Annotated in this window: 56 protein-coding genes and 1 tRNA gene; 34 read left to right on the forward strand and 23 right to left on the reverse strand. The window is 65.7% G+C overall.

The features are described from left to right. Positions 1–28: 28 nt before the first annotated feature. The 3 genes from QX048_RS05735 to hemB form a co-directional block, all read right to left on the reverse strand. Positions 29–805: an arginyltransferase gene (locus QX048_RS05735; protein WP_315827209.1), complete on the reverse strand. Its 777-nt coding sequence runs from the start codon at positions 803–805 to the stop codon at positions 29–31. Between the two features lie 91 nt (positions 806–896). Then, on the reverse strand, positions 897–1,430 hold the full coding sequence (locus QX048_RS05740) for an RDD family protein (RefSeq protein ID WP_315827208.1): 534 nt from the start codon (positions 1,428–1,430) through the stop codon (positions 897–899). 194 nt (positions 1,431–1,624) lie between these two features. Continuing rightward, positions 1,625–2,686 (reverse strand): porphobilinogen synthase, encoded by a 1,062-nt coding sequence (hemB, locus tag QX048_RS05745; protein WP_315752921.1) that lies wholly within the window; start codon positions 2,684–2,686, stop codon positions 1,625–1,627. A 218-nt stretch (positions 2,687–2,904) separates the two neighbouring features. Here hemB and QX048_RS05750 point away from each other — a divergent pair, with 218 nt between their 5' ends. From QX048_RS05750 to QX048_RS05810, 13 genes are all read left to right on the forward strand, one after another. Beyond that, a complete protein-coding gene (locus tag QX048_RS05750; RefSeq protein ID WP_315711435.1) occupies positions 2,905–3,372 on the forward strand; it encodes a DUF6163 family protein in 468 nt (155 codons plus the stop codon). A gap of 360 nt (positions 3,373–3,732) precedes the next feature. Next, a complete protein-coding gene (gene ldtR, locus QX048_RS05755; protein WP_008962376.1) occupies positions 3,733–4,245 on the forward strand; it encodes a transcriptional regulator LdtR in 513 nt (170 codons plus the stop codon). A 194-nt stretch (positions 4,246–4,439) separates the two neighbouring features. Further along, on the forward strand, positions 4,440–4,655 hold the full coding sequence (locus QX048_RS05760; protein WP_315711436.1) for a hypothetical protein: 216 nt from the start codon (positions 4,440–4,442) through the stop codon (positions 4,653–4,655). A 26-nt stretch (positions 4,656–4,681) separates the two neighbouring features. Next, positions 4,682–4,903: a hypothetical protein gene (locus QX048_RS05765; RefSeq protein WP_315711437.1), complete on the forward strand. Its 222-nt coding sequence runs from the start codon at positions 4,682–4,684 to the stop codon at positions 4,901–4,903. Between the two features lie 183 nt (positions 4,904–5,086). Continuing rightward, positions 5,087–5,491 (forward strand): hypothetical protein, encoded by a 405-nt coding sequence (locus QX048_RS05770; RefSeq protein ID WP_315827207.1) that lies wholly within the window; start codon positions 5,087–5,089, stop codon positions 5,489–5,491. Positions 5,492–5,677: 186 nt separating this feature from the next. After that, entirely contained in the window at positions 5,678–6,982 is a 1,305-nt protein-coding gene (gene glyA, locus QX048_RS05775; RefSeq protein ID WP_315827206.1) for a serine hydroxymethyltransferase, read from the forward strand. A gap of 14 nt (positions 6,983–6,996) precedes the next feature. Then, positions 6,997–7,482 carry a transcriptional regulator NrdR gene (gene nrdR, locus QX048_RS05780; RefSeq protein WP_006612773.1) on the forward strand — a complete coding sequence of 162 codons (486 nt, stop codon included), beginning with the start codon at positions 6,997–6,999 and terminating at the stop codon, positions 7,480–7,482. Beyond that, on the forward strand, positions 7,479–8,630 hold the full coding sequence (gene ribD / locus QX048_RS05785; protein ID WP_315827205.1) for a bifunctional diaminohydroxyphosphoribosylaminopyrimidine deaminase/5-amino-6-(5-phosphoribosylamino)uracil reductase RibD: 1,152 nt from the start codon (positions 7,479–7,481) through the stop codon (positions 8,628–8,630). Before nrdR ends, ribD begins: the two co-directional genes overlap by 4 nt. Continuing rightward, complete coding sequence (locus QX048_RS05790) at positions 8,630–9,238, forward strand: riboflavin synthase (protein ID WP_315752918.1); 609 nt, start codon at positions 8,630–8,632, stop codon at positions 9,236–9,238. The genes ribD and QX048_RS05790 overlap by 1 nt, the downstream gene beginning before the upstream one ends. Positions 9,239–9,420: 182 nt before the next feature. Next, positions 9,421–9,912, forward strand: a complete 492-nt coding sequence (gene ribH / locus QX048_RS05795) for a 6,7-dimethyl-8-ribityllumazine synthase (RefSeq protein ID WP_315752917.1) — start codon at positions 9,421–9,423, stop codon at positions 9,910–9,912. A 1-nt stretch (position 9,913) separates the two neighbouring features. Next, complete coding sequence (nusB, locus tag QX048_RS05800) at positions 9,914–10,423, forward strand: transcription antitermination factor NusB (RefSeq protein WP_315752916.1); 510 nt, start codon at positions 9,914–9,916, stop codon at positions 10,421–10,423. A gap of 187 nt (positions 10,424–10,610) precedes the next feature. Next, the gene (gene thiL / locus QX048_RS05805) at positions 10,611–11,603 is read left to right on the forward strand and encodes a thiamine-phosphate kinase (protein WP_315827204.1); all 993 of its coding nucleotides are present in this window, start codon (positions 10,611–10,613) and stop codon (positions 11,601–11,603) included. A 202-nt stretch (positions 11,604–11,805) separates the two neighbouring features. Beyond that, a complete protein-coding gene (locus QX048_RS05810; protein WP_315827203.1) occupies positions 11,806–13,926 on the forward strand; it encodes a sodium-translocating pyrophosphatase in 2,121 nt (706 codons plus the stop codon). An 85-nt stretch (positions 13,927–14,011) separates the two neighbouring features. On the opposite strand, the gene QX048_RS05815 is transcribed toward QX048_RS05810, so the two are convergent. From QX048_RS05815 to QX048_RS05825, 3 genes are all read right to left on the reverse strand, one after another. Beyond that, complete coding sequence (locus QX048_RS05815) at positions 14,012–15,094, reverse strand: DUF2336 domain-containing protein (protein WP_315827202.1); 1,083 nt, start codon at positions 15,092–15,094, stop codon at positions 14,012–14,014. 219 nt (positions 15,095–15,313) lie between these two features. Continuing rightward, positions 15,314–16,321 (reverse strand): tripartite tricarboxylate transporter substrate binding protein, encoded by a 1,008-nt coding sequence (locus tag QX048_RS05820; RefSeq protein ID WP_315752914.1) that lies wholly within the window; start codon positions 16,319–16,321, stop codon positions 15,314–15,316. A gap of 156 nt (positions 16,322–16,477) precedes the next feature. After that, a complete protein-coding gene (locus tag QX048_RS05825; RefSeq protein ID WP_315711452.1) occupies positions 16,478–16,939 on the reverse strand; it encodes an outer membrane protein assembly factor BamE in 462 nt (153 codons plus the stop codon). Between the two features lie 129 nt (positions 16,940–17,068). On the opposite strand from QX048_RS05825, the gene QX048_RS05830 reads away from it, so the two are divergent. The 9 genes from QX048_RS05830 to QX048_RS05870 all read left to right on the forward strand — a co-directional run bounded on the left by QX048_RS05830 (position 17,069) and on the right by QX048_RS05870 (position 24,102). Next, complete coding sequence (locus tag QX048_RS05830; RefSeq protein WP_315711454.1) at positions 17,069–17,605, forward strand: ubiquinol-cytochrome C chaperone family protein; 537 nt, start codon at positions 17,069–17,071, stop codon at positions 17,603–17,605. 4 nt (positions 17,606–17,609) lie between these two features. Beyond that, entirely contained in the window at positions 17,610–18,236 is a 627-nt protein-coding gene (locus QX048_RS05835) for a DUF177 domain-containing protein (RefSeq protein WP_315827201.1), read from the forward strand. Between the two features lie 319 nt (positions 18,237–18,555). Then, positions 18,556–19,617 carry a phosphate acyltransferase PlsX gene (gene plsX, locus QX048_RS05840; RefSeq protein WP_315752912.1) on the forward strand — a complete coding sequence of 354 codons (1,062 nt, stop codon included), beginning with the start codon at positions 18,556–18,558 and terminating at the stop codon, positions 19,615–19,617. After that, the gene (locus QX048_RS05845) at positions 19,614–20,588 is read left to right on the forward strand and encodes a beta-ketoacyl-ACP synthase III (RefSeq protein WP_315711459.1); all 975 of its coding nucleotides are present in this window, start codon (positions 19,614–19,616) and stop codon (positions 20,586–20,588) included. The genes plsX and QX048_RS05845 overlap by 4 nt, the downstream gene beginning before the upstream one ends. Before the next feature lie 132 nt (positions 20,589–20,720). Further along, a complete protein-coding gene (locus tag QX048_RS05850; RefSeq protein ID WP_315711462.1) occupies positions 20,721–21,077 on the forward strand; it encodes an integration host factor subunit alpha in 357 nt (118 codons plus the stop codon). Between the two features lie 135 nt (positions 21,078–21,212). Further along, entirely contained in the window at positions 21,213–21,776 is a 564-nt protein-coding gene (locus QX048_RS05855) for a MerR family transcriptional regulator (RefSeq protein WP_315711463.1), read from the forward strand. Between the two features lie 203 nt (positions 21,777–21,979). Continuing rightward, positions 21,980–22,057: transfer RNA gene (locus QX048_RS05860), tRNA-Pro, on the forward strand. 186 nt (positions 22,058–22,243) lie between these two features. Then, positions 22,244–23,119, forward strand: a complete 876-nt coding sequence (locus QX048_RS05865) for a class I SAM-dependent methyltransferase (protein ID WP_315827200.1) — start codon at positions 22,244–22,246, stop codon at positions 23,117–23,119. 101 nt (positions 23,120–23,220) lie between these two features. Then, a complete protein-coding gene (locus tag QX048_RS05870) occupies positions 23,221–24,102 on the forward strand; it encodes an AraC family transcriptional regulator (RefSeq protein WP_315752910.1) in 882 nt (293 codons plus the stop codon). Between the two features lie 528 nt (positions 24,103–24,630). On the opposite strand, the gene QX048_RS05875 is transcribed toward QX048_RS05870, so the two are convergent. The 8 genes from QX048_RS05875 to QX048_RS05910 form a co-directional block, all read right to left on the reverse strand. Further along, entirely contained in the window at positions 24,631–26,190 is a 1,560-nt protein-coding gene (locus tag QX048_RS05875) for an oleate hydratase (protein WP_315827199.1), read from the reverse strand. 115 nt (positions 26,191–26,305) lie between these two features. Then, positions 26,306–27,865, reverse strand: a complete 1,560-nt coding sequence (locus QX048_RS05880) for an oleate hydratase (protein WP_315827198.1) — start codon at positions 27,863–27,865, stop codon at positions 26,306–26,308. 153 nt (positions 27,866–28,018) lie between these two features. Then, complete coding sequence (locus tag QX048_RS05885; RefSeq protein WP_315827297.1) at positions 28,019–29,494, reverse strand: ABC transporter ATP-binding protein; 1,476 nt, start codon at positions 29,492–29,494, stop codon at positions 28,019–28,021. Positions 29,495–29,544: 50 nt separating this feature from the next. Next, complete coding sequence (locus tag QX048_RS05890; RefSeq protein WP_315827197.1) at positions 29,545–30,228, reverse strand: isochorismatase family cysteine hydrolase; 684 nt, start codon at positions 30,226–30,228, stop codon at positions 29,545–29,547. Between the two features lie 15 nt (positions 30,229–30,243). Then, on the reverse strand, positions 30,244–31,170 hold the full coding sequence (locus QX048_RS05895) for an ABC transporter permease (protein ID WP_315827196.1): 927 nt from the start codon (positions 31,168–31,170) through the stop codon (positions 30,244–30,246). A 3-nt stretch (positions 31,171–31,173) separates the two neighbouring features. Beyond that, a complete protein-coding gene (locus tag QX048_RS05900; protein WP_315827195.1) occupies positions 31,174–32,283 on the reverse strand; it encodes an ABC transporter permease in 1,110 nt (369 codons plus the stop codon). Continuing rightward, positions 32,280–33,389 (reverse strand): BMP family ABC transporter substrate-binding protein, encoded by a 1,110-nt coding sequence (locus tag QX048_RS05905; protein ID WP_315827194.1) that lies wholly within the window; start codon positions 33,387–33,389, stop codon positions 32,280–32,282. The genes QX048_RS05900 and QX048_RS05905 overlap by 4 nt, the downstream gene beginning before the upstream one ends. 399 nt (positions 33,390–33,788) lie before the next feature. Beyond that, a complete protein-coding gene (locus QX048_RS05910) occupies positions 33,789–33,944 on the reverse strand; it encodes a hypothetical protein (protein ID WP_315711478.1) in 156 nt (51 codons plus the stop codon). A gap of 224 nt (positions 33,945–34,168) precedes the next feature. Here QX048_RS05910 and QX048_RS05915 point away from each other — a divergent pair, with 224 nt between their 5' ends. Next, complete coding sequence (locus tag QX048_RS05915; RefSeq protein WP_315711480.1) at positions 34,169–35,137, forward strand: SDR family NAD(P)-dependent oxidoreductase; 969 nt, start codon at positions 34,169–34,171, stop codon at positions 35,135–35,137. A 170-nt stretch (positions 35,138–35,307) separates the two neighbouring features. Here QX048_RS05915 and QX048_RS05920 read toward each other — a convergent pair whose 3' ends face one another. From QX048_RS05920 to QX048_RS05930, 3 genes are all read right to left on the reverse strand, one after another. Then, positions 35,308–35,784, reverse strand: a complete 477-nt coding sequence (locus tag QX048_RS05920; RefSeq protein WP_315827193.1) for a GcrA family cell cycle regulator — start codon at positions 35,782–35,784, stop codon at positions 35,308–35,310. An 86-nt stretch (positions 35,785–35,870) separates the two neighbouring features. Then, the gene (locus QX048_RS05925; protein ID WP_006614936.1) at positions 35,871–36,068 is read right to left on the reverse strand and encodes a hypothetical protein; all 198 of its coding nucleotides are present in this window, start codon (positions 36,066–36,068) and stop codon (positions 35,871–35,873) included. A gap of 1,021 nt (positions 36,069–37,089) precedes the next feature. Next, a complete protein-coding gene (locus QX048_RS05930) occupies positions 37,090–38,031 on the reverse strand; it encodes an acetamidase/formamidase family protein (RefSeq protein ID WP_315711483.1) in 942 nt (313 codons plus the stop codon). Positions 38,032–38,161: 130 nt separating this feature from the next. On the opposite strand from QX048_RS05930, the gene QX048_RS05935 reads away from it, so the two are divergent. Continuing rightward, positions 38,162–38,950, forward strand: coding sequence for a YdcF family protein (locus tag QX048_RS05935; RefSeq protein WP_315711485.1), 789 nt, complete (start codon positions 38,162–38,164; stop codon positions 38,948–38,950). Here QX048_RS05935 and QX048_RS05940 read toward each other — a convergent pair. Next, positions 38,947–40,794, reverse strand: coding sequence for a tetratricopeptide repeat protein (locus tag QX048_RS05940; RefSeq protein ID WP_315827192.1), 1,848 nt, complete (start codon positions 40,792–40,794; stop codon positions 38,947–38,949). The two genes, QX048_RS05935 and QX048_RS05940, sit on opposite strands and share 4 nt — an antisense overlap. 184 nt (positions 40,795–40,978) lie before the next feature. Between QX048_RS05940 and QX048_RS05945 the strand changes: the two genes are divergently transcribed. From QX048_RS05945 to QX048_RS05955, 3 genes are all read left to right on the forward strand, one after another. Next, positions 40,979–41,764: a DUF169 domain-containing protein gene (locus tag QX048_RS05945; protein ID WP_315711487.1), complete on the forward strand. Its 786-nt coding sequence runs from the start codon at positions 40,979–40,981 to the stop codon at positions 41,762–41,764. A 131-nt stretch (positions 41,765–41,895) separates the two neighbouring features. Continuing rightward, positions 41,896–43,074, forward strand: a complete 1,179-nt coding sequence (locus QX048_RS05950; protein WP_315711488.1) for a saccharopine dehydrogenase family protein — start codon at positions 41,896–41,898, stop codon at positions 43,072–43,074. A 39-nt stretch (positions 43,075–43,113) separates the two neighbouring features. Next, positions 43,114–44,292, forward strand: coding sequence for a saccharopine dehydrogenase family protein (locus QX048_RS05955; protein WP_315827191.1), 1,179 nt, complete (start codon positions 43,114–43,116; stop codon positions 44,290–44,292). Here the strand turns inward: QX048_RS05955 and QX048_RS05960 are convergent. The 3 genes from QX048_RS05960 to QX048_RS05970 all read right to left on the reverse strand — a co-directional run bounded on the left by QX048_RS05960 (position 44,289) and on the right by QX048_RS05970 (position 48,404). After that, positions 44,289–45,563, reverse strand: a complete 1,275-nt coding sequence (locus QX048_RS05960) for an O-antigen ligase family protein (protein ID WP_315827190.1) — start codon at positions 45,561–45,563, stop codon at positions 44,289–44,291. The genes QX048_RS05955 and QX048_RS05960 overlap by 4 nt on opposite strands. Before the next feature lie 87 nt (positions 45,564–45,650). Next, positions 45,651–47,180, reverse strand: coding sequence for an undecaprenyl-phosphate glucose phosphotransferase (locus QX048_RS05965; protein WP_315755021.1), 1,530 nt, complete (start codon positions 47,178–47,180; stop codon positions 45,651–45,653). 153 nt (positions 47,181–47,333) lie between these two features. Next, positions 47,334–48,404 carry a glycosyltransferase family 4 protein gene (locus QX048_RS05970; protein WP_315712597.1) on the reverse strand — a complete coding sequence of 357 codons (1,071 nt, stop codon included), beginning with the start codon at positions 48,402–48,404 and terminating at the stop codon, positions 47,334–47,336. Between QX048_RS05970 and QX048_RS05975 the strand changes: the two genes are divergently transcribed. Then, complete coding sequence (locus tag QX048_RS05975; RefSeq protein WP_315827303.1) at positions 48,354–48,506, forward strand: hypothetical protein; 153 nt, start codon at positions 48,354–48,356, stop codon at positions 48,504–48,506. The two genes, QX048_RS05970 and QX048_RS05975, sit on opposite strands and share 51 nt — an antisense overlap. A gap of 325 nt (positions 48,507–48,831) precedes the next feature. Next, positions 48,832–51,135 carry a lipopolysaccharide biosynthesis protein gene (locus QX048_RS05980; RefSeq protein ID WP_315827189.1) on the forward strand — a complete coding sequence of 768 codons (2,304 nt, stop codon included), beginning with the start codon at positions 48,832–48,834 and terminating at the stop codon, positions 51,133–51,135. Here the strand turns inward: QX048_RS05980 and QX048_RS05985 are convergent. Further along, complete coding sequence (locus QX048_RS05985) at positions 51,132–52,364, reverse strand: GNAT family N-acetyltransferase (RefSeq protein WP_315755017.1); 1,233 nt, start codon at positions 52,362–52,364, stop codon at positions 51,132–51,134. The genes QX048_RS05980 and QX048_RS05985 overlap by 4 nt on opposite strands. Positions 52,365–52,639: 275 nt before the next feature. Here QX048_RS05985 and QX048_RS05990 point away from each other — a divergent pair, with 275 nt between their 5' ends. After that, positions 52,640–53,701, forward strand: coding sequence for a polysaccharide deacetylase family protein (locus tag QX048_RS05990; protein WP_315827188.1), 1,062 nt, complete (start codon positions 52,640–52,642; stop codon positions 53,699–53,701). Here QX048_RS05990 and QX048_RS05995 read toward each other — a convergent pair whose 3' ends face one another. Then, a complete protein-coding gene (locus QX048_RS05995; RefSeq protein WP_315711497.1) occupies positions 53,702–53,923 on the reverse strand; it encodes a DUF2842 domain-containing protein in 222 nt (73 codons plus the stop codon). A 102-nt stretch (positions 53,924–54,025) separates the two neighbouring features. Between QX048_RS05995 and QX048_RS06000 the strand changes: the two genes are divergently transcribed. The 4 genes from QX048_RS06000 (at position 54,026) to QX048_RS06015 (ending at position 56,670) form a co-directional block, all read left to right on the forward strand. Beyond that, a complete protein-coding gene (locus tag QX048_RS06000) occupies positions 54,026–55,114 on the forward strand; it encodes a COX15/CtaA family protein (RefSeq protein WP_315827187.1) in 1,089 nt (362 codons plus the stop codon). A gap of 703 nt (positions 55,115–55,817) precedes the next feature. Then, complete coding sequence (locus QX048_RS06005) at positions 55,818–56,111, forward strand: BrnT family toxin (RefSeq protein WP_315827186.1); 294 nt, start codon at positions 55,818–55,820, stop codon at positions 56,109–56,111. A gap of 4 nt (positions 56,112–56,115) precedes the next feature. After that, positions 56,116–56,316, forward strand: a complete 201-nt coding sequence (locus QX048_RS06010; RefSeq protein ID WP_315827185.1) for a hypothetical protein — start codon at positions 56,116–56,118, stop codon at positions 56,314–56,316. Between the two features lie 30 nt (positions 56,317–56,346). Then, positions 56,347–56,670, forward strand: coding sequence for a transcriptional regulator (locus tag QX048_RS06015; RefSeq protein ID WP_315827296.1), 324 nt, complete (start codon positions 56,347–56,349; stop codon positions 56,668–56,670). The last annotated feature ends 14 nt before the right edge of the window (positions 56,671–56,684 follow it).

A 56,684-nucleotide genomic window follows, 5' to 3' on the forward strand; every position in this document is an offset into this window, starting at 1 on the left:
CTACTCCCCATTCGCTATTCGCCTCCTCCTAGTCCTGCGGCTCTGGCGCGGTGTCGCCTTCGGCATCCACGCGCAGCCAGCCGGCAGCCGCGAGCCGTTGTTGCGGCAGATAGCGGCTCTTGTAGTCCATCTTCTTCGAACCCTCGATCCAATAGCCGAGATAGACGTAGGGCAGGCCCTGGCGCCGCGCCCGGGCGATGTGGTCGAGGATCATGAAGGTGCCGAGCGAGCGCGTGGTCTCCGACGGGTCGAAGAACGAGTACACCATCGACAGGCCATCGCTGAGCACGTCGGTCAGGGCGACCGCGACCAACTCGCCGCCCCTGGCGTTCGGCCCGTTGCTCAGATTGCGGCGGCGGTACTCGATGATTCTCGTCTCGACATGGCTGTCCTCGACCATCATGGCGTAGTCGAGCACCGTCATGTCGGCCATGCCGCCATGGCGATGGCGCTGATCGAGATAGCCGCGGAAGATCGAATATTGCTCGGAGGTCGGCACGGCGCTGCGCTGCTCGCCGACCAGATCGGAGTTGCGCGCGAGCACCTTCCGGAAGTTGCGCGAGGGGCGGAATTCGTTGGCGATCACGCGGACGGACACGCAAGCGCGGCACTGGTCGCAGGCCGGCCGGTAGGCGATCGACTGGCTGCGACGGAAGCCGCCATGGGTGAGAAGGTCGTTGAGATCGGTCGCCTTGTCGCCGACCAGATGCGTGAACACCTTGCGTTCCTGCCGGCCCGGCAGATACGGGCAGGGCGAGGGCGCGGTCAGGTAGAATTGCGGGGTGTCACGCGAATGCTGGGTCAAGGAACGTCGTGAGCCTCCGAGGCGATCATCAACAGAATTGCGCTCCGGAGGCGGCCGGTCAATCGCTTTTGCTGTGCCACCGGACGTCTCATCAGGTACGAGCCGGTTCAGTCAGTTGCGAGCGCACAGACGTGTTGATCACGACGGTGCCGAGCACGAAATCGTGCAGCAGCCGGCGGCGGCTGTTGAACAGTCCGACCAGCAGCACGAGCGGCGACAACACCGAGACCGAGATCCAGAAGCAGACGGCATGCACGGCACCGAGCACAAAGTAGCCCGGCGCGCCGTACCAGGTCCGCACCTCCAGATCCATCACCCGCATGCCGATCGTCGCCGAGTTCGGCCCGCCGATCGTTGCGCCGTAGTAGACGATGGCCCAGATCACTGAAGCCGGCGACACCAGCCAGAACAACGCCCAGCCGAGACCCAGCGTGACCACGCCGAACACGGCAATGAAGATCACCGCCAAGATCACCGGGACCGAGAGCACCAGGAGATCGATCAGGAATGCGATCATCCGCCGCGTCAGCACGCCGCGAAACAATTCCGGCTGCTGATAGGGATCGTAGGCGTGCGGCCGAGCACCGGGACCGTCATTGCTATCGCCTGAACCCATATACGCCATGAATAAGCCCTCCGGATTGGCACCCAGCACATGGGAACCCGACTTGCGCTTGCAAGGGCCGTTCTTGCAGGAGGCGCGGCAAATTTCCGGCCATTTCGCGACTTCTGAGCCCTCTCCGCGACCCGGCGGTTCGCGCACGCGAAAGGATCGGCGTGCTCAAAGACCGGCGGGTCCCGAAAGATCCCAGCGCCTCCTCAACGCTGCTGCCGCAGCCGTTCGGCGGCTTGCGGGGCGAAATAGGTGAGCACACCGTCGGCGCCGGCGCGCTTGAAGGCCAGCAGGCTCTCCATCATCGCCCGATCGCCGTCGATCCAGCCATTGTTGGCGGCCGCCGCGATCATCGCGTATTCGCCCGACACCTGATAGGCGAAGGTCGGCATGCTGAACGTGTCCTTCACGCGCCTGACGACGTCGAGATAGGGCATGCCCGGCTTGACCATCACCATGTCGGCGCCCTCGGCGATGTCGAGCTCGACCTCGCGCAGGGCCTCGTCGCTATTGGCGCTGTCCATCTGGTAGGTGCGCTTGTCGCCGGTGAGCGTCTTGGCCGAGCCGATCGCGTCGCGGAACGGGCCGTAGAAGGCGGATGCATATTTGGCTGCATAGGCCATGATCTGCACGTCGAGGAAACCGGCTTGATCCAAAGCCTGGCGGATCGCGCCGACCCGGCCGTCCATCATGTCCGACGGCGCAATGATGTCGCAGCCGGCCTCGGCCTGGACCAGGGCCTGGCGCACCAGCACGGCGACGGTCTCGTCGTTGAGGATGCGGCCGTCCCGGATCAGGCCGTCATGACCGTGACTGGTGAAAGGGTCCAGCGCGACGTCGCAGAGCACGCCGATCTCAGGGAACTCCTTCTTGATCGCGCGCACCGCCTGGCAGACCAGGTTGTCCGGGTTGCAGGCCTCGGAGCCGTGCTCGTCGCGCAGCGACGGCTCGGTATAGGGGAACAGTGCGATGCAGGGGATGTCGAGCCTAACCGCGCGTTCGGCATCGCGGACGATCTCGTCGACGCTCAGCCGCTCCACGCCCGGCATCGAGGCGACGGTGCTGCGGGTCCGGTCGCCCTGCACCACGAACAGGGGCCAGATCAGATCGTCGGTGGTGAGCACGTTCTCGCGCACCAGCCGGCGCGCCCATTCGGCCTTGCGGTTGCGGCGGGGGCGGATGGTCAGCTCGAGCGCCGGTGTCGGTGCAGTGGCCGGGTTGCGCGCGGTGTCGCGCAGGTCGATCGGGCGGCCGAATTTGATCGCCATGGGGTGCTGGCTCCTTGAGCTGGCCGGCGAGCCGGATTTGATTTGTTGTAATTCCAACAATCTGTAGCACTTCGGCCGTCGCCCGTCACTTGACCTGACGCAAGCGGCCCGGTTGATTTCCTACCCGGTTGCTTTCACGGTGCCGGCCGGCCAAGAATCGCCATGCTCCTGGTCTTGAGAGGCCCCAATGACGACCATCCTGTTCTGCTCGAGCTGCCATGGCTGAGATTCCCTCGGCGCGAGATCTGGCACGTGACAACGCCGCCATGTCGATTGCCGCCATGTCCTCGGATCGGCGCGAGAGCGACGACAATGTCTGGACGCGGCGGCTCGTGCTGTTTTTGCGGGTCATGGCCATGCTCTCGATCGCCAAGGGCCTGTACCACTGGGCCCAGGTGACCGGCTTCATCGGCGGCGAGGACGACGCGTTCGAAAACCAGGCGATGGCCTGGCAGGCTGCGACGGTCTATTTCGCGGTCATCGAGCTCGTCGCCGCCGTGGGCCTGTGGCTGGCCACGCCGTGGGGCGCCGTGGTGTGGCTCACCACGGTGGTGTCGATGGCGGTGATCGAGCTGATGTTTCCGGGCATCTACGGCGGCAATCTGCTGGTGGTCGCGGGCGAGGCAATCATGCTCGCCGCCTACCTCGTGCTGGCCTGGATGGCGGCCCGGGAGCGGCCACCATAGGTCGTGCGGAAAATTCGTTGCACGCTGTAAATCTTTTCAGCGCCATGCAAGTAATGTTTCGAACACCTTAAGAGCGCCTGCCACAGCTGTTACAGAGACCTTAGCGGCGCTACCCAAGCGTGTTTTGGAATGCGACAGGTGGGTGAAACAGAGCGCGAACATCGCGCCTCGACCGTCAACGGACTATTGCAAAAGCCTCTGTAATTACTGAATTAAAAGAGGATTCACTCTCCGCGATTCATTCTCTCTTTATGCTCTTATTTAAGGCGATCTTCAAAGCACGCCCCTTAAGTTCGTTCTATCAGACGGGACAAAAGTTTCGTCGAATAAGTCGACAAAAACGACGACAGGGGAAGTGTCATGATGAAAGCCGTTGCGACGGCCGTGGAGACTGCTGCGCCGGGCCAGGGCGGCACCGTCCAGTCGCTCTATCTGGAAGCTCTGACGCTGGTGGAGCGGCTGCATCGCCGCCTGCTCGACGTCATCAAGGACGAGTTCGACCGCCGTGGTCGTTCCGACATCAATTCGGTCCAGGCGCTGCTGCTCTATAACATCGGCGACAAGGAGCTGACCGCGGGCGAGCTGCGCACGCGCGGCTACTATCTCGGCTCCAACGTCTCCTACAACCTGAAGAAGCTGGTCGAGCTCGGCTTCCTCGATCACCAGCGCTCGCGCGTCGATCGCCGCTCGGTCCGCATCCGCCTGACCCCGCAGGGCCAGGAGATCCGCCGCATCGTCGACTCGCTGTATCAGAAGCACGTCAAGACCGTGGAGCAGGTCGGCGGCATTTCCAGCGAGGAGTTCTCGACGCTGAACAAGTCGCTGCATCGTCTCGAGCGGTTCTGGACCGATCAGATCCTCTATCGCCTCTGAGCAGGCCTCATCGTCTCGGTTGAGCCGGCTCCGACCTCGAGAGCCAAGACCGGACAGTCGTTGATCGTCTGGAAGTCGTTCTTGCGCCGGCCCCTTCGGCCGGCGCTTTTTCGTGTTCGTTTGGCAAAATCCCCGGTCCGAATTGGAACCAATCAAGGCTCCTGGGCTTATGTCCTTGGACCGGAGGTCGGACCATGCTGCACGATGCCGGAATGCAAGTCATGAACGTGGCGATGGTCGGCGATGCTTATGCCATCGCCTCCAACTATCTGCGTCTCTCTGGCGAGATGCCGGAGGAGTTCACGCCGAACGAAAGACTTGTCGACATCATCGTTCAACTGATTCACCGCGGAGAATTCAACAAGCTCAAGCTCGCCAACAAGGCGATTTCGATGTTCAAGTCTGCCTGACGGCCTGACGTTCAAGAGGGGATGATATGGAAGCCGCCATCGATCGCATCATGCACACCTACGACCTGCTGGCGAACCGCACCGCTGCGGCGAGCGACGAGGCGCGCCGCAAGGTGAGCGCCTACATCCAGACGCTGTTCGAAGCCGGCGAGCGCGACCCGCATCGTCTCACCGTGTGCGGCCTGACCTATCTTCGCCAGCTCGACGGTCGCGTCGATCCGGTGAAGGCGGGCTACACCGGCCTCTGATGTCTTCGGCGCGAGATTGCTCGCGCGACGCTTGCCTCATGATACCGACAACCTGTATGAGACCATCCGGTTTCATGCAGGTTGTTTATTTTTGGGGGATCGATGCGTTTGGTGTCCCGAGTTATTGCCACGGCGGGAATCTTGGCCTTCGCGTGCGGAGAGCTGAGTCTGCCTACGAGGAGCATGGCTGAGACGGTCTGGCCCCAGAAGGGACCGAACAGTCGAGAAGCGCTGGCAAGAATAGGCGCCTGCGTAGAGACGACGATTACGAAAATTGCTGGTCGGTTCGATGAGCCGCTGTCGCCGACCCCGTTCAAACTCGGCGAGAAGCTCGAGGAGCATGGTGAGCCCATGATGGATCAGGGCGTCCACTTGCTGTACCAGAACGGCGCCGAGCAGATCGACGCGGAGTGGAATGCCGCCGTCGCCCATTCCAAGTTGGGCGATGCCGTGCGGCTCTGCACCGTCTGGAAGCCGAAGAAATGCCCGCCCGGCGATGATCGGGGGCGAATCTACAAGGCCACAAATCTCCGGACCAAGGGAACGTGGCAGATGTCGGAAAGCTGGCACTCCTGCGGCGGGGCCTGAGCAGGGGGCTTGCTCCAGCGGCCGTCCACCATATCTGGCGCAAATATCCGGTTTGACCCGCAACCGCTTGGTCTGTCCCTTGGCCTGCCGCCGCCCGTATGGTAAGGGCAGGGGTCTTTTCCGACCGCCTTCACTGAACCGACCGCCGGCCGCCTAAGGCCTTGCGGACGTGGAGATATTCCGCCGATGACCGCTTCCAGCGCCAAGCCCGCCTCGTCAGTCGATTCCTTCTTTTCCGCCACCCTGGCCGAGGCCGATCCCGAGATCGCCGCCGCCATCAAGGGTGAGCTCGGTCGGCAACGGCACGAAATCGAGCTGATCGCCTCGGAGAACATTGTCAGCCGCGCGGTCCTGGAGGCCCAGGGCTCGGTGATGACCAACAAGTACGCGGAAGGGTATCCGGGAGCGCGCTATTACGGCGGCTGCGAATGGGTCGACGTCGCCGAGAACCTCGCGATCGACCGCGCCAAGAAGCTGTTCGGCGCCAATTTCGCCAACGTCCAGCCGAACTCGGGCAGCCAGATGAACCAGGCCGTGTTCCTGGCGCTGCTGCAGCCCGGCGACACCTTCATGGGCCTCGACCTCGCCGCCGGCGGCCATCTGACCCACGGCTCGCCGGTCAACATGTCCGGCAAGTGGTTCAAGGCCGCGCATTACACCGTTCGCCGCGACGACCAGCTGATCGACATGGATGCGGTGGCGAAGCAGGCTGAGGAAGTGAAGCCGAAGCTGATCATCGCCGGTGGCAGCGCCTATTCGCGCCCGTGGGACTTCAAGCGCTTCCGCGAGATCGCCGATAGCGTCGGTGCGTACCTGCTGGTCGACATGGCTCACTTCGCCGGCCTCGTCGCCGGCGGCGTCCATGCCTCGCCGGTGCCGTATGCCCACGTCACGACGACGACGACCCACAAGTCGCTGCGCGGCCCGCGCGGCGGCCTGATCCTGTGGAACGACGAGCAGTTCACCAAGAAGTTCAACTCGGCGATCTTCCCGGGCCTGCAGGGCGGCCCGCTGATGCACGTGATCGCCGCCAAGGCGGTGGCGTTCGCCGAGGCGCTGCGGCCGGAGTTCAAGACTTACGCGAAGAACATCGTCGAGAACGCGAAGGCCCTGGCGGAATCGCTGCGCGCCCACGGCTTCGACATCGTCTCCGGCGGCACCGACAACCATTTGATGCTGGTCGACCTCCGGCCCAAGGGGCTGAAGGGCAACATCTCGGAGAAGGCCCTGGTCCGCGCCGGCATCACCTGCAACAAGAACGGCATCCCGTTCGATCCCGAGAAGCCGTTCGTCACGTCCGGCCTGCGCCTCGGCACGCCGGCGGCGACCACCCGCGGCTTCGGCGTCGCCGAATTCCAGCAGGTCGGCAGCCTGATCGCCGAGGTGTTGAACGCGATCGCGCAGGCGCCGGACGGCAGCGCGCCGCTGGTCGAAGCCGCGGTCAAGCAGAAGGTGAAGGCGCTGACCGACCGGTTTCCGATCTACCAGTAAGGCTTGAAGCCACAATGCGCTGCCCGAGCTGCAACAGCCTCGATACGCAGGTGAAGGACTCCCGCCCCACCGAGGATTCCTCGGTGATCCGGCGGCGGCGGGTCTGCGTCACCTGCAATTTCCGCTTCACGACCTTCGAGCGGGTGCAGCTGCGCGAACTGACCGTCATCAAGCGCAACGGCCGTCGCGTGCCGTTCGACCGCGACAAGCTGATGCGCTCGGTGCAGATCTCGCTGCGCAAGCGCTCGGTCGATCCGGAGCGGGTCGAGAAGATGGTGTCGGCGATCGTGCGCGAGCTCGAGAGCGGCGGCGAGTCGGAGGTGTCCTCGGAGGCGATCGGCGAGATCGTGATGGAGCATCTGCGCGATCTCGACGACGTCGCCTATGTCCGCTTCGCCTCGGTCTACCGCAATTTCCGCGAGGCCAAGGATTTCGAGGCCGTGCTCGGCGAGCTCTCGGCCGAGGACGAAGCACCGCGCCTCGCGCCGGTCCGCAAATGATCTTCCGGGTTCTGGTCGATCAGGTCGGCGAGAAGCTGAAGGCGCAGAAGGACGCCGACCGCCGCTTCATGCAGCTCGCGCTGTTGCTCGGCCGTCGTGGGTTGGGGCGGACTTGGCCCAATCCCGCCGTCGGCGCCGTCGTGGTCAAGGACGGCGTGATCGTCGGCCGCGGCTGGACCCAGCCCGGTGGACGCCCTCATGGCGAGCCCGAGGCCTTGAAGCGCGCCGGCGAGGCCGCCAAGGGCGCCACCCTCTACGTGACGCTCGAGCCGTGCTCGCATTTCGGCAAGTCGCCGCCTTGCGTGGACGCGGTCATCGCAGCCGGAATCAACCGCGTCGTCTCGGCGATCGAGGACCCCAATCCCGAGGTCGCAGGGCAGGGGCATGCTAAGCTGCGCGCCGCGGGCATTCAGGTCGAGGTCGGCCTCTGCTCGGCGGACGCCAAGCGTGATCATGCCGGCCATTTCCGCCGCATCAGCGACGGACGGCCGCACGTGATCCTGAAGCTCGCGGTCTCCGCCGATGACAAGATCGCAGCCGCCGGCAACAAGCCGGTGGCCATTACCGGCGAGGCAGCACGGACGCGCGTGCATGTGCTGCGGGCCCAGAGCGACGCCCTCCTGGTCGGGGTGCGCACCGCGATCGCCGACGATCCGCTGCTGACCTGCCGGCTGCCGGGCATGGAATCCCGCTCGCCGGTCCGGATCGTGCTCGATCCGATGCTCCGGCTTCCGGCCGCGAGCCGATTGATGCAGTCCGCGCGCACGACGCCGCTCTGGCTCGTCGCGTCCGAGGTGGCCGAGCCGGCTACCGCGACCCGGCTGGGCGCCGCCGGTGCGCAGGTGATCCGTGTCCCGCCGCAGGCCGACCCGTCGGCGCTGGAGCCGCCGGCCGTGCTCAAGGCGCTGGCGGAACGCGGCGTCACGCGTCTGATGATCGAAGGCGGCAGCCGCGTCGCATCATCTTTCATGGCAAGCGGCCTGGTCGATGAGATCTGGCTCCTGCGCGGCCCCGGCGAGATCGGAGCTGACGGGATCGCTGCGCTGGACGCATTGCCGCTGACCGCAATCACGCAGTCGCCGGCCTATCGCGTTCGTGCTAGCGAGACGCTCGATCCCGATACCCTTACGATTTACGAGCGCGCCTAATGTTCACAGGCATCGTCACCGACATCGGCGAGATCGTCAGCCTGACGCCGCGGACCGAAGGAAAGCTGCATCGGCTGCGCATTGCCTGCCACTATGATCAGGCCGGCATCGCCGATGGCGCGTCGATCGCCAATAACGGCGTCTGCCTCACGGTCGTGCAGTCCGGCGTCACCGATGGAAAGACCTGGTTCGAGGTCGATGCCGCCGCGGAGACGCTGGCGCTGACCACCGCCAAGCACTGGCGCGTCGGCACGAAGCTGAACCTCGAGCGGGCGCTGAAGATCGGCGACGAGCTCGGCGGCCACATCGTCTCCGGCCATGTCGATGGCATTGCGACCATCGTCAGCCGAGAGAACCTGCCGGACATGGCGCGGTTCGTTTTCAGGACGACGCGGGATCTGGCGCGCTTCATCGCCACCAAGGGCTCAGTAACCCTCGACGGCGTCTCGCTCACGGTCAACACCGTCGACGAACTGGTCTTCTCGGTGCTGATCATTCCGCATACGCTGTCGGTCACCACGCTGTCGTCCTGGCAGGCCGGCAGCGAGGTCAATCTCGAGGTCGACCTGATGGCGCGCTATGCCGCGCGCCTCACGGAAATGAAGTAGCCTCGAAGGGGGCTTTCCGTCTTGGCTTTGCGGGCGCTCGCGCCTACAAGGCCAGCCCTCATGGCGAGGAGGCGCCGATGTGTCGTCTCGCAGCATGAGGCCGATTTCATCTCGCCCTTCGCGACGCGGCCGGATGGCCGCTCCATTGGGGCGAGGCACCTGAAGACAATGGAAACAGAACCATGGCAGACGCACGGCGCGCGCCGCTCAAAGACCAGACCGACATCTCCGGCGCCCGCGCGCTGATCGTCGAGGCCCGCTTCTACGATGACCTTCAGGACGCCCTGCTGGAGGGCGCCACCGCCGAGCTGAAGGCGGCGGGCGTGGGCTATGATGTTCTCACCGTCGCCGGCTCGTTGGAGATTCCGGCGACCATTGCCATTGCGCTCGATGCTGCCGCGAAGGCCGGCAAGCCCTATGACCTCGCGATCGCGCTCGGCTGCGTCATCCGTGGCGACACCATCCATTTCGAGATCGTGTCGCAGGAATCCTCGCGAGCCCTGATGGATCTGTCGGTGGCGCGCGGCCTGCCGCTCGGCAACGGCATCCTCACCGTCAATAATGAGGACCAGGCGTGGGCGCGCGCCCGCGTCTCCGAGATGAACAAGGGCGGCGATGCCGCCCGCGCCGCGCTCGCCGTGCTGCGCATCAAACGCCGTCTGGCGCGAGGCTGACATGGCCGAGAGCAGCAACAAGCCAATCAAGGGCCCGGTCCGTGCCGGCGACCGCAAGGCCAATCGCCGTGGCGCCGCCCGTCTCGCCGCCGTGCAGGCGCTCTACCAGATGGACATCGCAGGCGCCGGCATCAACGACGTCCTGGCCGAGTTCGAGAGCCACTGGCTCGGCAACGAGGTCGAGGGCGAGCAGTATCTGCCGGCCGAGGCTGCGTTCTTCCGCGACATCGTCTCCGGCGTGGTGCGCGACCAGACCAAGATCGATCCGGTGCTCGATACGGCGCTGGAGCGCGGCTGGCCGCTGCAGCGGATCGAGGCGATCCTGCGCGCGGTGCTGCGCGCCGGCGCCTATGAACTGGAGCGACGCAAGGACATTCCGGCGCGGGTCGTCGTGTCCGAATATGTCGACATCGCCCATGCCTTCGTCGAGCGCGACGAGACCGGCATGGTCAACGCGGTGCTGGAGCAACTCGCCCGGCAATACCGCGCCGACGAGATGGGGCCGAAGTAGCGATGGGCGGCGCCGGAGCACGATCGCTGCGAACCGGCGCGATGCCAGTCTCTTTCCTCGACTGTCATCACCCGCGACGGCGGGTGATCCCGTATTCCACAGACGTTCAAGGGATACGGAAGGGCCGCGGCGTACTGGATCGCCCGGTCGAGCCGGGCGATGACAGCAGAGTGTGGGGGACGAGCGCGTGACCCGCGAAGCCTCCGGCGAAGATTCCCTGATCGCCCGCTACTTCAAGCCGCTGGCGACCGACCCCGGCGCGTTCGGCCTCCTCGACGATGCCGCGATCATTCCGGCCAATGGTGACGACATCGTCGTCAAGACCGACGCCATCGTCGAAGGCGTCCATTATCTCGCCAACGATCCCCCCGACACCATCGCGCGTAAGGCGCTGCGGGTGAACCTGTCCGATCTCGCCGCCAAGGGTGCGGTGCCCGCCGGCTTCGTCCTGACGCTGGCGCTGCGCGAGAAGGACGACGCGTGGCTGTCGGAGTTCGCGCGTGGTCTCGGCGAGGACGCGGCGGCGTTCGGCTGTCCGCTGCTCGGCGGCGACACCGTGTCGACGCCCGGTCCCGTGATGATCTCGATCGCGGCCTGGGGGAGGTTGCCCAGGGGTCGGATGGTGCATCGCTTCGGCGCGCGTCCCGGCGACCGGGTGATGGTGACCGGGACCATCGGCGACGCCTTGCTCGGCCTGCGTATCCTGACGGGCACAGCCGAGGCCACGGCGCTGGCCGACGATGCCGCCGCGCGGGATATGCTGATCGGCCGTTATCGCACGCCGCAGCCGCGCAATGCGCTGGCCGCGGCCGTGAGAGACTGCGCGACCGCCTCGATGGACGTCTCTGATGGCCTCGCAGGCGACCTGACAAAGCTCTGCGCCGCCTCTTCCGTGAGCGCCGACATCGCGCTGTCCGATATTCCACGATCGCCGGCAGCGGCGAAGCTGCTTGCTGTCGGGGCCGCGCAGCTTGAAAGCATGATCTCCGGCGGCGACGATTACGAGATCCTCTGCACTGTTCCCGCAGCGCAATGCGCAGCGTTCCGTGCCGCAGCCGAGACGGCGGGCGTTGCCGTCACCGACATCGGCGCCATCGTCGAAGGGGCGCGAGCCCCGCGCTTCCTGGACGGGCAGGGCCGTCCCGTCACACTGACGCGTTTGTCCTTCAGCCACTTCTGACACCTATTTGCACCGCACAATGCGACCAAAGAAGCGTCTGAATTTGGAGCGGTTCAGGCGTCGCGGCGTTGCGTCATCATGGCGATTTTGGCAAGCTTCATGATGTTCGAGGCGGCTCCGCCCGGAGCGGCCTGACAGGGGGCGTGCGTCGCACCATCGCGGCGTGACGTAGTTAGAAAAAGCAAAGAGCCGAGGAAACTAAATGTCAGCTTTATGGGTGATCGTGCTCTGCGGAGCGCTGTCGATCGTCTATGCGATCTGGGCCACACAATCGGTGCTCAGCGCGGACGCCGGCAATGCGCGCATGCAGGAAATCGCGGCGGCCGTGCGTGAGGGCGCGCAGGCCTATCTTCGCCGCCAATATACGACGATCGGAATCGTCGGTGTCGTGATCTTCGTGCTCCTTGCGTATTTCCTCGGCATGCTCGTCGCGATCGGCTTTGCGATCGGCGCGATCCTCTCCGGCGCGGCCGGTTTCATCGGCATGAACGTCTCGGTGCGCGCCAACGTCCGCACGGCACAGGCGGCCATCACCTCGCTCGCCGGCGGCCTGGAGCTCGCCTTCAAGGCCGGCGCCATCACCGGTCTGCTCGTGGCCGGTCTCGCGCTGCTCGGCGTCACCATCTATTTCGGCATCCTCACCGGCTTCATGAAGCTCGCACCCGACAGCCGCACCGTCATCGACGCACTGGTCGCGCTCGGCTTCGGCGCCTCGCTGATTTCGATCTTCGCCCGTCTCGGCGGCGGCATCTTCACCAAGGGTGCCGACGTCGGTGGTGACCTCGTCGGCAAGGTCGAGGCCGGCATTCCCGAGGACGATCCGCGCAACCCCGCGACCATCGCCGACAACGTCGGCGACAACGTCGGTGACTGCGCCGGCATGGCCGCCGACCTGTTCGAGACCTATGCGGTGACCGCGGTCGCCACCATGGTGCTGGCGGCCATCTTCTTCGCCAAGTCGTCGCTGCTGACCAACATGATGACGCTGCCGCTCGCCATCGGCGGCATCTGCATCATCACCTCGATCGCCGGCACCTTCTTCGTCAAGCTCGGCGCCAGCCAGTCGATCATGGGCGCGCTGTACAAGGGCCTGATCGCGACCGGCGTGCTCTCGCTCGGCGGCGTCGCGCTGGCGATCGCCTGGCTGATCGGCTTCGGCAAGCTCGATGGCGTCGACTACACGGGCACGGCGCTGTTCATGTGCGGCGTGGTTGGCCTCGTCGTCACCGGCCTGATCATCTGGATCACCGAATACTACACCGGCACCGACTTTCGCCCGGTGAAGTCGATCGCGGCCGCCTCGGTCACCGGTCACGGCACCAATGTGATCCAGGGCCTCGCCATCTCGATGGAGTCGACTGCGCTGCCCGCGATCGTCATCATCGCCGGCATCCTGGTCACCTACAGCCTCGCCGGCCTGTTCGGCATCGCGATCGCGACCACGACGATGCTGGCGCTGGCCGGCATGATCGTCGCCCTCGACGCCTTCGGCCCGGTGACGGACAACGCCGGCGGCATTGCCGAGATGGCCGGCCTGCCCAAGGAGGTCCGCAAGTCGACCGACGCGCTCGACGCGGTCGGCAACACCACCAAGGCCGTCACCAAGGGCTACGCGATCGGCTCGGCCGGTCTCGGCGCGCTGGTGCTGTTCGCGGCCTATAACCAGGACCTGCAGTTCTTCATCGCGGATTCGGCGCACCATCCCTATTTCGCGGGGATCAAGCCGGACTTCTCGCTGAACAACCCGTATGTCGTGGTCGGCCTGCTGTTCGGCGGCCTGCTGCCGTATCTGTTCGGCGCGATGGGCATGACCGCGGTCGGCCGTGCCGCCGGCGCGATCGTCGAGGAGGTGCGCCGCCAGTTCCGCGAGAAGCCCGGCATCATGCAGGGCACCGACAAGCCGGATTACGGCAAGGCCGTCGACCTGCTGACCAAGGCGGCGATCAAGGAGATGATCATTCCCTCGCTGCTGCCGGTGCTGTCGCCGATCGTCGTCTACTTCCTGATCTACGCGATCGCAGGCGGTGGCGCGGCCGGCAAGTCGGCAGCGTTCTCGGCCGTCGGCGCCATGCTGCTCGGCGTCATCGTCACCGGCCTGTTCGTCGCGATCTCGATGACCTCCGGCGGCGGCGCCTGGGACAACGCCAAGAAGTACATCGAGGACGGCCATTTCGGCGGCAAGGGCTCCGATGCTCATAAGGCTGCGGTCACCGGTGACACCGTCGGCGATCCCTACAAGGACACCGCGGGCCCCGCGGTGAACCCGATGATCAAGATCACCAACATCGTGGCCCTGCTGCTGCTGGCGATCCTCGCGCATTGAGGCGCGCCGACGCGTCTTGACGAGCGAAGACCCCGCGGCGCGAGCCGCGGGGTCTTTTCATGAGGCTGTGTTGTTTGGTTGTTTGCTACTCGGCCGCGCGCTGCCGCGTCCGATAGCTCTGCAACGCGCTCTGCGCGGTCCGCGGCTGCAGTTGCGAGAAGCTCGCCAGATGCTGGTCGAGCTGCGGGCGCGCGCTGCCGCTGGCGCTGGCCTGCATGAACAGCAGCGTCGTCGTCGTGACCCACGACAGATCGAGCGCCTTGGCGAGCACCAGGAGCTGGTCCGGCTGGTTGCGCACGAAGGCGCGCTCGACCACGTCGAGCGGCAGCTTGCACATCAATGACAGCGCCAGCGTGACCTTGTCGAAGCTGGCTTCCTTGGCGAAGCCGTGCAGTTGCGCCTCGTGGAGCTGGCCGGTCGCGTGCAGCAGCTCGACATAGTCCCTGGCGGTGACGAAGTCGGCCGAGCGTGTCCGCGCGGCGGCATGCAGATGATCCGAAGCCTGCGCCACGGCGAGCTCGACGATCTCGGTCCGCGCCGCGTCGGCGCTGGCGAGCTGGCTGCGCACCGCGTCGGAGGCTTCGACGAACAGCCGAACCAGCACCTCGCGTGGGCTGTCGGGTCGACTCCAGAGTTTCAAGGCGAGGCCGGGATCGTCGGACGCCTTCGTCACCAGGCCGGAGAAGCCGTGATCGGAGAAGCGCGCGCCGCCATTGTTGGCGGTGTTCGAAACGACGGCCTGATTGCCGCGATCGACCAGAACGTCGGTGACGGATTCGGTGAGGATCTTGCGGTCGGAGATTGCGAGCAGATGCTCCTGGCCCTGGGTCTGCGCGGTCGCAACCAGGATCTCGTCGTCGAGCCGGTCGCTCTGGCGCAGCACGGGGCCTGCCACCGCAATCGTCTCGTCACTGGCGAGCAGCCGGAGCAGCCGCGGCGGTGCATCAGGCAGGACCGCGAGCCGGCTGCCGAGCTGCGCCCGCGCCGCAATGGCGACATTGTCGAGCAGCTTGGACAGCACGTGGTCGAACAGATCGACATGTTCTTCGTTGAAACTGCCCGAGCCCACGACGAACAGGTCGGTGACGCGCTCCAGGATCTCGGTGCGCCGGGAGACGTAGCGGCTGGCGAGAATGTCTTCGAGCTGATGGAGGACGCTGTTGGGCAAGGCACGGCTCACGCGATGGACGACGCCGACGCCTGCCCCTCGGACGATGATCGGACCGCATCCACGCGAGGTTGTCGGCCCGGCATCCGCCGACGGTATCTCGCAACCAGATCAAAGACACGCGGCTGCCACGTATCGCATCATCCCGCTTAAGGTGCCGTTACACCACGACCCCCCATTCCAATGCTCCGCCGAGATGCGGCGCCGCCGGGCCCAGGGCTATTTCACGTCCATCTGCAGGCCTTCCTTCTGGATGATCGACGCGAATTTGGCTGTCTCGGCTTGGACGAAGTCGCCGAACTGCTGCGGCGTGCCGTAATCGGCCCGCGCGCCCATCGCGGCGATATTCTTGCGGATGTCCTCGCGCTCCAGCATCGCCTTGACCTGCAGGTTGAGCGCGCTGACGATCTCGGGCGGGCAGGCCTTGGGCAGGAATACGCCGAACCAGGACGAGACGTCGAACTTGGCCAGCTCCGGCGCGCTTTCGCGCATCGTCGGCAGGTCAGGCGCATTGGCGCTGCGTTCCGGCGTGGTGACGCACAGGCCAGTCAGCTTGCCCTCCTGCACCTGCGGCAGCGATGGAAACAGATTATCGAACAGAATCTGAATGTCGCCGGCGAGGGCGGCCTGCAGCGCCGGGCCGGCGCCGCGGAACGGAATGTGCGTCATCTTCAGCCCGGTGAGCTGCAGGAACCAGGCGCCGGTCAGATGCGGGCTCTGGCCGACGCCGGACGAGGCGTAGTTCAGCTTGTCGGGATTGGCCTTCAGAAAAGCGATCAGCTCCGGGATCGACTTGAGGCCGGTCGAGGGATGCGCCGAGACGATGTTGGGGATGCGGATCATGTTGGAGACCGCCTGCAACTGATCCGGCTTGTAGGCGAGGTTGCGGAAGATCGAATAGGCGATCGCGTTGGGACCGGGGTTGCCGATCAGGACCGTATGGCCGTCGCCCTTGGTGTTGCGCGCGACCTCGGCGGCGCCGATCGTGCCGCCGCCGCCGGAGCGATTCTCGACCACCGCCGATTGTCCCCACGCCGTCTGCAGATGCGCGGCCAGCAAGCGTCCCATCACATCGGTGCTGCCGCCGGGCGCGGCGGGCACGATCAGCTTGACCGTCTCGGTCGGACGCCAGTCGGCGAGACTCGCGCGCGGCAGGATGGCGGCTGTGGACAGCGCGGCGGCTCCGGACAGCAGCTTGCGGCGCGACAGCGCGATACGAAGAGCCAATGATTCCTCCCTGCCTGTGTTTTGCGGCAGGGTAGGGAAGATTGCGGCGCCAGAGCAAGCAGGCGAATGGCGCACGAGCTGCGCCAATCAGCGCAGTTCACCGGCTTTGTGCCGTCACCCGGAAACATATTCCGGACCGCGGCGATCGGGCCCGGATCAGTTGAAGCTGAGCAGCTTGAACAGCGGCGTCAGGTAGCTGAGCTCCTGGCCGGAGGTCGGCGTCGTGCGGCTGACGAAGTCGAAGATCTTGCCGTCCTTCATACCGTAATTGGCGAGGCGGCGGACCTGGCGGTTCTTGTCGAAATAGATCGCAATGACGCGCTGATCGACCACCTTTTGGTTCATGAAGGCAACCGGGCGCTCGGCCCGCTGGGAGATGTAGTAGAACACCTCGCCGTCGAGCGTCGCCACCGTCGAGGGCGTGCCCATCACGATCAGCACCTGGTCCTGGCTGGCGCCGATCGGGATCTGCTCCAGCGCGCCCGGCGGCATGATGTAGCCCTTCTGGAACTGCTCGCCGGTGCAGGCGCCGAGCGCCAGGCAGGTCAGCGCGATCGCACCAAGGGTGCGCAGACGGGAGCTCAGGCCACGGGAGAGCAGGCGGGCAGTCGTTCGCATTGTCTGGGTCATCTTCTTCAGATCGGATCCCGTCCCCTTGCGTCGGGCAGGGCGTTGACGTACCGGGCAAACTTGCGGATTGCAACATGCCCCTGAACAGGGTCAGGGAAACTCGACCGCGGAACCGTCATGCTCTGGCCATTCAACCATCTCAGGAAATCCCGACCGTCCCCGCGCGGGACCATCGAGCCGATCTATGGCACGATCGTGGCACAAACCCGAGACCCGTTGTTTTATAGACACTTGAATGTCCCTGACACGGTCGACGGGCGGTTCGATCTGCTGATTCTGCACCTCTGGCTGGTGCTGCGGCGGCTGCGCGGGGTGGGATCGGACCTGTCGCAGGCGCTGTTCGACCGGTTCTGCGACGACATGGACGACAATCTGCGCGAGATGGGGGTGGGGGATCTCACCGTGCCCAAGCGGATGCAGAAGTTCGGCGAGGCGTTCTATGGCCGCACCGCCGCCTATGACCTTGCCTGGTCCGAGAGCGAGGCCCGGCTGGCGGACGCATTGCAGAAGAATATCTTGAACGGGGAGCATCCGGACAGCGCGGCCGGACTTGCCGCCTATGCGGCGCGGGTGGCCGCGCACCTCGCCGCTCTCGACGACAACAGGCTGCTCGGCGCCGGCTGGAGCTTCCCGCGGCCGGTTCAGCAGGACTAGCGACATGACCAGAGACAGAGACACCTCGCGCGAAACGGCGCGAGACCCTTCCAAGGACCCCTGGCGGGCACCGCCGGTGATCGTGGCGCAGATTCCGGATGCCGGCCTGCATCGCGAGATCGAGGCCGACGAGGCCACGCGCAACGCGCTCGCCGCGATTGCCGATCTGCGCGAGGTCATCTCGGCCCATGCCTCGTTCGACGTCGTCCAGAAGCGGGACGGCAAGGTGCATGTCGAGGGCCGTGTGCAGGCCCGGATCGGTCAGACCTGCGTCGTCACGCTGGATCCGATCGAGATCGAGATCGACGAGCCGATCGACCAGATGTTCGCCCCGCCGGAGCAGATTCCGGAGCTTGCCGATCTGGTCGAGGACGATCCCAACAGCGAGGTGGAGACGGCCGATCCGCCGGAGCCGATCATCGGCGGGCAGATCGATCTCGGCCGGCTCGCCGCCGACGCGCTGCTCCTGGGGATCGATCCCTATCCGCGCAAGCCGGGCGCCGTGTTCGAGCAGCCGGTGGCTGCGGCCGCCGAGCCGGAGGACCATCCCTTCGCGGCGCTGAAGGCGCTGAAATCGGCAGATGCCGCCGGGCCGGGCGCGGTCAAAGCGAAGAAAACGGGTGAGGATTGACGCGCCGTTGGGCAGGCCGGAAACGATCGATCCTGTCACAAAGCCTCTCGAAATCCTCTCAAGCTGCTGATTTCGATGGCAAAGGCGGGTCCCTGCCGGCCCCGGCCCGGCGCGGCGGTTGCAAAATGCATCGCTCCCGGGAGGTTGTTTCGACACGGAGAGACGCTATTGTCGCGCCCGGGTCGGGGTGCGACGAAAAGGCCCGGACGGCCTCTGGCCCGTCCATCGGCCGCGCAATGCCTCTGAACGACCGCCAAACACGGCCAACCAAGTCAAGGCCAAGACGAGACAAAGCTCGAGATCAGGTTTCCGGGACGTCATGCCTCAAAAGGTTCGAATCGCGCTGGACGCCATGGGCGGGGATTTCGGCGCGGCCGTCGTCATCCCCGGTGCCGCGATCGCGCTGAGCCGCCATCCGGATGCAGAGTTTCTGCTGTTCGGCGACAGTGCCAAGATCGTTCCCGAGCTCGACCGGCATCCGCGGCTGAAGGCGGTCTCGCGCGTCATTCACACCGATGTCGCCGTCAGCATGGAGGACAAGCCGAGCCAGGCGCTCCGGCGCGGCCGCAAGACCTCGTCGATGTGGCTCGCGCTCGAGGCGGTGAAGAAGGGAGAGGCCGACGTCGCCGTGTCCGCCGGCAATACCGGCGCGCTGGTGGCGATGGCGCGCTTCTGCCTGCGCACGCTGGACGGGATCGACCGGCCGGCTCTGGCCGCGATCTGGCCGACCGCGCGCGGCGAATCGGTGGTGCTCGACCTCGGGGCAACGATCGGCGGCGATGCCCACCACCTGGTCGCGCTGGCCGTGATGGGCGGCGCGCTGGCGAGCGTGCTGTTCAACAAGCCGAGGCCGACCGTCGGCCTTCTCAACATCGGTGTCGAGGAGATCAAGGGCCATGAGGAGATCCGCGAGGCGGCCGAGCAGCTGCGCGCGATGAACCTGCCGCAGCTCGACTATATCGGCTTCGTCGAGGGCGACGGCATCGGGAAGGGTGCCGCCGACGTGGTCGTGACCGAAGGCTTCAGTGGCAACATCGCCTTGAAGACGGCCGAGGGCACCGTCCGCCAGGTCACGGATTTCCTGCGCGGCGCGATCCAGGCGAGCTGGCTTGCCCGGATCGGCTATCTGTTGGCCCGCGGCGCCTTCGCCGCTTTGCGGGCCCGGCTCGACCCGCGCAAATCCAACGGCAGCGTGGTGCTCGGCCTCAAGGGCATGGTGGTCAAGAGCCACGGCGGAACCGATGCCGAGGGCTTTGCCTCGGCGGTCAGGGTTGGCTATGAGATGGCCCGCTACGATCTCCTGACCAAGATCAATCAAACACTCAATCCCGACGGCGGCGCGCCAGCGTCCGAACCCGTCGCCCAGGAGGCTGTCTCGTGACAATTCGTTCGGTCGTGCTCGGCTGTGGCTCGTACCTCCCGCAGCGGGTCGTGACCAATGCCGAGCTGGCAAGCCGCATCGAGACCTCGGACGAGTGGATCGTGCAGCGCACCGGCATCCGTGAGCGCCACGTCGCAGCCGACGGCGAGTTCACCTCGCATCTGGCGATCAACGCGGCTCGTGCCGCGTTGGCCGCGGCCGACGTCGATCCGCAGTCGATCGATCTGATCGTCTTGGGCACCTCGACCCCGGACAACACCTTTCCGGCGACTGCAGTGGCCGTGCAGAACGGCCTCGGCATCCATCATGGCGCGGCGTTCGACCTGCAGGCGGTGTGCTCGGGGTTCGTCTATGCGCTCGCGACCGCGGACAATTTCCTGCGCAGCCGCTCGTTCAAGCGCGCGCTGGTGATCGGCGCCGAGACCTTCTCGCGCATCCTCGACTGGAACGACCGCACCACCTGCGTGCTGTTCGGCGACGGCGCCGGAGCGCTGATCCTGGACGCTCAGGAGCAGGGCGGCACGGCAGCCGATCGCGGCGTATTGACCACGCATCTGCGCTCCGACGGCCGTCACAAGGCCAAGCTCTATGTCGACGGCGGTCCGTCCTCGACCCAGACCGTCGGGCATCTGAGGATGGAAGGCCGCGAGGTGTTCAAGCACGCCGTCGGCATGATCACCGACGTGATCGTCGACGCCTTCGATGCCACCGGCCTGTCGGCCGAGACCATCGACTGGTTCGTGCCGCACCAGGCCAACAAGCGAATCATCGACGCTTCGGCGCACAAGCTGCACATCGCGCCGGAGAAGGTGGTATTGACGGTCGATCGGCATGGAAATACCTCCGCTGCCTCGATCCCGCTGGCGCTCGACGTGGCCGTCAAGGACGGCCGCATCAAGAAGGGCGACGTGGTCTTGCTGGAGGCGATGGGCGGCGGCTTTACCTGGGGCTCGGCTTTGGTGCGCTGGTGAGCCTGCCGCGCGGCGGGATTACGCCTGAGATTGGCACTACGGCCTGTACTTCTATTCACGCTGCTGTTGACCACCGCCGCTTAACCTCTTAATTTCCGGAGCGAATTATTCGCCGTGAGTTTGGGGCAGGCGATGGCGGGAACCGGAAAAACAGTCACACGCGTCGATCTCTGCGAGGCAGTCTACCAGAAGGTGGGACTGTCGCGGACGGAGTCGTCTGCGTTCGTCGAGCTGGTCTTGAAGGAGATCACCGACTGCCTCGAGCGCGGCGAGACGGTCAAGCTATCGTCCTTCGGGTCGTTCATGGTGCGCAAGAAGGGACAGCGCATCGGACGAAACCCGAAGACCGGCACGGAAGTGCCGATCTCGCCGCGGCGGGTCATGGTGTTCAAGCCGTCCGCGATCCTGAAGCAGCGCATCAACGGCCAGCAGGGCAGCGGCAAGATGAACGGCGAGGCCAGCGCCGAGTTCGGCGCCGAGCCGGATTAGGGTCGAGGCCGTCGCCCCGCCGCATGTCGGCAGGGCCGTGCCGAACGCGTATCGTTCGTCCCGCGTATAGTTCGTCCAATCTTTTCAGCGTAGTCTCCCACTTTCTTGTCAGCACGGTCGAAGGGGAACGGGCATTTGGACAAGGCGCCGGATGCGTTTCGGACGATCAGCGAGGTCGCGCAGGAGCTCGACATTCCGCAGCACGTGCTGCGGTTTTGGGAGACCCGGTTCGCCCAGATCAAGCCGATGAAGCGGAGCGGCGGCCGGCGCTATTACCGGCCCGACGACGTCGACCTGCTCAAGGGCATCCGGCGTCTGCTCTATGGCGAAGGCTACACCATCAAGGGTGTGCAGCGCATCCTGAAGGAGCACGGCGTCAAATCGGTCCAGGGACTGGCCGACAGCTCCGCCGCGGTCTCGTTCGGCGCGATGGAGGAGACGCTCGGCCAGGCGATGATGGAAGAGGAGCCGATCGGCGAGGCCGAGGTCGAATCGGAGGACGAGGAGGAGGAAGCTTCCGACGAGGAGGGCATCGACTTCCGCTTCGTCGACACCGAGGACGACATCCTCGACACCTTCCGCGTCGGCCCACCGACCCGCGCCGGCATGAAGCCGGAGGAGCGGGAGAAGCTCCAGGGCGTGCTCAAGGAGCTGCTCGACTGCCGCGCGCTGCTCGACCGGGCGATGAGGGAGGTCTGAGGGGGCTGGTCGTCAGAATGCGCCAGCATGGCGGCAGGTGTCCGTTGCATTGAGCCACGCCGAGCAGCCGCGAGTCGGCTGTGCACCCTCCACCGTTCTGGAAGGGGGCGAAGGGCGACGATCTCCGCTCCATCCGATCACGCCATGAAACCCTTCCGCCGTGCCTTGCATCCCGCCCCGATCACGGCTAGAGGAACGGCCATCGGAGCGTGGCGCAGCCCGGTTAGCGCACTAGTCTGGGGGACTAGGGGTCGTGGGTTCGAATCCCGCCGCTCCGACCATTTTCTCAAATCGCTGTATTTGACGTCGGCCGATGCGGTTTTGCGCGCACCTGCCACGACCGCTTCGTCCGTGAGATTGGCTTTTCAAGCTGCAGACCGCCCCCTAAACTCCCCGAACTGGGCGCCGCTGGACACTGTTCGAGCCGGCTCGTTTCATTTGTGAACTTTGTTGCCGAGACTTCCCTCATGGACGCCGCCGTCGCCGACATCTCCTTTGGGCATTTCGAGAACGCCGAGCAGATCGCCTTCTGGAACGGTACGGGCGGCGGGCGCTGGGTCGCGCGCCGCGCCGAGATCGATGCGCTGCTGGCGCCGGTGCAGGAGGCGCTGCTGGAGCGCGCGGCAATTCAGGCGGACGAACGGGTGCTCGACATCGGCTGCGGTTGCGGGGCGACCTTGATCGCGGCTGCCGAGAAGGTCGGCCCCGGCGGCAGCGTGCTCGGCCTCGACGTGTCCGCAGCCATGCTGACCGCGGCCCACGAGCTCGCCCCTGCCGATGCGCCGGTGAGCTTCGTGCAAGGCGACGCCATGGTGCACCACTTCAAGGCCGCGAGCGCCGATCTCGTGATCTCGCGCCTCGGCGTCATGTACTTCGCCAATCCGGTGCGCGCCGTGCTCAACATCCGCAATGCGTTGCATTCGGAGGGGCGCGTCGCGTTCGCCTGCTGGGGCGAGCTGCGCGACAACCCGTGGGCGCTGGAGCCGCTGCAGGCGGCCTATGACCACGTGCCGAAGCTGCCGGGCTTGCCGCCGCACGCGCCGGACGATTTCGCGTTCGGTGCTCCCGAGTGGATGGAGACGGTGACGACCGATGCCGGGCTGCGGCGCATCCGGCTCGAGCGTCACGACATCGCGCTCGACTTCGGCGCGGGCGCCGGCCTCGATAGCGCGGTGCAGACGGCGCTCGCGATCGGGCCCGCCGGCCGTGCCGTGGCCGGGCAGCCGTCCGAGGCGGTGGAGGCCGCGACGGCCGCCGTGAGGAAGGCGTTGGCGCGCTACGCCAAGGGCCCGGGCGTCATGGTGCCCGCTTCGTTCTGGACCGTGACGGCCGTCGATCCGTGAAAGTCGGTCTTGATCACTGCGTCCCGTGACAAAGTCGCAAGATCGGTCGAGCGCGTCATGTCCGCCTGCGCTTAGCTGCAGCCGCCACGGAGCAGGGAACGATGAAGGCGGCGCTGCGAAACTACCATGCGCGGATGCAGCGGGTGCTGGATCATATCGACCGGCATCTGGAGGATGATCTCGATCTGGACGCGCTGAGCAGCATCGCGGCCTACTCGAAATATCATTTCCACCGGCAGTTCACGGCGACCTTCGGTCTGTCCGTGAATCGCTACATCCAGCTCGCCCGCATGAAGCGGGCGTCCTATCAGCTGGCCTACAGCGATGCCCAAAGCGTCACCGAGGTCGCGATGGAGGCCGGCTACGACGCGCCGGACGCCTTTGCCCGCGCCTTTCGGCAACGGTTCGGGCAATCGCCGTCATCGTTCCGGAAATCTCCCGACTGGGAGCCGTGGCTTGCGGCCTTCGGGCCTCTCGACGACGCAAGGAGCAAGCTGATGCGGACGACCTATACCCCTGACGACGTGACGATTCGCGAGGTGCCGACCACGCCGGTGGCGATCATGGAGCATCGCGGCGACCCGGCCACGCTCGGCGCCACGATCCAGCGCTTCATCGCCTGGCGCAAGGCCGCCGGCCTGCATCCCCGAGCCAATCCAACCTTCACGGTCTGGCGCTCCGAGCGTCGCCCGGCCTCGCCTGCCGACTACAGCGTGGACCTTTGTGTCGGGACCGACCAGCCGGTCGAAACGCAGGACGCGACAATCAGGGCCGGCGTGATCCCCGGCGGACGCTGCGCGGTGCTGCGTGTCGTCGGCAACACCCACAATCTGGAGCCGGCCGCGCTGTTCCTCTATCGCGACTGGCTTCCGGCCAGCGGCGAGGAGGCGCGTGACTTCCCGATCTATTGCCAGCGGCTGAACTTCTTCCCGGAGGTTCCCGAGCACGAAATGGCTGCGGACCTGTTCCTGCCGCTGAAATAGCGCCTGACGGCCGGATCCATCCTAAAAACTTGCAGCCAGGAGCCTTCTCAACCTTCGAGCCCCGCAGAAGGCGGCTCTGAAGGGGAGAGGGGCCTTCGTTGGAGCGATTCCTGTTCCATTCGGGAACCGCGATCGGCCATGTCCGTTAACGATCGAGCAGCTCAATTGAGGCCCCACACCCTGACATTGAACCTTTGCGCGCACGCGCGCACCAAACCTGTGTTCGGCTCGTTGTGGAGCCGGTTCCAGGAAATTTCAGACTGACATCGGGGTTCACCCCGATGTGCTGTTCATTGTCGTTGAAGGAGGCGCGTATGGTCCTCAGGACTTTGAAAGTTTCGCTGTCCGTTTTCGCCGCTGCAACCTCGGTGGTATCGCTGTTTGCCGTCAGCTGGGTCGGTCTCGCACTGCTCGGCTACTGACAATTCACGCAACAAGGATCGAGGCGCATCTGTGCCTCGCGAGACGGAAAGCGCGCCCGGATCGAGACTGATCCGGGCGCGCTCGTTCTTGCCGATGCGAGAGGCGTTATGCGAAGGCCTTCTCCATCGTCTCGATCAGCACGCGGAACGACTTGTCGTGGCGCGTGATCGGCGGGATCGCCCGGGTGATGCCGAGCAGCTGATAGACCGCCATCTGCGCCGCGCGCACCGAGTATTCCACCGTGAACACGACGTCGTCGGGGATCTCGACGAACTGGCTGACGAAGGCGAGGTTCTTCGAGTTCGCCGGCACCGGCAGCGGCCGGTCCGCCTTGTTGCGCGGCATGAACATGCTGGTGATGTAGGGCAGGCGGCAGGGCACGCAGGTCGCCTGGTCGAACACCGAGAGATCGAAGTTGAGGTGGCCGCAGAGCTCCTTGAGAATGTCGGCGCCGCCGCAATCGGCCATCGCCTTCGGCACAAAATTGCCGATGCGATCGGGATGCAGCGCATAGCCCCAGAACACCTGCACGTCGGCAGGCTGATCGACGAAATGCGGCTGGTGATACAGCACGACCGACATCAGCCAGTTGGATTCGGTGAAGGTGACGAGCCCGCCGGTGCCGGCGGCGTTGCCGCTGAACGCCTCCATCGCGTCGAAGAAGCGCGGATTGCGGCAGGTGACGGTGAACGATTCCCAGCAGGATTCCGGTATCGATGAGTTGAACGCCGCGGGATTGCCAAAATCGGGGCGGTCCTTCGCGATCTTCTCCCACAGCGTCCAGCCCTGGCTGTCCTGCTTGGTGAGCCGCGGCGGCGGTGAATCCTGGGTGCCCAGGCTGGTCGCGTCCGTCATCGAGCCGTTCTGCAGGAAGACGAGATCGTCGCTCGACAGCGCAATCGTCTCCGGCTGGCCGTTGCGATCCAGCATCAGGCGCTTGACGACGTGCTTGCCGGCTTCCGTCGCGATCTCCATGTCGGTGACGTCGACGCCGCCAGCGAAATTCACGCCACGGCCCTCCAGCCATTTGACGAGCGGCACGACGATCGCGTCGTACTGATTGAACACGGTGCGCTTGACGCCAGCCAGCGTCTCGATGCGCGGAAACTCGTTCATGAAGCGATGCAGATAGCGCTTGAACTCGACCGCGCTGTGCCAGGGCTGGAACGCGAACGTCGTCTGCCACATGAACCAGAAGTTCGTGGTGAAGAACGGCGGCGACAGCCAGTCGGTGATGCGGGAGTTGCCGAGCTTCTCCTCGGAGGCCTCGGTCAGCCGCACCAATTCGAGCCGGTCCTGCATGGTGAAGCCCATGGTGGAGACGTCGACCTTGTGCCGGTTGCGGTCGACGAGGCGCGCCTGCGAATGCGCGACATGGACCTTGTTGAAGGCGATCGTTTCGTCGCGCACGGTGCGGTTGGGATCGCCGGCATCGGGGATGGTGGAGAGCAGGTCCCACGTGCACTCGTAGTGATCGGTCGTCAGCATGCGGCCGCCGCGCAGCGAATAGGAGCCGTCGGGCAGCCGCGCACCATCGAGGCTGCCGCCATAGGGCAGGTGCTTTTCGAAGATCGTGATGTCGCGGCCTTCGACGCCGCCGTCACGGATCAGGAATGCCGCGCCGGCCAATGCGCCGATGCCGCTGCCGATGAAATACGCCTTCATGATGGTTCACCCGGGATCGTGTGCTACGATCCGGGGCTTAGCCGCTGTGTTCCCTCGTGGAACTGATCCAGGTCAAGCGCTGCGACGCGCGGTGATCACGATCTCGCGTGGTCCGTCAGGCGAATGATTTCACCACCGACTGCAGCAGCGCCTTCAGCGATTTGTCGTAGGGCGTCACGGGCGGAATGGCCCGGTCGATCTTCAAGAGCTGATAGACCGCATGCATGGCCGCGCGCACCGAATATTCGATCGTGAAGACGGCGTCCTCAGGCAGCTCGACATATTGGCCGATGAAGGCGAGATTCTGCGAGGTGAGCGGCACCGGTAGCGGCCGGTCGCCATAGCTGCGCGGCATGAACATGCTCATGATGTAGGGCATCCAGCACGGCACGCAGGTCGCCTCGTCGAACACGGCGAGCGGGAAGCGCAGATGCCCGCACAGCTCCTTCAGGATTTCGGCGCCGCTGCACTCGGACATCGGCTTCCCCACGAAATTGCCGACGCGGTCGGGATAGAGCCCATAGCCCCAGAAGATCCTGATGTTGTCGGGTTGGTCCGGAAAGTATGGCTGGGTGTAGAGCACGATCGACATCCGCCAGTTCGAATCCTTGAACGTGACGAGCCCGCCGGTGCCGGCGACATTGCCGGTGAAAGTCTGCATCGCATCGAAGAAGCGCGCATTGCGGCAGGTCACCGTGAACGACTCGAAGCTCGATTCCGGAACCGATGAATTGAACGCGGCCGGATTGCCGAACTCGGGGCGGCCCTGTGCGAGCTTCTCCCACAGGGTCCAGCCGTGGCTGTCGTCCTTGGTGAGCTGTTGCGGCGGAGCCCCGTGGCTGCCGAGGCTGGTCGCATCCGTCATGGAGCCGGCCGTGTAGAACACCAGATCGTCGTCGGCGAGATCGATCGTGCGGCTCGCGCCGTCCTGCGTCAGAGCAAGCCTGACGGCGCGGTGCTTGCCGCTGATGGTGACGAGCTCGATATCGGTGACATCCGTGCCACCGACGAAGTTGACGCCGTGGCCTTCGAGCCAGCGGACCAGCGGCTTGACGATCGAGTCATTCTGGTTGTGCACCGTCCGCTTGACGCCGCCAAGCGTATCCATCATCGGGAATTCGTTCATGAAGCGGCGCAGATAGCGCCTGAACTCGACCGCGCTGTGCCAGGTCTGGAAGGCAAACGTCGTCTGCCACATGTACCAGAAATTGGTGGTGAAGAAAGGCGGCGACAGCCAGTCCGAGATCAAGGAATTGCCGAGCTTCTCCTCGGAGGCCTCGGTGAGCCTGGTCATCTCGATGCGGTCCTGCATCGAGAAGCCCATGGTGGAGACGTCGACCTTGTGCCGGTTGCCGTCGACCAGCCGCGCCTGCGCGTGGGTGACGTGGAGCTTGTTGAACGCCACGGTCTCCTGGAGGATGGTCTCCTGAGCGTTGGTTTCGCAGGGAATGGTCGACAGCAGGTCCCAAGTGCATTCGTATTGCTCGGTCGTCAGCATGCGCCCGCCGCGCATCGAGTAGGAGCCGTCCGGAAGACGCGTGCCGTCGAGGCTGCCGCCATAGGGCAGGCGCTTCTCGAAGACGGTGATGTCCGATCCGGAGATGCCGCCGTCGCGGATCATGAATGCTGCGCCTGAGAGCGAACCGATGCCGCCGCCGATGAAATAGGCCTTCATGAGACCGACCTGCAATCTAAGGGTTTGAAACACAATAACGAAAATGCGGGCAGGCGCGGCGTATCACAGGCCGATCAAAGCCCGCCGGGAGCCATGTTACCCCGGCGCGATGAATTAGTCGTCAACACGTTGAAGTCGTTTCGCGGGGCCGGCTCAATGCCCCGCCATGTGGCGGCCGATCTCGGTGAGATCGGCACCGCTCGCCCGGGTCTCGTAGACCAGCTGGCCGTGGAACATCACCACGAGGCGGTCCGACAGTTCGAGCAGCTCGTCGAGGTCCTCGCTGACCAGGAGCACGGCTGCGCCGCGGTTGCGGGCGGCCATGATCTCGGCATGGATCTGCGCCACCGCCGCGAAGTCGAGGCCGAAGCAGGGATTGGCGGCGATCAGCACCTCGACGTCGTGGCCGAGCTCGCGCGCCAGCACGGCGCGCTGCACGTTGCCGCCTGAGAGTGCCGAGATCGGCGTGTCCGGCGTGCGGGTCTTGATCTTGTAGCGGTTGATCTTGGCGGTCGCGTCCTTTCGGAAGGCGGACTTGTTCAGCCAACAGCCGCCGCGCGCGAACGGAACGCGGTCGAAATCGCGGAGCGCGATGTTGTCTGCGACGCTCATGCCGCCGACGCAGGCGTTCCTCAGTGGCTCCTCGGGGAGCAGCGACATCTTGTGCCGGCGCATCTCGTCGCGCGTGGCGGAATAGGCTGCGCCGGAAACTCTGACAGCGCCGCTCTCGGCCTCGCGCTGGCCGGCGAGCACCTCGACCAGCTGGCGCTGGCCGTTGCCGGAGACGCCGGCGATGCCGACGATCTCGCCGGCGCGTACGGTCAGCGACAGGTCATGCACTGCCAGGCCTCCGGCGTCGTCGCGGGCGACCAGCTTGTCGATCGCGAGCCTGATCGCACCGGCCGCGCCGGTGCGCGCCGGCTGTACGGTGAGCTGCTCGGCGCCGATCATCATCCGCGCCATGTCGTCGGGGGTGAGCTCGCCGACCTTGCCGCGGCCGGCGAGCTTGCCGCGCCGGAGGATCGTGACCTCGTCGGCGAACGCCATGACCTCGCGGAATTTGTGGGTGATCATCAAAATGGTCAGCTCGCCGGCCTCGACCATCTTGCGCAGCATGCCCAGGACTTCATCCGCCTCGCCCGGCGTCAGCACCGAGGTCGGCTCGTCCAGTATCAGGAAGCGCCGCTTCAGATAGAGCTGCTTGAGGATCTCGCATTTCTGCCGCTCGCCGGCGGAGATGTCCGACACTTTGGCGTCGAGCGGCACGCGGAACGGCATGCGCGCCAGGAAGGCCTCCAGCTCCTTCTTCTCCTTTGCCCAGTTGACCACCGCCGGTACGTCGTCACGCGCCAGCACCAGGTTCTCGGCCACCGTCATCGCCGGTACCAGCGTGAAGTGCTGGTAGACCATGCCGAGGCCGAGCGCATGCGCACCCCTGGGGTTGTCGATTGCGCGCTCGCGCTCGGCGATCAGCACATCGCCCTCGGTCGGCCGATAGTAGCCCATGATGCATTTGACCAAGGTCGACTTGCCGGCGCCGTTCTCGCCGAGCAGCGCGTGGAACGAGCCGGGCCTGACCTTCAGCTCGACATTGTCGAGCGCGGTGAACGCGCCGAAGCGCATCGTCATCGCGATGGCCTCGACGCCGAACGCGCCCGCAGGCGTCGGATCGTCGCCGATCACGACAGCGCCTCGATCAGCGCGGAGGAGGTCGCGACCGCGCCGAACACGCCGCCCTGCATCTTGATCATCTTCAGTGCGTGATCGTGATTGCCCTTGTCGGTGGCGCCGCAGCAGTCCGACAGCAGCACGCATTCGAAGCCGCGGTCATTGGCTTCGCGCATCGTGGTGTGGACGCACACGTCGGTGGTGATGCCGGTCAGCACGATGTTCTGGATGCCCTTGAGGCGCAGGATCAGCTCGAGGTCGGTGGCGCAGAACGAGCCCTTGCCGGGCTTGTCGATGACGATCTCGCCCGGAGCCGGCGCGAGTTCGGGAATGATCTCCCAGCCCGGCTCGCCGCGCACCAGGATGCGGCCGCACGGCCCGGGATCGCCGATCCCGGCGCCGATCTGCTGCGAGCGCCAGCGCTTGTTGGCGGGCAGGTCGGAGAGATCGGTGCGGTGGCCCTCGCGGGTGTGGATGATCAGGAAGCCCTGCGCGCGCATCACCGTCAGCAGCGTCTTGATCGGCTCGATGGGGGCGCGGGTCAAGGAGAGGTCATAGCCCATCTTGTCGACATAGCCGCCGACGCCGCAGAAGTCGGTCTGCATGTCGATCACGATCAGTGCCGTGTTCTCTGGACGGAGATCGCCGTTGTAGGGCCAGGCATAGGGCTCGGAGCGGATGGTGCGCGTGGTCATGATGGACCTCCGAAATCAGCGGGTGATGGACAATTCAGCCGGCGCGCCGCTCAGGGTGCGTTTCGGCGAGCAGGTGATGATCATGATCAGCAGCGTCAGGATATACGGCGCGGCATTGAACAGATGATAGCCGGAGGTGACGCCGACGGATTGCAGCGCCGGTCCGAGCGCGGCAGCACCGCCGAACGCCAGCGAGGCCCACAGGCACAGCATCGGGTCCCAGCGTGCGAAGATCACCAGCGCGACCGCGGTGATGCCTTGTCCCGACGACAAGCCCTCGTTCCAGCTGCCGGGATAGAACAGCGACAGGAACGAGCCGCCGATGCCGGCGAGGAAGCCGCCGGCCATGGTGGCGCGCAGTCGGATCATCAGCACCGAATGGCCCATCGCCCGCGCCGCATCGGCGCTCTCGCCGGCAGTGCGGATCAGGAGGCCCCAGCGCGTGGTCTTGAATGCCCACAGCAGCAACGGCGCGAGCACGACGCCGAGCAGGAAGAGGACGTTGATGCGCAAGGCCGCGCGCACCTGCGGCACGTCGCTCCACCAGCCGAAATCGATCGCCAGCAGCCGCGCGGCGGTGGGCTCGATCAGCGGCTTGCCAAGGAAGAAGGCGAGGCCGGTGCCGAACAGCATCAGCGAGATTCCTACCGCGACGTCGTTAACGCGCGGCAGCGAGCAGATGCCGGCGTGGAGCGCGCCGAGCAGCGCGCCGGTGAGGCCAGCGGCGAGCACGCCTGCCCACGGCGATCCCGTGAGATAGGAGATGCCATAGGCGCTCATTGCGCCCATCACCAGCGTGCCCTCGAGGCCGAGATTGATGCGGCCCGAACGCTCGGTGATGCATTCCCCGAGGCTCACGAACAGGAACGGCGTGGAGACGCGGATGGCGCCGCCGAGCACCGCGAGCGGCACGGTCCAGAGCCCGATATTGCCGTCAGCCATGGATCAGGACTTTCCCTTGAGGAAACCGATGCGGCCGTAGAGCGCGTCGCTCGCCAGCACCGAGATGAAGATGATGCCCTGCAGCACCAGCACCGAGGCGTCGGGCAGGCCGAGCCGGCGCTGCAGCAGTCCGCCCGACGCATTGATGCCGCCGAGCAGGATCGCGACCGGAATGATGGCGAGCGGATTCTGCCGCGCCAGGAACGCCACCAGGATGCCGGTGAAACCGTAGCCGACCGCGAGATTGGCGTTGGTGCGGCCCTGCACGGCGGCGACCTCGACCATGCCGGCAAAGCCGGCGCAGGCGCCGGCGAGAAAGCAGACGGTGAGGATCAATTTGCCGACCGACAGACCGACGATCTTGGCGGCGCGGATGTTGCCGCCGGCGACGCGCGCGGCGAAGCCGAAGGTGGTGTGGTAGATCAGCACATAGGCCGCGATGGCGGCAATCAGGCCGAACACCAGGCCCCAATGCACGTCGGTGCCGGGAATGCTGCCGATCATGTTGGCGGCGCCGATCTCGCGCGTCGACGGCTTGTTGAGGCTGGCCGGATCGCGCATCGCGCCTTCGACGAGATGGTTGAGGATCGCGAGCGCGATATAGACCAGCAGCAGGCTCGAGATCGTCTCGTTGACACCGCGATACTGCCGCAAGGCCCCGGACAGCAGGATCCACAACCCGCCGCCGGTCATGCCGGCGATCACCATCGCGATCTGCACCATCAGCGGCGGCATCCCCTGCAGCGCCAGTGCCGCCGAGGTTGCCGAGAGCGCGCCGATCAGGAGCGCGCCTTCGCCGCCGATGATCACCATGCCCAATTGCGCGGGCAGGGCGGTGCACAGCGCTGTCAGAATCAAGGGAGCTGCCCGCGTCAGCGTGTTCTGCCAGGAGAACCAGGTGCCGAACGCGCCGTAATACATGTACCAATAGAGATCGAGCGGGTTCTTGCCGAACAGCGCGACGAAGATGCCGAACACGATGAGCGCGGCGACCAGCGCCGCGCCCGGGATGAGAATGTATTCAATGCTCGCGCCATGGCGTTGCAGGAAACCTGCGTCGGCGGCCGGCGCGATGGCGGCCGCATCAACCGGATCGGCCGCCTCTGATGTCACGATGTGGCTCCGATCACGCCCTCGACCAGGTAGTCCATCTTCTCGAGCTCAGGATCCTTCTGGCCGCGCTCGGTGCCGGCGGTGATCACGGTGTTGCCCTTGTTGTCCTTGATCGGGCCCTTGAAGATGGTGTAGCCCTCACCGAGGAACTTGCTCTTGATGTCGTCGGCATGCTTGCGCGCCTGCTCGGACACCGCCTCGCCATACGCCGAGATCTTGACCACTTCTTCCTTGAGGCCGCCGCGATAGAAGTTCGGAATGCTCTCGCCAGCCTGGAGCATCTTGACGAACTTCGGATACAGCGCTTCCCAATTCCATTCTGCGCCGGTGAGATACGCTTTCGGTGCCAAAGGCGACTGGTTGACGTGATAGCCGGTGACGAAGGCGCCGCGGCGCGCGGCATTCTCCACCATCGTCTTGGGGCCGTCGACATGGCAGGTCAGGACGTCCACGCCCTGGTCGATCAGGCTGTTGGTGGCCTCGGCCTCCTTGACCGGCATCGACCAGTCGCCGGTGAAGATCACCTGCGTGGTGGCCTTGGGATTGGCGAGCTTGGCGCCGAGCGTGAAGGCGTTGATGTTGCGCAGGACCTGCGGGATCGGCTTGGCGGCGACGAAGCCGAGCTTGCCGCTCTTGCTCGTATAGCCGGCGACGATACCGGCAATGTACTGCGCCTCGTCGATATAGCCGAAATAGGAGCCGGCGTTCTTCGGGTCCTTCTCGCTCCACAGGCCGCCGCAGTGCTCGAAGCGCAGCTTCGGATACTTCGCGGCCATCTTGATCATGTGCGGATTGTAGTAGCCGAACGAGGTCGGGAAGAGCAGGGTGGCGCCGTCGAGATTGATCATCGACTCGATCGTCTTCTCGACCGCGTCGGTCTCCGGCACCTTCTCCTCTTCGATCACCTTCAGCCCGGGCAGCTTCTTCAGCGCCGCCGCGCCTTGCGCATGCGCCTGATTGTAGCCGTAATCGTCGCGCGAGCCGACATAGATGAAGCCGATCGTCGTCTCCGCTGCGAAGGCCGGCCGCAGGCCCGCGGCTGCGCCGAGCGTCAGCGCCGCGCCACCCTGCAACAGGTGCCGTCGTGAAATCCTGCCAAAGTCCATTGGTGAGCTCCCTCGGCGGGTCGGTCCGCCCGCGCTGTCATCTCGGCTTCACCGCCACGGCGGAGCCTTGAAGGGAGTGATCGCAAGCTTTGTGCCAGCGGCGCGCGGGAAGGCAGGCGCACCAAGCTATTGAAATGGCACGATTTTGCAGATGATCGCAGCTTAGGCAGACGAATTTCCCGCCCGATATCAGCCTAAAATTTAGTCAATTGACTTTAATTGTATGCAACGAGTTCGACCGGATGGAACCTGTACCGCTGCCTGCGACGCGGCGGCGGCCTCCAGCTCAAAGCGGTGCAGAACGAACGTCGCGGCGAGGAGGAGCGGGGCGCAATCGTCCTGCGCAGGCTGATCGCCGGCGGCGAGCCTTTTCATATCTGCTGCAGACCGTCTCGGGTCTCAGATCCCGAGCAGCCACACCGCGACGATGGTGCCGATCACTGCGAGCCCGCTGATCGTCCAGCCCGTCACATAGGCGCCGTCGTCAGATCCCGCGGGATCGACCATCGTGTCGCGCCAGCCTTCGTCCTGCCAGTGCCCCTGTTGGTACGCCATGCGAACCTCCTCGAGCCTGCCTCCCCGTGGAATAAGTCGGACGCCCCTCGAGAAGGTTCAACCCCAAGCTGAAATCTTCGTTGCATGCGCTGCAACGCAAATCCCCGACATCCCCTCTGGTCAGGCCGGCGAAACGTCCTAAGCTCGGAACGCGTTCCGCGAAGAGAACGAGCAGGTCGCCGGGACGGCATGGCCGTCCCGCAGCAGGGAAGGAAGACCATCCAATGAAGGATTTCGCCGGCAGGATCGCCGTGATCACCGGGGGCGGCACGGGCATGGGCCGCGAGCTCGCGCGCCAGCTCGTTGCCGAAGGCTGCAACGTCGCCATGTGCGACGTCTCGGCCGAGGCGATGGCCGAAACCAAGCGGCTGTGCGAGGCCGAGAAGCTGCCGCAGGGCCTGCGTGTCACCACCCATGTCGCCGACGTCTCGATCGAAGCCCAGCTGCAGCGCTTTCGCGATGAGCTCGCCGAGCAGCAGGCCACCGACAGGATCCACCTGCTGTTCAACAATGCCGGCATCGGCGGCGGCGGCAGCCTGTTCACCAACTCCCGGGAGCAGTGGGAGCGCACCTTCAACATCTGCTGGGGCGGCGTCTATCTCGGCGTCCGCACCTTTCTGCCGATGCTGCTGAAGGCAGACGAGGCCCATATCGTCAACACCTCGAGCGTCAACGGCTTCTGGGCCTCGGTCGGCATGGGCGTCTCGCACACCGCCTACAGCGCCGCGAAGTTCGCGGTGAAGGGATTTACCGAAGCGCTGATCAACGACCTCCGCCTCAACGCCCCGCACATCAAATGCTCGGTGGTGATGCCCGGCCACATCGGCACCTCGATCGTGTCGAACTCGCGCAAGGTGCAGAGCGGCACCGAGTCCGACGAGCTGAGCGAGACCGAGATCGGGCTTGCGCGCCAGCGCATGAAGGGCATGGGCATCGACGTCGCCGCCATGAGCGATGCCGACATCCAGGCTGCCGCCCGCGAGCGCGCCCGCAGCTTCCTCGAGGACGCGCCGACCACGGCGGCACAGGCGGCCAAGATCATCCTCGACGGCGTCAAGGCGGAGCAATGGCGCATCCTCGTCGGCGAGGACGCCAAGCTGCTGGACCTGCGCGTCCGCCAGTCACCGGAGCAGGCCTACGAGCCCGAGTTCTTCCAGCGCTTCGCGCAGGAGGCTGGGTGGAAGCTGGGGTAGGGCGGGTCCATTGGTGTAGTTGGGACGGGATCTCTCCCCCCGAGACGGTGAGCTCCCCTCCCCGCAAGGGGGAGGGGAGACGAGGCCGCCGCGCCGTCCCCGCAAAATGCGGAGACTAGGCAAAGCGTGAAAGCCATTAGGCCCGTAGGATCTTTGCTACGCCGCCCTCATTACCTCGACGACGCCACCCGGTACGCCATCCGCGTGTGGCTCGGGCAATACGGCAGCCCCTCGATCGGCTTCGATCCGCAGAAGCAGAAATCATCCGCGCCGGGCGTCGAGATCGGCCAGCGGCAGCGTTCCTTGGAGAGCTCGAACAGCGAGCAGCCATTCACGACGGTGCCGACCGGTTCCTCGACGATCGCAGGCGGCGGGTCGTTCTGGACCGCGCGCAGGATGCGGCGGCGCAGCTTCGGCACGGGACGGCGTGCGCCATCGCGTGTCGTCTCGGCGCGCACCACGCGCCTGGTGTCGCCGCCATTGTCGCGCGTCAGCGCCAGGCGGGAGATCTTGCCGATCACGGCGTTGCGGCTGACGCCGAGCTCGGCGGCGATCTCTCGGCAGGTCAGCCCGGCCTCAAAGTGCTGCTTCAGGGCCTGGAGCCGTTCCTCGGTCCAGGTGGGGAGTGTCTGTCGTTCGGCGGGCATTGTTGTCGCTTCCAAGTTTGATCCGTCCTGGATCGTCCTGGCCGACGGCTGCACCGAAACTGTTGTCCGCGTTGCGTGTCCCTAGCTTACGCCCGTCCGTTGTCGCGAATCGACAGCAGCCCATCCTTGATGGCGAGCCGGATGCCTTCTTCAATCAACGTTCTGCAGACACCCGGAACGCTGGTGCCGTGGGTTCCCTGTTTCACGAGCTTTTCGAGATAGCCGATGGTTGCCAGGGCTAGGGTTACGGGGATGCGGTCAGTTTCGGCTTTTTCCGTCGCCATGCCTAAAAGCTAGTCCGTAACCGGTGTACAGAAAAGTAACTTTTTAGACTCTATTAGGAATCCAATAGGTTGTACAGCGGCTTGGGGATAACTGGTTAAGATATTGAATTTTATCGTAATATGACGAATCGGCGAGGTCGCGATGGTGACTCTCCGCCCGCTCGGCGAGTCCGGGGCCGGAATGGTACGGGGACGCACGGGCCGGGAAGATTCGCGTGGGCTGCGGTGTCCGATGGTCGCTTCAACCGCCGCCGTCCTGCGGTGCGTGGTTGGGGAACCCTGGTGGGGATTGCTGGCCGAGCAGGCGGTCGGTCACCCGCGGCCACTGCGGCCTTCGGCTAGAAAAGTTCGTCATTCCAGAAATAACGCTTTCGCTTTTCCGGAAATCGTGCTTTAGTGTCGCCATCCCGCCTCGGCCGGAGGGGCGTTGCGCGCGATCGTCACGACACGCGAGGCGGGGAGCGATGGCCGCGATGGAGCCGAAGCGTGTTCTCAGGGACGCGCGGACGAACGGTTTTGTTGTGGACGTGAAGTCGCAGCGTGCTGACACCCCGACGCTGGTGTCCCCACGCAAGGCGCGCGAGCGCGTTGCGTGCATGGTGGCCAGAAAGCCCGGCGCACCAGGCAGACTGCGTATAAGCGTGAAGACCATCGCGCAGGGAAGGCCGGGCGTTCTCGGCTGCACCTGTGGTACCTGCCGCCTGCATTTTTCTCGCAGGCGGGCCGCAGGCGCCAGCCGGCGCCTGGCCTTCCCTGCGCCCTCCGACATTTCAGAGGGTGAGATCTGCAGCATGACCCGGGCAGGATCTGCCGCGGCAGCGCGACGTCACGCGTCGTTCGATGCGCTCCCTCGCGCGGCATCAATGGCATCGTCCCCGCGAACGCGGGGACCCATAACCCCAGGGAGCAGTTGGCTTGCGCAAGTCCAACCACCTCGCGTCACGACTTGGTTCGGTGGTTGGGTCTCTGCGTTCGCAGGGACGACAGCAGTGTGTTTGGCCCGACGCTCAGCCCTGTCTTCTCACCCGTGCACGACGGCCTTCGCGATCATGCAATGAATGCCCTTGGAGCCGTTGACAGTCTGGGTCACCCGCAGATCGGCGGCGAGGCTGCACAGCGTGTAGGCGTCCTCGCGCGACAAATTGCGCTTCTCGCCGAGCAGCACGATCATGTCGCGCAGCGCCTTCACCGCGCACTGGTCGAGGTCGGGGTCCATCGCCATCGTCATGTAGTGGGTGGCCGTCTCGGCGCGCGGATAGTCGAAGTTGAGATCCTTGCGCACGGTGAGACGGAAACGCCCCTGCAGCGCGGTCTCGATCGCGGTGACGCAGACCTCGCCGTCGCCCTGCACGCCGTGGCCGTCGCCGCAGGAGAACAGCGCGCCCGGCACGAACACCGGCAGATACAGCTTGGCGCCGGCGCCGAGCTCCTTGTTGTCGAGATTGCCGCCCATCGCACGCGGGATCAGCGAGGTGATGCGGCCCCAGGCCGGCGGCGGCGCCACGCCCATCACGCCGAAGAACGGCGCCAGCGGCAGCTCCAGGCCCCACGGCAGCTTGCCGACCATCCGGTCCTTGTCGAGCGGGATGTTCATCAGCCGGCTCTCGTGGAAATCGTCGGGCAGGGTGCCCGCCAGCGGCCGGATGAAATTGTAGCCCCAGTCCTGCCGCAGCTGGACGTCGAGGATGTCGACCTCGAGCACGTCGCCGACCTCCGCGCCCTTGACCGCGATCGGGCCGGTCAGGATGTGGCCGGGCACCATGCGCTCGCTGCGGGCGTGGACGTCGAACAATTCCGGCGGCACGTGGAATTTGCTGGTGTCGGGCACCACGTCGGGCCCGCCGCTGATCGAATCGATCGTGACCTCGTCACCGCTGTCGATCGTGAGCACCGGCTTCAGCCGGGATTCGAAGAAGCCCCAATGGCAGGTCTCGGGGCTCGCGTGCAGATGGTGATGGGCCATGGTCCTCTCATTCGTACCGGTTCGGGACCGAGCATAGCGCATCCGCCGGCCGCCGCAGAGAGATGGCGACGCATGGCCGCTGTCGTGTATGAGGGCGGCCGTGGCACCTCACTCCGCGCCGGAGCTCGCAATGTTCTTTGTGCTGTCGAAGACGCTCGGCCTGCTGGCACTGCCGACCAATTTCATGATCGCGCTGGGCCTCGCAGGCGCCATCCTGATGCTGACCCGCTTTGCCGTGCTGGGGCGCAGGCTGGTCGTCTCGGCCATGCTGCTGCTGGCGATCGTCGGCCTGACGCCGCTCGGCAGCCTGATGCTCTATCCGCTGGAGAGCCGGTTTCCGAAATGGGACCCGGCGAACGGTGCGCCCGACGGCATCATCGTGCTCGGTGGTCCCGTCGATTCCGACCTGTCGGTCATGTACGGCATGCCGGTGACGGTGGCGGGCGCCGACCGGGTGATCCAGGCCGCCGCGCTGGCGCGGCGCTATCCGAACGCGCGCATCCTGTTCACCGGCGGCAGCGCCAATCTGATCGCGACCGAGGCCAAGGAGGCCGACGTCGGCGCCGAGATCCTGCTCAGCCTCGGCGTCCCCAGGGAGCGGCTGTTGCTGGAGCGGCAGTCGCGCAACACCTACGAGAATGCGATCTTCTCCAAGGCGATGATCTCCCCGAAGCCGGGCGAGCGCTGGCTGCTGGTGACCTCGGCCTATCACATGCCGCGCTCGGTCGGGCTGTTCCGCAAGGCCGGCTTTCCGGTCGAGCCCTATCCGGTGGACTGGCGCGTCGGCCGCGTGCTCGACTTCGACGGCATCTCGCTGCTCGGCCTGCGCCGCGCCGACATCGCCGTGCGCGAATGGGTCGGGCTCGTGGCCTACCGCCTGCGCGGCCGCATCGACGATCTGTTTCCGGGACCGGCCTAGGCAATCGTCTTGCTGAAGCTCGCCGCTTTCGCGGCCAGCTCGCCGCGCACGCGCGCGACGACCGGCTCGTAGCGGCAGCTCGAATCCTGCCGGAACAGCCGCGCGCTCGGATACCACGGGCTGTCGTCGCGATCCCTGAGCCAGCGCCAGTCGGCGAGGTGGGGCAGCATGATCCAGGTCGGCCGTCCGAGCGTCGCGGCGAGATGCGCGACGCTGGTGCAAACGGTGACCACGACGTCGAGACAGGAAATCAGCGCCGCGGTCTCGACGAAGTCGGTCAACTCGACGGTAAGGTCGCGGATGCCGCTCTGCTGCGCCAGCACCGCCTTGTCGGCTGGCCGCAGCTCTTTTTGCAGGCTGATGAAATCCGCCCCGAGATCGAGCAGCGGCAGCAGGGTCGCAAGCGGCATCGAGCGGTTGCGATCGTTGCCCTGATGCGGATTGCCGGACCAGACGAGGCCGACCCGCAGCCGGTCATGCGCTCCGAGCCGCCGCTCCCAGGCCGCGATGCGCTCGGCCGGCAGTGGCGGGAGATAGCTTGGCGGTGGAATGGTATCGAGCGTGGTGCCGAAGGCCAGCGGCAGGCTCATCACCGGGCAGTGCATGTCGAAGACCGGCCGCTGCAGGTCCGGCGCGTAGGCGAGGCATTGCGTCACACCGTCGATGCCGGCCATCAGCGGCCGCAGCGCCTCGCGCACCACCAAGATCACCTTGGCGCCGCGCGCGGCGACCATCGGCACGTAGCGGGCGAACTGGATGGTGTCGCCGAAACCCTCGTCCTCCTCGATCAGGATGGTCTTGCCGGCGATGTCCTCGTGGCCCAGCCATTTGGACTCGGCAAAGCGCGGATAGTCGATCGAGAAATCCGGCATGGCCCAGCGCGCCTCGCGCCGGGCCCAGCCGGAGACGAAGTCGCCGCACTGCAGCTCGATATGCGCGAGCTGCCACGCCGCCTTGGGATGATCGGGGACGAGCGCGAGAATCTGCCGGTAGACGGCAGCAGCATCCTCGAAACGCAGGAGTTGCATCAGCGCAAAACCCTTGTTCAGCAGCACCTCGACGAAGTTCGGGCGCAGGCTCAGCGCCTCGTCGAACCACGGCAGCGCCTCCGCGTTGCGGCCGAGGCAGACGAACGCATCGCCGAGATTGTTGCTGGCCATCGCCTCGGTTGGCGCCAGCGCATGCGCGCGTTCACAATCGGCCAGATACGCGTCGTAGTGTTTGAGCTCGCGGAGGCACCGGGCGCGCATCTGCAGCGACTGCAGGTCATTCGGCTGCTGCGTCAGGCAGATCGTGAACGCCTGGGCAGCTTCCTCATAACGCTGCTGCTGATGCAGCAGCAGGCCGCTCTGGAACGCGGCCTCGCGGTGCGAAGGATCGATCGTCAGCGCGTGCTGATAGCTCAGCAGCGCCTCGGCGCCACGGTCGAGCGCCAGCAGCACGCCGCCCATATGCTTCCACAACTCGGCCTCGTCGGGCTTGAGCTGGATCGCCTTGTCGAAGACGGCGAGGGCGTCGTCGAGCCGGCCCATCTGCTTCAGGGTGAAGCCGAGGCTGGTGAGATAGTCGATCTTCGGCGTCTGTCGGATCGCGCGCGAGAACCACGCAACGGCATGGTCGTGCTGGCCGGTCTGCAGCGCGATGATGCCCATCAGCGCAAGGCTGTCGGCGTGGGCCGGGTCGGCCGCCAGCGCCTGCTCGCAGCACATCTGGGCATCGAGCAGACGCCCTCCGCCGAGGTGATGCAGTCCCGCCTCGTAGAGCGCGGCGGGCGACAGCACGGGCGTTCCGCCGGGGCCGGCCGTTGCGCTCTTGGCGCCTTCCTTCCGGTCGCTGCGGGTCATCGACTGATCCTGTCCGAGGATCGAAAATTCATAAGTGATTCCCGTAATATCGAGAAGGATCATGGTATGGCGGGCGAGCCCGAGGGCGGAAATACTGGCATCACGCGGTGCGAGGGTCTAACAAGCGCCCCGAAGTCGAACCACGCATTGGACCGGCAGCGGTGCGGTAGGGAGGGAGCGCCACATGCAACAGCCGAACGGGACGGACAGGCTGGATCTGGCGGCCATGGTGGCCGATCTCAACGGCCTGCTGCGGCTGAAGACGACCGTGATCGGCATCAAGATGTTCGCCCGCGTCGAGGACATGGAAGCGGTGGAGAAGATCCGCCGGCCCAACGCGGTGCACACCACCGACCAGATCGTCAGCATGGCCTCGCGGCTCGGCTGGACAGTCGGCATCACCGGAGATGATCTGGTCGGCGCGCAGTGCCGCGCGGTGATCGGGCTCGGCCCGCAGGACGACACCTGGCTCGAGGGCGCGAACTATGTCGGCGTCTGGCACGGCACGGCGGAGGACGCGCGCAAGCGACAGGAGGCGCTGGATGTCGTGCCGTTCGGCCGCTACCAGGCCATGGCCGTCAGCCCGCTGTCGAGCGGCCGGCTGGATCCGCCGGACATCTGCCTAGTCTATGCGACGCCGGGACAGATGATCATCCTGATCAACGGCCTGCAATATGTCGGCTACAAGAAGTTCGAATGGGGCGTCGTCGGCGAGACCGCCTGCGCCGACTCCTGGGGACGCGCGCTGAAAACCGGCGAGCCGAGCCTGTCGCTGCCATGCTTCGCCGAGCGCCGCTATGGCGGCGTGCCGGACGAAGAGATGCTGATGGCGCTGAAGCCATCCGATCTCGCCAAGGCGATCGCCGGCATGAAACAGCTTGCCAGGAACGGCCTGCGCTACCCGATCGCCCCCTACGGCATCCAGAACGACGTCCGCGCCGGAATGAATGTGTCTTATGGAAAAAAGTAGACCCGCAAACTCCGTCATTGCGAGCGCAGCGAAGCAATCCAGGGCTGAGGACGGGACTCTGGATTGCTTCGTCGCTGCGCTCCTCGCAATGACGGGGCACTAAAATCGCAGCTGATCGCTAGGGAACAAGAATGACGTCATCCAAGTTCGATATCATCGTCTATGGCGCGACCGGTTTCACCGGGCAGCTCGTCGCTGAATATTTGGCCACGCAATATCGCGGCGACAGCTCGCTGCGCTGGGCGATGGCTGGTCGCAGCCTCGACAAGCTCGCGTCCGTGCGCGATGCGATCGGCGCGCCCGCCGATACGCCGCTGATCGCGGCCGATGCCGCCGATCCTGCATCCCTAAAGGCCATGGTGGCGCAGACGAAGCTGGTGCTGACCACCGTCGGTCCCTATCAGCTCTATGGCAACGAGCTCGTCGCGGCCTGCGCCGAGACCGGCACCGACTACGTCGATTTGTGCGGCGAGCCGGTGTGGATGCGGCAGATGATCGACAAGCATCAGGCCACCGCCGAGAAGAGCGGCGCGCGCATCGTGTTCTCCTGCGGCTTCGATTCCGTGCCGTTCGAGCTCGGCGTCTATTTCGTGCAGCAGCAGGCCAAGAAGGTGCTCGGCGCCGCAGCGTCGCGTGTGAAGGGCCGCGTCCGCGGCATGAGCGGCACGCTCTCGGGCGGCACCGCGGCGAGCGCCAAGGCGACCTTCGATGCGGTCGCCAAGGATCTGAGCCTGGTCGCGATCCTCAAGGACTCGTTCGCCCTGACGCCCGGCTTCAAGGGTCCGAAGCAGCCGTCGGGCAACAAGCCCGTCTATGAGGAAGATCTGCAGTCCTGGACGGCGCCGTTCATGATGGCGCTGATCAACACCCGCAATGTCCACCGCTCCAACATGCTAATGGGTTTTCCCTACGGGCAGGACTTCGTCTATGACGAGATGGTGCTGACCGGCCCGGGCGAGAAGGGCGAGGCCAACGCCAAGAAGGTGATGGCGGCGAATGCCGAGAAAACCGGCCCCAACGCGCCGAAGCCGGGCGAGGGTCCCTCGAAGGAGGAGCGCGAGAACGGCTACTACAATCTTCTCTTCGTCGCGATAGCCCCCGACGGCCGCCAGGTCCGCGCATCCGTGAAGGGCAACCGCGATCCCGGCTACGGTTCGACCTCGAAGATGATCAGTGAATGCGCCGTCGGCCTGTTGCGCGACGGCGCCGGCGTGAAGGGCGGGTTCTGGACCCCGGGCGCGGCGCTCCGCGACAGCCTGATCCAGCGGCTGGTGGACCACGCCGGCCTGACGTTCACGGTGGAGGGCTAAGAGCGGTGGAATCCATCCGCCGCGGCCCAGAGAGCAACCATGACGTCGGCTAAATTCGACATCGTCGTTTATGGTGCAACCGGTTTCACCGGCCAACTCGTGGCCGAGTATCTCGCCGCGCGCGGTAGCGGCGAAGCCAAGCTGAGCTGGGCCATGGCTGGGCGCAGCCGCGACAAGCTCGCCAAGGTGCGCGATGCGGTCGGAGCGCCGCCTGATCTGCCGCTGATCGTGGCCGATTCCAGCGACCCCGGCTCCATTCGCACGATGGTCGATCAGGCTAGACTGGTGTTGACTACGGTCGGACCCTATCAGCTCTACGGGGCCGATGTGCTCGCCGCCTGCGTCGCTGCGGGGACCGATTATGTCGATCTCTGTGGCGAGCCGCTGTGGATGCGCCAGATGATCGAGAAGCATCGAGATGAGGCGGAGCACAGCGGTGCAAGAATCCTGTTCTCGTGTGGCTTCGACTCGGTGCCGTTCGAGCTCGGCGTGCTGTTCGTGCAGCAGCAGGCAAAACAGGTGCTAGGTGCGCCACAGCCGCGCGTGAAGGGGCGCATTCGCGGCATGAGCGGCTCGCTGTCGGGCGGCACTTCGGCGAGCGCCAAGGCAACAGCGGCGGCATTGACCGCCGATTTGAGCCTTGTGGCGATCATGAAGGACCCGTTCGCGCTGACGCCGGGATTCACCGGCCCGAAGCAGCCACCGGCCAACCGACCGATCTATGAGGAGGATCTCCAGTCTTGGGCCGCGCCGTTTGCAATGGCGCTGGTCAACACACGCAACGTCCATCGTGCCAACGTGCTGATGGGTTTTCCGTACGGGCAGGACTTTGTCTACGACGAAATGGTGCTGACGGGCGATGGAGAGGAAGGCCAAGCCAACGCCAAGTTGGTCATGGCGGCAAATGCCGAGAAGACCGGCCCGAATGCGCCCAAGGTCGGGGAGGGGCCCTCGAAGGAGATGCGGGACAACGGATACTTCGACCTGTTGTACGTCGCAGTGTCTCCCGACGGACGGCGCGTTTGCGCGTCGGTGAAAGGGAAGGGCGATCCCGGCTACGGTCTGACGGCGAGGATGATCAGCGAATGCGCCATCGGCCTGCAGCGCGATGGTGCCGTTGTGAAGGGCGGTTTCTGGACGCCCGGCGCCGCGCTCGGCGACAGCTTGATCAAGCGGCTGGTCGACCACGCCTGCCTGACGTTCACGGTGGAGGATTAGTAGGCTGCGATGTGCGGGCCGATCCCTGCGGATCGGTTCGCCTCGGCCTGATGGGCGCGCGTGGCGGCGATCATGCCCCACATCGTGCCGAGCATCAGGAAGAAATGCCGCCAGTGGTCGGTGTCGATGATGAAGCTTTCGCCGACGGTGCCGAGGAACGCCGAGAATACCGCGATGTAGGTGCGCTGCCAGGGCACGCGCACGAACAGATAGCGGAAGCCGAGAATGACAGTGGTGAACACCAGCGCGGGATAGCAGATGCCGGACAGCCAGCCACCCGACATGAAGGCGTTCAGATAGGAGTTGTGGGTGTCCTCGGGGAAGTAGTTGTGGAACTGCAGCGGCCCGATCCCGAACGGCAGGTCGAGCGCCATGTCGGCGCCGAGAATGTGGCGTCCGAAGCGTCCGAACCGGCCCTCGTCATAGCTCTGGTCGAAGCTTGCCCGCTGCTTGAACATGTCGGCGATGGAATCGATCGAGAGCAGAACGCCGATCAGAACGATGCCGGCCACGGCGGCCGCCAACGTCATGAAGATGATGCGGGAGCGCTCGCCCCGCGTCTGGCTGGTGAGCACCATCATTGCCAGCATGAAGGCGGCGGTGAGGACAAGGCCGCCCCAGGCCGCGCGCGAGAAGGCGAGCAGGATGGCGAGCGCCATCACGCCGAGCGCAAAGCTGGCGCGCAATGTCGCGGCGAAGCGGGCGGTCACGACGTTCTGCAGCGCGAGCAGCGCCGGCAGGATCAAGAACGCGCCGAGCACGTTGGGGTCCTTGAACGTGCCGCGCGCGCGGCCATACAAGGTGAGGAGATCGTAGCCACCGGGCACCAGATGGAAGTAGCCGGCGACACCCGCGAGGGCCGCGATCGCGCCGCCCATCACGAGGCCGCGCCGGAGCATGTCGAGCCGCGCTTCGGTGTCGTCCGACGTGAGCATGGCAATGAAGATCGCCGTGAACGCCATGTACCAGGAGGTGGCGATCCAGGTCGCGATCTTGGAATCGTCGAGCAGCGGTATCGCGCTGATCGTGTAGCCGAGATTGACCAGGACCAGCAACAGGAGGAGCGGCAGGAAGACGAGGCGCAGCCTGATGCCGGTCGCGAAGAACACCGCGGCGGAGGCGAGCGTGACGAGCTCATAGGGGCTCGGTTCGATGAACACGATGGCGCCGGAGACCCCGACCAGCCAGACCAGCGTGCGCTGCAGGGCGACGACGCCCGGAGGGGCCATCGGCCTGGATGCGAACTCTTCGGCTGCTGCCGTCACGGCCATCGCGAACTCACACTCATACGCAACGCACGGCGGGATCGGCCAGACACACGCGCGAAGCGGACGTGGGCCCGCTCCGGATCCCCGCGATCAATAGGCGTTCTCGCTCTTGGTCATCAGCGCCAGCGGCGTCTTGAGCAGGATGTAGAGGTCGAACAGCACGGACCAGTTCTCGATGTAGTAGAGGTCGAACTCGACTCGCTTCTGGATCTTCTCCTGGTTGTCGATCTCGCCGCGCCAGCCGTTGATCTGGGCCCATCCAGTGATCCCCGGCTTGACGCGGTGGCGGGCGAAGTAGCCGTCGACGGCCTCGTCGAACATCCGGTTCTGCAATTTGCCCTGCACGGCGTGCGGCCGCGGACCGACCAGCGAGAGGTTGCCCTTGAACACTACGTTGAACAGTTGCGGCAGCTCATCGAGGCTGGTCTTGCGGATGAAGCGGCCGACGCGGGTCACACGTGGATCGTTCTTGGTGACGACCTTGGACGCCGTGGGATCAGCCTGATGGTGATAGAGCGACCGGAACTTGAAGACGTCGATGCGCTCGTTGTTGAAGCCGAACCGCTTCTGCCGGAACAGCACCGGTCCCGGGCTGTCGAGCTTGATCGCAAGCGCAACCAGCGCCATCACCGGCAGTGCGAGCAGCAGGATGAGGCCGCCGACCAGTCGATCGAACAGCATCTTCATCACCAGGTCCCAGTCGGTGATGGGAGCCTCGAACACGTCGAGCGTCGGGACCGCGCCCAGATAGGAGTAGGAACGCGGACGGAAACGCAGCTTGTTGGTATGGGCCGAAAGGCGGATGTCGACCGGCAGCACCCACAGCTTCTTCAGCATGTCCAGGATGCGTGTCTCCGCCGAGATCGGCAGCGCGAACAGCACCAGGTCGACGCGGGTGCGGCGGGCAAACTCGACGATATCATCGACCTTGCCGAGCTTCGGCGCACCGGCGCAGGCTTCGAGCGATCGCGAGTCGTTGCGGTCGTCGAACACGCCGAGGATCTCGATCTCGGAGTCGTCCTGCGCCTTCAGCGCACGCACCAGGTCCTCGCCGCTCTGGTCGGCTCCGACGATGATGGTCCGTCGATCGAGACGTCCTTGCCTGGCCCAGCTGCGGATCAGGTTGCGCAGCACGACGCGGCTCGCGATCAGCGCGCCGAGCCCCACGAAGAAGAACGCGGCGAGCCAGAGACGGGAGACTTCGCTGCCGATCTTGGCGAAGAAGGACAGTCCTATGAACAGCAGGAACACGAAGCAGTAGGACGAGACCATCCGGGTCATCTGCCGCACCTGGGCGCGGAAGACCTGGATCTGGTAGATGTCGGCGGCCTGGAAGCACACCACCGTGCTCACGGCGAGGCCGACGATGGCAACGAGATACTCCCAATGGAAGCCGCTGAGCGGCACCACGTAGCCGAAATAGACGGCGCTGCCGACGACGCTCAGCAGTACGAAATCGGTGATGCGGACGATGCCGGCGAGGACGATCGGAGAGTAGGCGCGGTGAACCTTCTGATTGGCGACCGCCAGGGCCGCCGGCGACAGGCGGCGACGCCGTTCAACGGCCGGCTTGCCTGCCGCGGCCGTCGATGCGGCCGTGGCCGCAGCAGCATCCAACATCGAGCGAGCGTTGATCGGTTCCACAGTCGTACAAGCCCGGATTATGTTTGTTAGTATTTGTGGTCATGTAAGCGCTGATAGCGCCGGGGGAAATTCCCCACCGGCGGGATTAAGGGCCAAATCGGAAGAAACGGTTAGCGATGGTAAATGACGTCAGGTCTTGGTAAACGCCTCGCGGTAGCTGTCGAGCACGCCCTCGACCATCGCCTTCTGCGAGAAATGCTGGAAGATCCGCTCGCGCAGCGCCTTGGCGCGCAGCTGCGCGGTAGCCGGATCGTCCAGTGCGGCTGCAATGGCGTCGGCCAGCGCGGTCGCGTTGCCTGGCATGAACATCGCGTCGTCGTGCGCCCCGAAGATCTCGGGGATGCCGCCGACCCTCGCCGCGATCATCGGAACCCCAGCGGCTCCCGCCTCGATCACGACATAGGGCATGGAATCGCCGCGCGACGGAACGACGAGCAGTCGTCCTTTGGAAAATCCGTCGCGGGCCTTCACATGGCCGATGAAACGCACCGCGGCCGCAAGACCGAGGCGTTCGACCTGGGCTTTGAGCTTCGACATCTCCTCGCCGTCGCCGCCCAAGGTCAGCGTCAGCGGCCGGCCACGGGAGCGCAACTGCGCGACAGCGTCGATCAGCAGATCCGTGCCCTTGATGTGCCTGAACTCGCCGACATAAGCCAGGTCGGTCTGGTCCTGAGCCGGCGTGACCGGGTCGAATTCGCCTGCAGTGACGCCGTTGAAGACGCAATTCACCAATCCGTTGGGATGGCCGATCATGCGCTCATAGGTATCGCGGGCGAAGGCGCTCTCGAACAGGAAGAGATCCGTCCGGTTCATCAGCGCACGTTCAAGCCGGCCATACAGCGCGCCTTTGAGCGTGTCGAGCGGGTAGTGCAGCGAGCCGCCGTGAGGCGTGTAGATGCGGATCGTTCCTGGCCGATGCGGCAGCAGGCGTACGAACGCGCCGGCTTTGGCGCCGTGGCCGTGCAGCACGTCGGGGGCGAGCGCGCGGGAGAGGCGATGGAATCGGCTGAGTGCCAGAATGTCGCTCGGCCAAGGCTCCCGATGAATGGGAACGCGGTGCACGCCGAGTGTCAGGCGAGGCGCGATCTGGGCCAGCGCGGCATCGGCGCGTTCGCCGCCGGTCAGGCTGTCCGCAATGATGCCCACGTCATGCCCGCGATCGACCTGGCCGTTGGCAAGGTCGAGGATGTGCCGAAAGATGCCGCCGACGGGAGCTCTGACCGCGTGAATGATTTTGAGAGGTTTGTTCTGCGACGGTGCCATATCGAACTCGCCCGCGCCTTCGGCCTGCGCGTGGTTTAGCCAGGCGTCGCTGCGCGAGCTGATCTGACGACTGGCGGATAGAGGAAGCACGGGCGCCTCTCGTCGCTGAATATTGATAGCTCCAACCTCGATAGAGGCTTGATGGTTAACAAAGTCTCACTTGTCGTCATTGCCGGGCAGGTTCGCTCCAGCATTGTGACGATCTGGCGCAAGCCTACGTGTTGCGAGCAGCATTTGGCGAAGGATGACGATTGTTCGATAGGGCGAGGTTGCAGGCGCTCCGGTTAACCCGTCAGCAACCTTAATGGAGTGTAATTGTACCACGTATGGTAGCGGCGTGGCGTAGGTCTCGCGGGAGTGGATGATGCGGTTGGCGTTCTGGCGTGCCGGCGAGAAGACACAGGTTGACGGAGCCTCCGTCCGACCCGTGACAGGCTCGCCATCGTCGGCGGAGCCGGGCCCGGCCGGCGATCTCGATCTCCGGCTGGTCGGCCGCGCCTTGGCACGAAAGCGTGGCTTCATTCTTTTGCCGACGCTGCTCGCTCTCGTTCTGTCGATCACCGCGGTCAACATGATCACGCCGCGCTACAAGTCCGAAGCGCGGATCCTGATCGACGGACGCGAGAACGTGTTCGTGCGGCCGAACGGGGAGCGTACCGAAGAGCGGACGGCACTCGATGCCGAGGCGGTCACGAGCCAGGTGCAACTGGTCCTGTCGCGAGATCTGGCGCGCGACATTATCGCGAAGAACAGGTTGGGCGAGCTGCCGGAGTTTGATCCCGTCCTGCGCGGCGTGTCGCCGCTGAAGTCGGTCTTGGCGATGGTCGGGCTCGTGAAGGATCCGCTTGCCATGACGCCGGACGAACGCGTCATGGATGCCTATTACGAACGCCTGACCGTCTACGCCGTCGACAAATCGCGCGTCCTCGTCGTCGAGTTCCAGTCGCAGGATCCGGCGCTTGCGGCGAAGGTCGCGAATTCGATCGCGGACGGCTATCTCGTTGTTCAGCAGAACGCTCGGCAGGCGCAGGCGAAGTCGGCCAGCCAGTGGCTGGCCGGGGAGATCCAGGGCCTGCGCAAGAAGGTCGAGGAGGCGGAATCGCGGGTCGAGGAGTTCCGCGCCAAGTCGAATTCGTTCATGGGGACCAACAACACCTCGCTGTCCAACCAGCAGATGGGCGAGGTCAATACCCAGCTCAACAATGCGCGCGCCTTGAAATCGGATGCCGAGACCAAGGCGCGGCTGATCCGTGAGATGCTGCAGAGCGGCCAGCCGATCGAGGCGTCCGAGGTGCTCAATTCGGAGCTGATGCGGCGCTTGTCGGAGCAGCGCGTGAGCCTGCGCGCGCAACTCGCGGAACAGTCGTCGACGCTGCTCGACAATCACCCGCGCATCAAGGAGCTGAAAGCGCAACTGGCTGATCTCGACCGCCAGATCCGCGACGAGGCCGGCAAGATCTCCCGCTCGCTCGACAGCGACGCGCGCATCGCCGACGGGCGGGTGCAGATGCTGAGCCAGAGCCTCGATCAGGCCAAGAAGCAGGCCACCTCCACCAATGGCCTCGATGTCCAGTTGCGGGCGCTGGAGCGGGATGCCAAATCGCAGCGCGACCTGCTGGAATCGTATCTCGCCAAATACCGCGAGGCGAACACCCGTGAGTCGCTCGACACCCCGCCCGCGGATGGACGGATCATCTCGCGGGCGGTGGTGTCCAACACGCCGGCGTATCCGAAGAAGCTGCCGATCGTGCTGATCGCGACATTGGCGACCTTGATGCTGACCTCGGGCGTGGTCATCACCGGCGAGCTGCTGCGCCTCACGGCTCCGCGTGCGGTGGGCCCGGCCGCCCCGGCCATGAGCAGCATGGCCGATGTCATGGTGCTCGCGGCGCGGGTCGAGCCGATGATCGCCCCGCGTACGGTCTCCGCATCGCCGGCCGTTGCACCACCTTCGACGTCGGCGCCGGTTGAGGCCGCGCGTCCGGCTTCGGTACCGCCGCCCCCCACGGCCATGCAGCCAGCCGAGGCGCCGTCGGCCGAGCCGGTCAAGCCTGCGCCGCCACCGCTGACCGAGTTCGAGCAACTCGCCGCCGATCTGCTCGGCGCGGGCGAGGGCGCCCGCAAGGTCACCGTGCTCGGCACGGCCGGCGGCGAGGCCGTCACGTCCACTGCGCTCGCGATCGCCCGCACCATGGCGGCGCAGGCGCGCGTGGTGCTGGTTGACCTCGCCGGCAGCCCGCAACTGCTTGCGGGCGTCTCGGTCGATCCGGCCGCGCCCGGGCTGATCGAGCTGATGCTGGGCGAGGCATCGTTCGCGTCCATCATCACCAAGGACCAGGCCTCGCGGCTGCACATCGTCAATGCCGGCCGTCCCGGCGCCGACCGCAGCCAACTGCAATCGCCGCGGCTCGCGCTCGCGATCGACGCACTGCTGCGCGTCTACGACCACGTCCTGCTCGACGCTGGCAATGCCTCCGACCTGCCGGCCGAGCTGCTGACCGCGGGCGCGCGCGCCGTCGTCGTGCCCGATCCCAAGATGGCTGCCGAGGCGCGCAGCCAGATGAGCGAGCAGCTGCGCGAGGTCGGTTTCGGCGCCGTCACCATGCTGAAGGCACCGGCCGGAGGCGCCAACCGCAACCAGCCGGGGCCGCGCGGCGTCGCCGCCTAATCTTCGGCCCTCTCGTCAGCCTTGGCGGCGCCGCCGCGCGATTGCAGCGCGCCACGCAGCTGTTGTGCCAGACGGAACAGGGCAGGGCTGTGCTTGACGGCATGCTTGGCCCGTCCAACCGCAGCCATCGTCGTCGCGGCGACGCGCCCCCGCGCGGTCAACGACATGAAGCTGTCGAAGATCGGCTCGTCATTCTTGCAGAACATCCGCTTGTAGTCGTCCGATCCGATGCCGAGATCGAGGGCACGAAAATCCTGTTGCGCGTAGTGATCGATGATCGAGCGCATCAGGATCAGTCCGGGACTCCAGCGCGCATTCTCCGACAACGTGTAGGTGTTGAACATCATCGAGAAGCGCGCCCCGTCGGCCACGCCGGCAAACAGTGCGATGATCTCGGCGTCGCAGCGCAGTGCGTGGATATCGATGGCGCGATGCCCGCAGTCGAGCTTTGCCATACAGGCGCTTCGCACGAAGGCCTCGATGCAGGGCTCGGCGAACACGTTCGGCAGCCTCTGCTCGGCCATGCGGATCGGCTTGGTGCGGAAGAACCAGTCGAGCAGTTCGGCGATCTCGGCGTCGCTGCTCGCGACCATGTAGCGGTAGCCGGGCAGCGTCTGCAGCTTCTTTTCCTTGCTCTTCAGCCGCTTTCGGAACGAATTCGACAACAGCGCCGTCGGCGCAGCCCCCGGCGGCATCAACAGCACCGGACAGTCGTTCACCGACGGCTGGTGCGGCCATTGCGCCAGCGGATTGGCGAGATCGCGCCAGCGCTCCGGCTGCTGTGTCAAGGCGAGCAGGTCGACACCGCCGCGATCGCGCAGCCCTGCGAGCAGGACGTCGAGATCGCCGGCGCTGGCGCGCGCGGCGAATTCGCGATCCATCAGCGGCATGTTGAAGGTCGTATGCTTGCCGCCCATGAAGGTGGCGATGCGCACGCCGCAGGCGTGCCGCAACGTCAGCGGCAGCAGCAGCAGCGGGCGTTGCTCGGCATCACGCCCGATAACGATGAACGGCGTCGCATGCTCGCGCGCGCCGACGTCGCGCTGCCATGCGCCGAGCAGATCGAAGCGCTGGTAGGGCGTCGAGACATGTTCGGGGACTTCGAGCGCGCGCCAGACCGGCTCGGCGGCAGCCAGATCGGACACGATCTCCACCCGCGCGAGCCCCGACGGCAGCCGCCGCGCGGGCGCCTGCGCCGTCCGGCTCTCGATCACGGCGGCCATGGTCATCGCGCAGCTCGCGTTGTCGTGGAATTTTGTTGCTTGACGTCCGGAGACCCTCGCAAAGAAGTCTCAACAAAAGGTAATGGCAATGACGTCGTCCCAAATCGGGAATGGCACAAACAAAGACCTGTTCAAATCGGCAGCGGCCACGCGATCTTGACGGCGGACGATCGCTATCATCGGATGGCGGTGATCATGACGCGATCGCGCCACGGTCTGTCCGCATCAGGTGGGCGCGGACGGTCTGGTTTCAAGTGGGATTCGGGGAAGGGGCGCGGGAATTGTCGTCGGACAACAGGTGGCTGCGCAGCGCCCGGCTCGAGCTGGCCTATTTCAGCGGTGGCACGCTGCTCGCGTCGCGCGCCACGGGCGGCGCGGGCGCCGTGCTGCGGTTCGAGCGCGTGCGCCCGCGGCGCAAGGGCGCGTTCCAGCCGCTGAAATGCGTGGAGATCACCCCCGTTTTCCTCGACAAGGTGATCCGGGCGCTGAAGCGCTGGGGCTATGACATCGTCTCGCTCGACGAGGCCTGCGACCGCGCCGTGCGCCTTCCCCAAAGCAGCCGCTTCGCCTGCCTGAGCTTCGACGGCGCCGCGAAGGACCTGATCACGCACGCCTATCCGGTGCTAGCGCGCCACGGCGTGCCGTTCACCGTTTACGTGCCCTCGGCCTTCCCCGATGGGCTCGGCGAAGCCTGGTGGCTGGCGCTGGAGGCCGTGATCGCGCGCGAGGCCCGCATCAGCCTTGTGATCGATCATCGTGAGCAGCGCTTCAACGTGGTCACGCCGGCCGAAAAATATGAGCTGTTCGCGTATCTTTCGGCGTGGCTGCGCAAGCTGCCACCGGCCGAGCTGTCGATCGCGATCCGCGACCTCTGCTCGCGCCATTCGGTCGATCTCGCCGTCCTGAGCCGCGAAGCCTCGATGGACTGGGCCGATATCGCCCGTCTCGCCGCCGACCCCAACGTCACGATCGGCAGTGCCACCGTGCACTATCCCGTGCTCGCCAATCTCCGGGATGCCGACGCCCAGCGCGAGATCACGATGGGCAAGGCGGTGCTGGAGACGGCGCTGCGCCGCCCGGTCCGGCACATGGCGTATCCGTTCGGCGACCGCTATTCGTTCCGCCGCAGCGACGTCGTGCTCGCCGAGCAGGCGGGCTTCGTCAGCGCGGCCTCGACGATGCCAGGCGTCGTGCAGAGCGAGGGCCGCACGCATCTGCACATGATGCCGCGGATCGCCTGGGACGGCCGCTCGCGCTCGCTGCGCGCCTTGAAGGTGCTGATGGCCGGCATCACCCTGCCGCGGGAAAAATCCGCGCCGCCGCCCCAGCTCGATCTCGGCTGATCAGCCCTGCTGCCGCTCCGGATCCGGGCGCAGCATCCAGCTCACGATCGGCATCGCCGGCAGCACCCAGCCCATGCCGACGACGACGTAATACACCGCCTGCAGCCAGCCGGAATTGGCGATCAGGGGGAATTGCGCCATCACCATGCCCATCATCGACCAGGCGAAAGCGAGCAGGAGCAGCGCGACGGCGCCGATCAGTTTGCGGGTGCGGATCGTCATGACGGGATTGTCAGCCTCGGCTGGGGGCGGCGCGGCTTGCGCGCGATTTCCCCGGGATTATAAGGGCCTGTCAGCCCCGGTTCAATCGAGCGTTCAACGTCCATGACCACGGTTCCCCGCACACGAGATCTCGCCGCGATCCGCATCTGGCTGCTCGCCGTCGCCGGCCTGATCGCGCTGATGGTGCTGGTCGGCGGCGCCACGCGGCTGACCGAATCCGGGCTCTCGATCGTGGAATGGAAGCCGGTCACCGGCACCCTGCCGCCGCTGTCCGCGCAGGCCTGGACCGACGCCTTCGAGGCCTACAAGACCATTCCGCAGTATCGGCAGATGAACGCCGGCATGACCCTGCACGAATTCAAGACGATCTTCTGGTGGGAGTGGAGCCACCGGCTGCTCGGCCGGGTCATCGGCATGGTCTACCTGCTGCCCTTCCTGTGGTTCCTGTGGCGCGGCGCCGTCTCCGGGCCGCTCGGCCGCAGGCTGTGGCTGATCTTCGGCCTCGGCGCGCTGCAGGGCGCGGTCGGCTGGTGGATGGTGGCCTCCGGCCTCACGGAGCGCACCGAGGTGGCGCCGGTCCGTCTCGCGACGCACCTCTCGCTGGCGCTGTTGATCTATGCGTCGATCGTCTGGACGCTGCGGCGGCTCGCGCCGCGCGAGGAGGCCGAGGTGCCGGCGCGGCTGCGGCTGACGGCCTGGGTGCTGGTCGGCGTCACCTTCGTGCAGCTCTATCTCGGCGCGCTGGTGGCAGGCCTGCGCGCCGGCCTCGTCTACAACACCTGGCCGGAGATCGACGGCGGCCTGATCCCGAAGGCGGCCAATCTGTGGATCCATTCGCCGTGGTGGATCAATCTGTTCGAGAACGACCTGACGGTGCAGTTCATGCATCGCATGACCGCCTACACGCTGCTGGCATTGGCAGCCTGGCACGCCTTCGACGTGATGCGTGCCGGCGTCGGCCGCGACGTGGTGCGCGGCGCGCACCGGCTGCTCGCCGCGATCCTGGTGCAGGCCGTGCTTGGGATCTTGACCCTGCTGGCGCTGGTTCCGATCTCGCTCGCGCTGCTGCATCAGGGCACGGCCATCATCGTGCTGACGTTCGCCGTGCTGCAGGCCGAGCGCCTGTCGCCGCGACGTGTCGCTGTTGTCGCCGTGCCGCGGACGGCCGTGGCGGCCGGGCAGGCGGGGTAGGGCGTTCTCGCGCTCGCTGTTGCAGCGACCTCCGCCGTCATTCCGGGGCGCCCGCAGGGCGAGCCCGGAATCCATTGAGCCGCGAGACACGCTGGAAAATGGATTCCGGGCTCGTGCTGCGCACGCCCCGGAATGACGGTGGAGAGACATTCGCGCAAGCCAACAAGCGTGACTACGCACGCTGCGCAATGATGTGAAGACAAACATCCTCTTCCTCGCGCGCCATCACGCCGAGTTCTGCCGGTCGTTTCACCCTCGAAACACGCGAGGGCGCAGGGAAGGCCGGATGCCTGGCCGGCACCCATGGCCCGCGTGCAAAGAAAAGAGCACGCGGCGGTCACCACAGGTACGGCCTGATACATCCGGCCTTCCCCGCGCGATGGTTTTAACGCTTATACGCGATCTCCCCGGGGACCGGGCTCTCTTGCCCCCGTCATCTCGCGCGATGCGTTGAGCACCGACACGAGACTTAGCGCCAGCGTCGGGGCGCCAGGACCACGCGACTTCGCCGTCCGTGACGGATCGCTCGTCCGCGCGAACTTTCGTCCGCGCACGGCCCGCCACGTCCACCGCATTCCTGCCCTACGCAACTGGACGATCCGGAAGCGCCCCTCGGCTGGACAGGAACAAAAAGAGAACATAAGCTGATTTGCGTCGTTTGGCAAGCGTGGCGTGTCGCGGACATCACCGGGTGGGGCGGACCATGCAATTCGAGTTCGATTGGGATCCGGCCAAGGCAGAGAGCAATCTGCGCAAGCATGGCGTTGCGTTTGAGCGGGCGATGAGCATCTTCGGCGATCCGTTGGCGCTCTCGCGTCTCGATGACGGATCTGGCGCAGGCGAGGAACGATGGGTTACGATGGGACGCAATATTGCTCACGAGCTACTGCTGGTCGTGCATGCGTACACGGAGCTATCGGCAGACCGCGCAGCGATCCGCATCATTTCTGTCCGTCGCCCGACCCGGCGCGAAATCCGCTCCTACGAGAATGGGTGATCCGATGAAGGATGAATACGATTTCTCGAACGCCGAACGCGGCAAGTTCTTTCGCAAGGGCGCGCGAATGCTGCCTCCGGTGCATCTCGAGCCTGATGTGCTCGATCACCTGACCGGGCTGGCCAGCGCGCGGGGCGTATCGTTGACCGAATTGGTCAACACGCTTCTCAAGGAGGATATTGAGCGGATGGAGGCTGCGAAATAGCTCTTTGGGAGTTTATGCGAGCACCTCATGATGCCTTCGCGACCAGACTTCCGCGACACGGTTCGGGCGCGCGCGGACCGCGATCCGGCGTTTCGCGAGGCGTTGTTCCAGGAAGCCGTGAGTGCGCTGCCGCGCGGAGAGGTCGATGACTGCCGCGCCGGCCTGCGTGCGTATATCAACGCAACGATCGGCTTCGAGGCACCGAGCAAGGCGCTTGGCCGGCCGTCGAAGAGCCCGATGCGCATGTTAGGGCCATCCGGCAATCCCACGGCCGAGAACCTGCTTGGCGTGATCGGCGTGTTGCGGGCAGAGACAGGCGTGCAGTTCGACGTGCGCGTCGTGGCCGCGGAGTGAGTTACTGGCGCGCG

The organism is Bradyrhizobium sp. SZCCHNS30572 (genome assembly GCF_032484415.1).
In the GTDB taxonomy this organism is placed as follows: Bacteria; Pseudomonadota; Alphaproteobacteria; order Rhizobiales; family Xanthobacteraceae; genus Bradyrhizobium.

Bases quoted from the DNA above. Each gene is read 5' to 3' on its own strand.
- QX048_RS05975 (WP_315827303.1), top strand. From the start codon at position 48,354: ATGCCCGCGATCGACCTGGCCGTTGGCAAGGTCGAGGATGTGCCGAAA.
- ribH (WP_315752917.1), top strand. From the start codon at position 9,421: ATGGCAGACGCACGGCGCGCGCCGCTCAAAGACCAGACCGACATCTCC.
- QX048_RS05925 (WP_006614936.1), bottom strand. From the start codon at position 36,068: ATGGCGACGGAAAAAGCCGAAACTGACCGCATCCCCGTAACCCTAGCC.
- QX048_RS05770 (WP_315827207.1), top strand. From the start codon at position 5,087: ATGGCTGAGACGGTCTGGCCCCAGAAGGGACCGAACAGTCGAGAAGCG.
- QX048_RS06010 (WP_315827185.1), top strand. From the start codon at position 56,116: ATGAAGGATGAATACGATTTCTCGAACGCCGAACGCGGCAAGTTCTTT.
- QX048_RS05870 (WP_315752910.1), top strand. From the start codon at position 23,221: ATGAAGGCGGCGCTGCGAAACTACCATGCGCGGATGCAGCGGGTGCTG.
- QX048_RS05905 (WP_315827194.1), bottom strand. From the start codon at position 33,389: ATGGACTTTGGCAGGATTTCACGACGGCACCTGTTGCAGGGTGGCGCG.
- QX048_RS05960 (WP_315827190.1), bottom strand. From the start codon at position 45,563: ATGGCCGTGACGGCAGCAGCCGAAGAGTTCGCATCCAGGCCGATGGCC.
- QX048_RS05830 (WP_315711454.1), top strand. From the start codon at position 17,069: ATGCTCTGGCCATTCAACCATCTCAGGAAATCCCGACCGTCCCCGCGC.
- QX048_RS05995 (WP_315711497.1), bottom strand. From the start codon at position 53,923: ATGACGATCCGCACCCGCAAACTGATCGGCGCCGTCGCGCTGCTCCTG.
- QX048_RS05920 (WP_315827193.1), bottom strand. From the start codon at position 35,784: ATGCCCGCCGAACGACAGACACTCCCCACCTGGACCGAGGAACGGCTC.
- QX048_RS05825 (WP_315711452.1), bottom strand. From the start codon at position 16,939: ATGCGAACGACTGCCCGCCTGCTCTCCCGTGGCCTGAGCTCCCGTCTG.
- QX048_RS05750 (WP_315711435.1), top strand. From the start codon at position 2,905: ATGGCTGAGATTCCCTCGGCGCGAGATCTGGCACGTGACAACGCCGCC.
- plsX (WP_315752912.1), top strand. From the start codon at position 18,556: ATGCCTCAAAAGGTTCGAATCGCGCTGGACGCCATGGGCGGGGATTTC.
- glyA (WP_315827206.1), top strand. From the start codon at position 5,678: ATGACCGCTTCCAGCGCCAAGCCCGCCTCGTCAGTCGATTCCTTCTTT.
- QX048_RS05980 (WP_315827189.1), top strand. From the start codon at position 48,832: ATGCGGTTGGCGTTCTGGCGTGCCGGCGAGAAGACACAGGTTGACGGA.
- QX048_RS05945 (WP_315711487.1), top strand. From the start codon at position 40,979: ATGCAACAGCCGAACGGGACGGACAGGCTGGATCTGGCGGCCATGGTG.
- ribD (WP_315827205.1), top strand. From the start codon at position 7,479: ATGATCTTCCGGGTTCTGGTCGATCAGGTCGGCGAGAAGCTGAAGGCG.
- QX048_RS06015 (WP_315827296.1), top strand. From the start codon at position 56,347: ATGCCTTCGCGACCAGACTTCCGCGACACGGTTCGGGCGCGCGCGGAC.
- QX048_RS05885 (WP_315827297.1), bottom strand. From the start codon at position 29,494: ATGACGATGCGCTTCGGCGCGTTCACCGCGCTCGACAATGTCGAGCTG.
- QX048_RS05940 (WP_315827192.1), bottom strand. From the start codon at position 40,794: ATGACCCGCAGCGACCGGAAGGAAGGCGCCAAGAGCGCAACGGCCGGC.
- QX048_RS05985 (WP_315755017.1), bottom strand. From the start codon at position 52,364: ATGACCATGGCCGCCGTGATCGAGAGCCGGACGGCGCAGGCGCCCGCG.
- QX048_RS05950 (WP_315711488.1), top strand. From the start codon at position 41,896: ATGACGTCATCCAAGTTCGATATCATCGTCTATGGCGCGACCGGTTTC.
- QX048_RS05875 (WP_315827199.1), bottom strand. From the start codon at position 26,190: ATGAAGGCGTATTTCATCGGCAGCGGCATCGGCGCATTGGCCGGCGCG.
- ldtR (WP_008962376.1), top strand. From the start codon at position 3,733: ATGATGAAAGCCGTTGCGACGGCCGTGGAGACTGCTGCGCCGGGCCAG.
- QX048_RS05865 (WP_315827200.1), top strand. From the start codon at position 22,244: ATGGACGCCGCCGTCGCCGACATCTCCTTTGGGCATTTCGAGAACGCC.
- QX048_RS05910 (WP_315711478.1), bottom strand. From the start codon at position 33,944: ATGGCGTACCAACAGGGGCACTGGCAGGACGAAGGCTGGCGCGACACG.
- QX048_RS05915 (WP_315711480.1), top strand. From the start codon at position 34,169: ATGAAGGATTTCGCCGGCAGGATCGCCGTGATCACCGGGGGCGGCACG.
- QX048_RS05765 (WP_315711437.1), top strand. From the start codon at position 4,682: ATGGAAGCCGCCATCGATCGCATCATGCACACCTACGACCTGCTGGCG.
- QX048_RS05895 (WP_315827196.1), bottom strand. From the start codon at position 31,170: ATGGCTGACGGCAATATCGGGCTCTGGACCGTGCCGCTCGCGGTGCTC.
- QX048_RS05935 (WP_315711485.1), top strand. From the start codon at position 38,162: ATGTTCTTTGTGCTGTCGAAGACGCTCGGCCTGCTGGCACTGCCGACC.
- QX048_RS05835 (WP_315827201.1), top strand. From the start codon at position 17,610: ATGACCAGAGACAGAGACACCTCGCGCGAAACGGCGCGAGACCCTTCC.
- nrdR (WP_006612773.1), top strand. From the start codon at position 6,997: ATGCGCTGCCCGAGCTGCAACAGCCTCGATACGCAGGTGAAGGACTCC.
- QX048_RS05790 (WP_315752918.1), top strand. From the start codon at position 8,630: ATGTTCACAGGCATCGTCACCGACATCGGCGAGATCGTCAGCCTGACG.
- QX048_RS05890 (WP_315827197.1), bottom strand. From the start codon at position 30,228: ATGACCACGCGCACCATCCGCTCCGAGCCCTATGCCTGGCCCTACAAC.
- QX048_RS05850 (WP_315711462.1), top strand. From the start codon at position 20,721: ATGGCGGGAACCGGAAAAACAGTCACACGCGTCGATCTCTGCGAGGCA.
- QX048_RS05810 (WP_315827203.1), top strand. From the start codon at position 11,806: ATGTCAGCTTTATGGGTGATCGTGCTCTGCGGAGCGCTGTCGATCGTC.
- QX048_RS06000 (WP_315827187.1), top strand. From the start codon at position 54,026: ATGACCACGGTTCCCCGCACACGAGATCTCGCCGCGATCCGCATCTGG.
- QX048_RS06005 (WP_315827186.1), top strand. From the start codon at position 55,818: ATGCAATTCGAGTTCGATTGGGATCCGGCCAAGGCAGAGAGCAATCTG.
- QX048_RS05930 (WP_315711483.1), bottom strand. From the start codon at position 38,031: ATGGCCCATCACCATCTGCACGCGAGCCCCGAGACCTGCCATTGGGGC.
- QX048_RS05955 (WP_315827191.1), top strand. From the start codon at position 43,114: ATGACGTCGGCTAAATTCGACATCGTCGTTTATGGTGCAACCGGTTTC.
- QX048_RS05760 (WP_315711436.1), top strand. From the start codon at position 4,440: ATGCTGCACGATGCCGGAATGCAAGTCATGAACGTGGCGATGGTCGGC.
- QX048_RS05880 (WP_315827198.1), bottom strand. From the start codon at position 27,865: ATGAAGGCCTATTTCATCGGCGGCGGCATCGGTTCGCTCTCAGGCGCA.
- nusB (WP_315752916.1), top strand. From the start codon at position 9,914: ATGGCCGAGAGCAGCAACAAGCCAATCAAGGGCCCGGTCCGTGCCGGC.
- QX048_RS05740 (WP_315827208.1), bottom strand. From the start codon at position 1,430: ATGGCGTATATGGGTTCAGGCGATAGCAATGACGGTCCCGGTGCTCGG.
- hemB (WP_315752921.1), bottom strand. From the start codon at position 2,686: ATGGCGATCAAATTCGGCCGCCCGATCGACCTGCGCGACACCGCGCGC.
- QX048_RS05965 (WP_315755021.1), bottom strand. From the start codon at position 47,180: ATGTTGGATGCTGCTGCGGCCACGGCCGCATCGACGGCCGCGGCAGGC.